This is a genomic window from Kribbella ginsengisoli, assembly GCF_039537185.1.
Taxonomy (GTDB): Bacteria; Actinomycetota; Actinomycetes; order Propionibacteriales; family Kribbellaceae; genus Kribbella; species Kribbella koreensis.
Map to the genome: position 1 here is coordinate 112,064 of NZ_BAABAA010000015.1, position 43,326 is coordinate 155,389.

The window sequence follows — 43,326 nt, forward strand, 5'->3', positions numbered from 1 at the left end:
GCTCCGCAGCGAGCGCCTTGATCCTGTCCTCCTGGAGATCGGTGACCACCACGGAGCCACCCTCAGCCGCGATCCGCCGCGCGACCGCCTCGCCGATCCCCTGCGCCCCCGCCGTGACAAGCGCGACCTTCCCCTCGAAACGCAACATCTAGAACCCCTCCAGTACGCGGTCGACCTTCTCGTCCGAGATCCGCCGGTCGAGCTTGGCGGCGTCGAGGTTGCGGCAGAGCACGATCGAGCCGCCGCCGGCGATCACGCCGATCAGCGTCCCGATGCCGGCCGGCGCGACGAGGGAGGTCGTGGTGAGTACGCGGTCGGAGATGGGTTCCGCCGCGGCGATCAGTTCGTCGTGGGTCAACTCGTCGTACGCCGTACTCCCACCGCGCGGCGGATCGAAAGGCACGAAGAGGTCCGGATGGTTGTAGACCTCGGCCCCGTAATCGTGGATCCCCGCCGGCAAAGGCTCCCGGAACCGTCCACCCAGCGGGAGCAGCGCCGACGCCACCGTCTCGCGCGACCCGCGGATCGCGAAGTCGGGCCCGGTGATGGCGAGCGTGCCGACGCCGGTGGTGACGGCGGCGCCGACCGACCAGGTCGACAGCGCCCAGACGACCCCGAGCCAGTGCGGCGGCAGCCCGATCGCGACAGTCTCGCCCGCTTCCAGGTCGTACTCGTCGGCGAGCAGGTTGGCCGTCTTCGCCACCCAGTTCGCGGTGGTGACCGCGCTGAGCTCGATCCGCTCGCCGGTGACGTCGTCGTAATAGGTGAGGAACGGGTTGGCGCCGTCCCGTCGTACCGCGGCGCCGAACAGCTCAGGAAGGGTCACGCGACAACCCTACGTTCGGCCCGAAGTACCGTGGTGGGGGACACCTGGAAAGAAGGATCGTCATGGCTTCACTGCTGGCGCTGCCCGAGGGCGGCGAGTGGATCGTGCTGCTCGTCATCGTCGTGCTCGTCTTCGGCGCGAACAAACTCCCCGACCTGACCCGCAACGTCGGCAAGGCCCTGGTCGAGTTCCGCAAGATCTCCGAGAAACCGGAGCCGCAGGACAAACCCCAGACCACGGACGAACAAAAGCCACAGCTCTGACCGCAGCACCCGAGTCGCCTCGGCCAGGTGGTGCAACGCGGTGCCGTCGCCGGTCGGAGCGCCGGGGTGCCAGCCCGGGTGAGGTTCGCTACGGCTGTCGGGATGCGGCGCGGAGGGCGTTGGCCGCTGCGGTGACGTGGTCCGGGAGCGGGCCAGGCAAGTGGGCCAGGAGGATTCGGCGCAGTTCCTGGGGGCCGCCCTCGACGGTCAGGATCCGGACGCCGGGTGGGGCGACGGCTTCCAGCGAGGCGGAGATGGTGGTGATGCCTGCGCCGGCGGCCACCAGGTGGAGTTTGGCGAGCCAGTCGCGGGCTGTGTGGGCGATCTCGGGCCGCTCGTCCAGGCCTGGCCAGACGCCCATCAGATCGGACGAAGGGCCGGCTATCCAGCGCTGGCCACGGAGGTCTGCGACGTCCACTGAGTCGGCAGCGGCCAATGGATGATTCGCCGGTACTGCGACACGCAGCGGGCGCTCCGCGAGCGTCTCCAGCTCGAGGGCCGGCGTCTCGCTGTCCGGCGGGCGGAAGGGTGGCGCCGCCGCCAGCAGCGCCAGGTCCACAGTTCCCGCGCGGAGCGATCGCACCAGAGCAGGTGTCGTCCCCTCCCGGGAGACCAGGTTGATCCCCGGATGTGAGCGCCGTAGAGCAGCGATTGCCGATGGCAACAACATCGCCCCGGCGCTCGGGAACCACCCCACCCGCACCGTCCCGCCCTCGACCGGCATCCCGGCCAGATCACGGGCGGTCGCGTCGATCTGGTCGAGTACGCCCGCCGCGTTCCGCAGCACGAGCCGGCCGGCCGGCGTCAGCTGGACGCCTTCGCGCCGCCGCTCGAGCAGACGCGTCCCCGCGGCCCGTTCGATCGACGCGATCTGGCGCGAGACGGCCGACTGCGTGTAGCCGAGCGCGGCCGCCGCCGCCGTGAAGGTCCCGCGCTCGGCGACCTCGCGGAAGACCCGCAGCGCGACCAGCGAGACATCGGAGAAGTCCATGACGTTTACGCATACTACCTGTGCCGATTTCTCGTTTGAGTCATGTTCGGAGCGTTCCTAGCCTGGCGACATGAGACCGCAGAGAATCGCCCTGGTCACCGGGGCCAATCAAGGGATCGGCTTCGCGTTGGTGCAGGGACTGGCAGCCCGCCTCGATGCCGCCGACCTGGTCCTGCTCACCGGCCGCAACCCGGAACGCGTCGCCGCCGCGGTCGCGCGAGTCGACGGTACGGCGCAAGTGGAGGGCCGGGTCCTCGACGTCACCGACGCGGCCGCGGTCGCCGACCTGGCCGCTGACCTGCAGGCCCGGTACGGCGGGGTGGACCTCGTCATCTCCAACGCCATCGGCCCGCTCACTCCCGACCGTACGCAAGCTGAACAGGCCGACGAGTTCATCGCCGTCGCCAACGGTGGTACCGACGCTGTCCTGCGTTCTTTCGCCCCGGTACTACGTCCAGCCGGCCGCCTGATCGTCGTCGCGAGCTCACTCGGCACCCTCGACCAACTGGACGCCAAGGTCCAGCCCCTCTTCGAAGACGGTCACACCCTGGACGAGATCGAGCAGACTGTCGAGGACTGGCGCCAGACCATCCATGCCGGTACTGCGGCCGAGAACGGCTGGCCGGAGTGGATCAACATCCCCTCCAAGGTCGCCCAGGTGGCCGCGGTCCGGGCGGTCGCCGCGACCCGGCGTACCGAAGATCTTGCCGACGGCACCCTGATCGCCTCGGTCTGTCCCGGTCTGGTCGACACCCGCGCGTCCCGCCCGTGGTTCGACGATTTCAGCCAGGCGCGCACCCCCGAGGAAGCGGCCGAACCGATCCTCGACCTCCTCCTCACCGACCACGTCGACCCATCGACGTACGGCGAACTCATCCGCGACGGCAAGGTCCTGCCGTGGCTCGGCGGGATGACTACGACCTGAGGATGAGCTGAGGTCCCACCCGGAGAGCGATGCCTGGGCAGCCGGCCCCGAATAGCTTCAGGGGTATGAAGAATCCACGTCGCGTACTGGCGACCACACTTGCCCTGAGCAGTCTTGCCGCGGGACTCACGGTCCCGTCAGCCTTTGCCGCGCCGGCCGAACCGGGTACGGCAGGGATCGGCGACAAGGTCTGGCCGGAGCTGGGCAACGGCGGCTACGACGTGGTCGATCAGAAGCTGGCCTTCACCTTCAACGACAAGTTGACCAGCTACACGGCCAGTACGACTCTCAGTGCCCGAGCGACCCAAGGGCTCAGCCGGTTCGACCTCGACCTGCTGGGCCCGGAGGTCACCGCAGTACGAGTGAATGGCCTCAGGGCAAGCTGGAAGGCAACCCCACAAGGGGAACTGGTCATCACCCCCGAACGCGCGCTGCGCAAGAACGCGCCGTTCACCGTCAAGGTCGACGTCAGGAGCAACGTCCCCGGGGTGACGGATCCGAAGCTCGTCTTCCCGCCCGGCCTGATCCACTACGGCGACTGGATCCAGGCGATCAACCAGCCGTCCGGCGCGCGCCGGATGCTCGCGATCAGCGACCACCCGGCCCAGAAAGCTCCCGCCACGATCACCATCACCGCACCCGCCCGCCTCAATTCCATTGCCAACGGCAAGCTTCTGAAGACCACCAGAACCAGAACCACGGCGACCCGCGTCTTCCGCGAGGACCGCAGGATCGCCACCGAGCTGCTCCAGATCGGCGTCGGCCCGTTCACCGTCGTCCAAGCGCCAGGCCCGCACGGCATGGATCTCCGGTACGCCGTACCGACCGCGCAACTCGCAGCGATCAAGCCCCAACTGAAGTCCTTCGACCAGTCGATCCGATTCATGGAGCAACGCCTCGGCCGGTTCCCCGGCGTCCGCGCCGGCTCGTACATCGCACCGGTCGGCGGCGAACTCGAGACGCAAGGCCTCACCTTGATGCCGGCCGACCACATGACCAAGGAGGGGTTCGAGCAGAACGGCGTGGACGGCGTCGTCCTGCACGAGGTCTCACACGAGTGGTTCGGCAACTCGGTCTCACCGAAGACCTGGTCGGACCTGTGGCTCAACGAGGGGCACGCGGTCTTCTACGAGGACGTCTGGACCGCCGCCCGCGGTCGCCAGAGCCAGAGCGAGTCGATGCGCCATTCGTACGTCGAACGCGGCAACCAGCTGCTCGCGAACGGCCCGATCGCCAAGCCCGATCCCGCCAGGTGGCCGGGCGACAGCGCACCGATCCGCCCGTACGGGGACGCGGCCTACGAGGGCGGGGCGCTGACGCTCTTCGCCCTGCAGCAGAAGGTCGGGGCGAAGGTGTTCAACCGGATCGAGCGCGCCTGGGTCCGCGACCACGCGAACAGCGTCGCAAGTACCGAAGACTTCATCGCCACCGCATCGAAGGTCGCACACCAGGACCTCGGCCCGTTCCTCCGGTCCTGGCTGTACGGCACCAAGCTTCCCGCGATGCCGGGCCACCCGGACTGGAAGGCCGCGGCCTAGGTGGTGAAGAGGTTCAAGCGATAGCTCTCGACCTGTGGCGCCAGGCCGATCGCGTCCAGTCGATCCCGGAAGGCCGCAGGCACGCCGGCCCGGACGGCGGGCTGGAGTTGGGCGATGGTGCGGCTGTCGAGCAGTCGCAACCCCCACGACTCCAGCTCGCTCGGGTCGTCGCACGGCCACAGGAACCTGGCTGACATCAGCTTGGCCGAGTTGTGGTTGTCGATCCGCTCGACCATCCCGGCCCCGGCCGTGTCGAAGGCGACCGGGCTGCCGGGGAACTGATCGCGGATGAAACCGATCGCGGCCTCGCAGCCTTCGCGGGGCACATAAGGCAGGACGGCCTCGGCGACGAAGAAGTACGGCGCCGGATGCTCGCGTACGGCGTCGAGCCAATCGGCCTCGGTGACGGATCCGGCGACCATCGACCGCCGATCGGTCGGCTCGAAGAACTGGCGGCGCAGCTCCATCGAGTCGGACAGATCCAGCTCGACCCAGTGGCAGGTCCCGTTGTCGAGCCGCTCGAACCGCGTGTTCAGCCCGGCCCCGATCTCGACGACCGTCCCGGCCGGGTTCGCCCGGAGGAACTCCGAGACCCAGCCGTCGAAGATCATCCCGCGCAGCACCGCGCCGGTCAGCCCGCGGTTGCCGTCGAGCTTGGCGAAGTCGTAGTCGAGCGACTCGACGATCTCGACCGCCTTGGCATCACGCAGCAGTGGGTGCTCCTTCCGCGCCTCGACCGCGCGGCCGTAGAGCGGGATCAGCATCGTCTCCTGCGCCGGCCCGAGCTGAACCGCACGTCGCTCGCTCACCCGAAGCCTCCCTCCGTCACCGGTGCACCATGCTACGCAGGTTAAAGTCACTGCATGTTGATCGTGATCGGCCTGGTGCTGATCCTGGCGTTGACCGTTGCCACCGGCTATTTCGTGGCTCAGGAGTTCTCCTACGTCGCAGTGGACCGGAACCGGCTGCAAGGGCTGGCTGACGGGGGTAACGCGGCCGCGGCCAGGGCGCTGAAGGTGACGTCGCGGTTGTCCTTCGTCCTGTCCGGCGCGCAGGTCGGCATCACCGTCACCGCGCTGCTGGCCGGCTACGTCGCCCAGCCTTACCTGGGCGCCGGCTTGGAGGACCTGCTCGGTACTGCGGGCCTGCCGGCCGGCGTCAGCCTCACGATCTCCGTCATCTTGGCGTTGCTGTTGGCAACGATCATCCAGATGGTCTTCGGCGAGCTGGCCCCGAAGAACCTGGCGATCGCCCGGGCCGAGGCGATCGCGCTGCGGCTGTCCCGCTCGACGCTGATCTACCTGACCGTCGCCGGTCCGCTGATCCACGTCTTCGACGCCACCTCGAACCGGATCCTGCGCCGGGTCGGGATCGAGCCGGTCGAGGAGCTGCCGCAAGGCGCCACCGCCCAGGACCTGGACCGGATCATCGCGACGTCGTACGAGCAGGGCCTGCTGGACGAGGACACGATGCGGCTGCTCGATCGCGGACTCGACTTCCGGTACCGCAACGCCGACGAGGTGATGACGCCGCGCGTCGACGTGATCACCGTGCACCGCGACGAGCCGCTGACCCGGGTGGTCGAGCTGCTCGACACCGGGCACAGCCGGTTCCCGGTGATCGGCGACTCGGTCGACGAGGTGGTCGGGGTGATCGCGATCGGTGATGTGGTGGAGATCGAGCCGGCTCAGCGGGCCCGGTTCACGGCGGTCTCGCTGGTCTCGCCGCCGGTCGTCGTACCGTCCACGTTGCCGCTGCCCGCGGTACTGCAGGCCCTTCGTACCGCGCATCGGCAGCTTGCGATCGTGGTCGACGAATTCGGTGGGTTCGCCGGGGTGCTGACGCTGGAGGACATCGCCGAGGAGCTGGTGGGCGAGATCCGCGACGAGGACGACCTGCCGGAACCCGAGCTGATCTCGAACCCTGACGGGTCGTGGACGTTGCCGGCCCGGTGGCGGATCGATCAGGTGGCGGAGTCTGTTGGGATCCAGCTGCCTGAGGACGAGGACTACGACACGGTGTCGGGGTTGATCATGGCCCGGCTCGGGCGGATTCCCGTGGTGGACGACGAGTTGGTGGTGGAGCTGCCTCGGCGGTTCGACCACGACGGGCGGCCGGTGCCGCTGGAGTTGGTGCGGCTTCGCGTTCAGACCGTACTCCGGCACGTGCCCGGCATCGTCGTACTGGAGCGTCTCTCATGAGTACCACGGTTGCGCTGCTGGTCTCGTTGCTGCTGCTGATCCTCAACGGGTTCTTCGTGTCGGCGGAGTTCTCGCTGGTCGCGTCGAAGCGTCATCGGCTGGAGCAGGCGGCCGCGTCGGGTTCGCGAGCCGCGCGGGCCGCGATCGCTGGAGTGAGCGAGCTGTCGTTGATGCTCGCGGGTGCTCAGCTGGGGATCACGCTGTGCACGCTGGGACTCGGCTCGTTGTCCGAGCCCGCGGTGGCCGACCTGCTGCATCCGCTGTTCGAGCTGGTCGGCATTCCTGAGGATGCCGGGCACGTCATCGCGCTGCTCATCGCCGTCGGCGGGATCGGCCTGCTGCATGTCCTCCTTGGCGAGATGGCGCCGAAGTCCTGGGCAATCAGCGACCCCGAGCGCTCCGCATTGCTGCTGGCTTTGCCATTCCGAGGCTTCACCTACCTCGTACGTCCGTTGCTGATCGTCTTGAACTGGATGGCAAACCTCTGCCTCCGCGTCCTGAAGGTGACCCCGCAGAACGAGCTGGCCAACGCCCACGGCCCCGACGAGCTGCGCCTCCTGATCGAGTCCTCCCGCGAACACGGCACCCTCGAGGCCCCCGAACACGACCTCCTCACCGCGATGCTGGCCCTGCAGAACATCACCGTGGCCCAAGTGATGACCCCTACCGCCGCGGTCTCAACCGTTCCGGCCTCCGCCAGTGCCCGAGAGGTCGAACTGACCAGCCGCCGAGAAGGTCACTCCCGTCTAGCCGTCGTAACCCCCGGTACCACCGCAGTCTGCGGCATAGTCCACGTCAGCGATGCCGCCCGAGCCACCACCCGAGGCGGCACCACCCTTCAAGCCTCCCAGCTGATGACCGAGCCGCTCCGCCTCCCAGCCGCCACACCGGTAGCTGCCGCAATCCGCCTGATGCGGGAGAAGCGCTCCCAACTGGCCGTCGTCCAGGAAGGCGACGTGCCGCTCGGCGTAGTCGCCCTCGAAGACCTCCTGGAAGAGGTCATCGGCGAATTCGACGACGAAACAGACCCGATCATCACCGCCTCCCGCCGCTCCACACCACCCGCTCAACCCCAAACCGACTAGCCCGGGCCTGCTGGTGGTCCAGGGGAGGGAAATGCCCCGGATCGGGGGTAAACCCCTCCCCGGGTGTTGGCGAAAAGCCTCCCCGAAGCTTCCGCTCGGTATCCGGCGGGTGGCTAGCTCGGGGCGGTCATCCGCTCCGCGGCTGGACCGTGGACGGGAAGGCGGAGGGTGAAGGTGGAGCCCTGGTCGAGGGTGCTGGTGGCGGTGGCTGTGCCGCCGTGGGCTTCGATCAGGCTGCGGACGATCGGGAGGCCGAGGCCGCTGCCGCCGGTGTGGCGGTTACGGGATTGTTCGGCGCGCCAGAAGCGGTCGAAGACCTTCGGGAGGTCCTCGGCGGCGATACCGGCGCCGGTGTCGGTCACGTCGATGACGACCTCACCGCCGCTGCCCCCGCTGCCGCCCCCGCTGCCGCCGACACCACTGCTGCCGCTGACACCGCTGCCGCCGCCGACGTCGCGGTTGGTGACGTCGCCTTCGATGCGGCCGGTGATTTGGACGGTGCCGCCTGCGGGGGTGAAGCGGAGGGCGTTGGCGACCAGGTTGCCTACGGCTTGGCGGAGGCGGACCGGGTCGGCTTCGAGCTCGATGTCGGTGGTGGTTGACGAGGACAGCGTGATGTCGGCGTGTTCGGCCTGGCTGCGGAACGTACCGGCGACCTGGTCGAGGAGTAGGCCGAGGTAGACGCGCTCGGGGTGGATGCGCAGGTTGCCGGCGTCGGCGGTGGCGAGGTCGCGGAGGTCGTCGAGGATGTGTTGCAGGAGCGCGGCCTCCTCGCTGAGTGAGGCGATGAAGGTCGCGTCCGGCTGGGCCACGCCGTCCTCGACGGCCTCCAGCCAGCCGCGAATGTTGCTCAGCGGCGTCCGCAGTTCGTGCGCGATGTCGCTGACCATTGCCCTGCGCAACGATTCGGTCTTGGCGCGGGCGTCGGCCAGTTCGTTGAACGCCAGTGAGAGCTGGCCGATCTCGTCGACGCCCCGGACCTTCACGCGGACGTTCTCGTCGCCGCTGGTCATCCGGCGGGAGGCCTTGGTGAGCGCTCGCAACGGTTGTACCAAACGGATTCCGCCGACGGCGGCGATCAGCACGGTGATACCGAGGATCGCGGCGGCGACGCCGGCGATGCGCTTCTGGTTCGCGGGGGACAGGTCGAACTCGGCCGACGCCTCGCTGTGGGTGCTGACGAACAGGAGGGCGGGCGGAGCGACGTACGGGGTGAGCAGGGCACGCCGCGAGACGGTCATACACGCTTCGACGGCCGCGGGGTCAGGCAGTGGGGGCGCTGCGGAGGATTTGACGGACGGCCGGGCAGACGGCCTTTCGGCGGGATTAGTAGTGGGGCCGGGTTGCAGCTGGCTCGTGGTGACACCGAAGTACGGGGTCCAACTCAGGTCGGCTTGCAGTTTGATCGGCATGGTCGGACCGCGTTTGGCGAGGCAGGCGTTGACCCGGCTCTGCAGGTCCGAGTATGCCTTGGCCTGCTGGCTGTCGATCTCGTCGAGCGCGGCCGACGGGCACTGGTCCACGGCGTACTGCGTCCCCCCTTCGATCTGCGGCCGGCCGGTCGGGTCGTAGGTGATCTTGCCGAGCCCACCCGAGTAGTTCTGGATGCAGCTGAGGACCCTGGTCGCCACGTCGTCGAGTCTGGACTTCGCGGCGTCGGAGAGCTTGAACGGGCCGACCACCCGGGAATCGATCTGCCCGGTGGCGTCGGTCGGCGTACCGCCCAGGCCGGTACTGAGGTCGAGGGGCCAGACGACCGCTGACGCGATCTGGGTCGCCGGGACCGGCTGGCCGGAGATGAGTTGGCGGTCGCGGGTGGTGAGACTGATCTGCCGGCCGGTGTCGAAGGCGAGCCTGGAGATCTCCTTGCCGATGCCCGACCAGCTGCGATGGGTCGCGGCGAACCCCACCAGGGTGTTGTAGATCTTGGCGTCGTCGGCGAGCGCCTGGCCCTGTTGCTGCTGGATGGCGACCGTCGTACTGCGGGCCGCGAGCCAGGCGGTCGCCGCGATCGAGCAGAGCGCGATCAGGACGGCGCCGGCCAGCAGCCGGACGAGTACGCTCCGCCGGGCGATCATTTCACCCGTCGGTCAGCTTGTAGCCGACGCCGTAGACGGTCAGCAGCCGGATCGGTTTGCGGGGGTCGGGCTCGATCTTCTTGCGCAGGTTGAGCACGTGCGTGTCGATCGTGCGAGTGGTGATGTATTGGTCGATGCCGTGCAGTTGCTCGAGGAGCTGGGCTCTGGTGAAGACACGGTGGGGGCGGGCGGCCATCGTGGCGATCAGGCGGAACTCTCCGGGGGTACAGGTGATTTTGGTGCCGTCGGCAAACAGTTCGTGGCGTTCGGGGTCGACGGCGACGCCGCCGACCCGGAGCATGCTGTCCGGTTCGGCGGCTGTTGGTCTGCCGCTGCTTCGCCTGAGTAGCGTGCGCACGCGGGCGGCCAGCTCGCGAGGGCTGAAGGGCTTGGTCATGTAGTCGTCGGCGCCGAGGTCGAGGCCGAGGAGCATGTCGTCCTCTTCGGTACGGGCGGTGAGCATCAGGACGGGGATGTCGGACTCGCGGCGCAGGATCCGGCAGACGTCGAGGCCGTCGACACCGGGGAGCATCACGTCGAGGACGAGCAGCTCGGGCCGGCGGCGGCGTACCTCCTCGAGCGCGGAGCGGCCGTCGTGGACGACGGTGACTTCGTGGTTCTCGCGTTCGAGGTAGCGCCGGACGAGCTCGGCCTGCTTCTCGTCGTCCTCGGCGAGCACGACCTGGGCACACATGGCTTCGACTATAGGTCGGGTTGTCGTTGCTCCGGGTGATGTGTGGTCGGCCGGGACAACATCCTGACAATTGATGGTCAAGCTCTGCAATTGCTGACCCCACCCCACCACCGCGGTCAGGTGGCCAGTGCTTCTGTTGGGGTGAGCAACGATGCCCGGATCGCGGGGTAGACGCCGGCCAGGACGCCTACGGTGATGGACGCGGCCAGGCCGGCGAGCACGGCTGTGGGTGGGATGACGATGGGCCAGCCTTGCGCGTCGGCGTACCCGATCACTCCGAGGACTCCGAGGATGGCGCCCATCAGGCCGCCGATCGTGCAGAGGACGACGGACTCGGTGAGGAACTGGCCGCGGATCTGCCGGCGGTTGGCGCCGAGGGCGCGGCGGAGGCCGATCTCGCGGCGGCGTTCCAGGACGGAGATGACCATGGTGTTGGCGACGCCGATGCCGCCTACCAGCAGCGCTACGCCGGCCAGGCCGAGGAAGAGGGTGGAGAAGGCGTTCTGGGTGATGCGCTTGGCGGCGAGAGCTTCTGAGGGGCGGCTGACCTGGACCGTGCCGGGTTGCTCGGGGTTGAGGGTGCGGCCGAGTACCGCGCGGACGTCCTCGACTGCTGTGTCGGTGGAGCGGACGTAGACGACGGATGGTCGGCCGTCGAAGCCGAGGGTCGTCTTGGCGGCGTCCCAGCCGATCAGGACGGACTGCTCGACGTCTGGTGCCAGCGGTGACGTCGAGAGGACGCCGATGACGGTGAACCAGGTGTCGTTGAGCAGGATCCGGGGCGCCGGCTGGCCGGCCGGCAGGTCGGTGATGCCGAGCCAGGTGGCGGCTTTGGCGCCGAGTACGACGGTCGGGAACTTGTCGGTTGCCTGAGACAAAAACTTGCCCGAGTAAACCTTTGCGCCGAGCAGGTCGAGCAGGTTGGGTGTCCCGGCCAGCACGGTGATCCCACTGCTGTCGGTGGTCCCGTCGATCTTGTCCGACCGCCGCACACTCGCATGCACATTGGCCACCCCACTGACCTCCTGCACCGGCCCGATCCGCGCCGCCATTCTCACCGATTCACTGGGGAACCCGGCCGTTTGGCTCGGGTCGTTGGCGTTCGGCGCTGCCGCGGCCCGCAGAAGGTCCGGCCCCAACGTCGACAACTCATCCAACACAGCCTGCTGACTGGACGCCGGAATCCCCGTCACCACGATCATCGTCGCAATCCCGATAGAAATCCCCAACGCGGACAACGCGGCCCGCAAAGGCCGAGTCCGTACCCGGGTAAGCCCAAGCAAGAGAAGATCGGAAACCGCCAACCGCACGGGTTGAGTCAACTGACCGGCGCCGGCACGCGATCCCAGCCGCCGCCCGCGGAGCCGGGCGCCGTCCTCGGCAGCGGCTTGTCCGGTGCCGCTCGCCGCCCCTGCCCTCACCTCGGGTGAGTGGTTCGGCCCTTCGGTCGACTCCAGCCCCCTCGTCACCGCCCAGCTCCGCCGGGCGCCGTCCTCGGCGGATGTTGGGCTAGGGCTCGACGCTGCTTCTGCTCTCGCCTCGGGTAGGTGGTTCGGTGTTGCCTCGGGCGGGTGGGGCTGTGGCTTGCTCGCTCCCTCCGTGTTCTTCTCCGCCCGGCGCAGCCGGGTGGGCTTTGGGTGGGTCATGCGTCTCCTACTAGGTGGCCGTCGCGCATTTCCAGCTGGCGGGGGAGTTGGGTGGCTATGTCTCGGTCGTGGGTGATGACGGCGATGGTGGTGCCGGTGGAGTGGAGTTGGTGGAGGAGGTCGAGGACTGCGTGGCCGTTGGTGGTGTCGAGGGCTCCGGTGGGTTCGTCGGCCAGGACTATGGCGGGGGAGTTGACCAGGGCTCGGGCGATGGCTACTCGTTGGCGTTCGCCGCCGGAGAGTTGGTGGGGGTGGTGGTTGGCTCGGTGGGAGAGGCCGACTCGGGCCAGGGCTTCTAGGGCTAGGGGCTTGCGGGTGCGGCGGGGCGTACCGGCGTACAGGAGGCCGGTGGCGACGTTTTCGGTGGCGGTGTGGCCGTCCGAGAGATGGAACTGCTGGAAGACGAAGCCGATCGAGCGGCCGCGGAGGGCGGAGAGTTCGCGGTCGGAGAGGCCGGCGACATCGTGGCCGGAGATCGCGACCGTGCCGGCGGTCGGGCGATCGAGGGTGCCCATCAGGTTGAGCAGGGTGGACTTGCCGGAGCCGGACGGGCCGACGATCGCGATCAGCTCGCCGGGTTCGATTCGCAGGGAGACGTCGTCGAGGGCGCGGACACCGCCTGGGTATTCCTTGACGGCATGGCTGAGTTCGACCACGGCGGTCATGACGTCGTCACCACCTTCTGGCCGGCCTGCAGTCCGGCGCCGGTGATCTCGACGTTGCCGTCGGCAAACATTCCGGTCTTCACGCCGACCAGCGCGGACGTACTACCGGTGACAACCTGTACTGCGTAACCGCCCTCCCGCAACGCAAGCAACGCAGCGATCGGTACTACGAGTACGCCCTTCCGCGACGCCCCCGGCACCGTGACCGTCACCGGCCCCGAATCGACCCCAGTGCTCGCGGCCTGATGGTCGAGCGTGATCAGCGCTGTCACCTGCGCCTTCTTGCCGCCGTCGGCCGGGCTGCCGTCGCTCGGAGGCGGCGTCGCGTCGGTGCCGACGCTGCGGATGGTGCCGGTCGTCGCCTTGCCGTTCGGCAGTGTGAGCTTCACCTTCGCGCCGGTACTGATGCCCTGCGTGGAGTCGGCATCGACGGGCAGCGTGACAACCTTGTCGGTGGCGGTCACGCCCAGAATCTCCGCCGCGGCCGGATCGCCGAGCGCCGCCTTGACCGAGTCGACACGGACGGCGCCGGGAAGAACGACAACACTGGTCGGATCGATCACCCCCGTCTGCTCCAGGTCGAGCGACTCCTGCCATTTCTTGATCGCCTTGATGGTTGCCGAGGTCAACTTGTCAGTCGTTGTCTTGGGCAAGAACCCGAGAGCGGTCAGATTCTGCTTGACCACGCGAACGTCCGGCCCCTCGATCGGCTTGTCCTTGGGTGGTGGCGAGGACGGAGAGCCGGGCGGTGGCGGCGAGCCAGGCGTCGACGGTGGATTGCCGGGGATGCCAACCGGTGGAGTCTGCGGTTTGCCGATTGTCCGGAAGAGCGGCGTACTGCCGTAGAACAGGACCACGGGCTTGTCGTCCACCCGGAACAGCACGCCGCCCTGCTCCACCGCCGCGCCCACCTTGGGCAGCCAGGTGATCGTCCCCTCCGCATGACTCTTGACCGTCTGGCCGGCGCCGTACCCGAGCTGCCCTTCCAGATCCCTCGCCTGCGACAGATCGGTCCGCACGATCTCCACCGTCTGCGCGGGATCCGGCCCGTCCGACGCCACTGCCTTCTCCGGCTTGTCGAAGATCCGGAACCCGGCCACGCCCGCCCCGGTCATCACAACAGCGCCGGTGACCAAGGCGATCGCCCGGCGAGAACGCTTGCTCACTTGCCGGCCACCTCGCGCTGGCATTCGGGCATCAGGTCCATGCCCTTGGTGATCGACTTCATGTCGTTCTGCGGCCCGCCGAGCGCCGGACCGACGATGCCCGACGAAGTGTCGGTGGACAGTTCGACGTACTTGACGCCCTTGTCCTTGAGGCACTGCACGACCTTGCGGCCGAAGTCGAGCGCGTCCGGGTTGTTCGCGTCGATCTCCCAGGCAGGCAACGGCAGTTTCGGCTCGCAGACCTTGCCGGCGTTCTTGGCCTTCTTCGGGTCGGTGGTCGGGCCGCTGCCGAGTACGCCGGGCTCCTGGCCGCGCTTGGAGGTGTCGATGCCGTTGTCCTTCAGACAGGACAGGTACGGCGCGTACAACCGCTTGCGGTCGGCATCGGTCATGTCGATCCGCTCGCGCGGCCGGCCGGCGTCGGGGTCCTTCGGCGTCGCCTTGGTGGTCGTCTTGCCGGCCGGCGGCGTGGTCAGGGTGGCGATCTCCGGGGCCTTGCCGGTGTCGCTGGTATGGGCCTGGGCGTCCGCCTTGGACGACGAGCAGCCGGTCGCCACGACGGCGAGCAGGACCAGCGGGGCCCAGTTCAGGAGTTTGGTGTTCATAGCGTTCACGGTGGCTGGCGAATGTCAGGGAAATGTCGGCTGACGGTGGTGATCCGGTCCGCACGACATACGGTGGTCGGCAGCGTCATACAGGCGCCAGGCAGTCGTTGTACCTCGTCGTACCGGAGGAGTCGCACAGTGCCCGTCAGCCGTCTCGGTCTCGTCGTCCACCAAGCCCGCCCGCTCGCCGTCCAGGCCGCCGGGGTGGTCCGCGAGTGGTGCAAGAAGAACGACATCGGCTGCACCGACATCGACGTCTGGAAGGACCACGAGCACCGCCGGGGCGGGATGGCCGAGATGCAGCACGCCGGCAACCCCGACTTGGTCGTCACGCTGGGCGGCGACGGTACCTTCCTGCGCGGCGCCCGGATCGCAGCGAAGAACGGTGCCGCCGTACTGGGCGTAGACCTCGGCAAGGTCGGCTTCCTGACCGAGGTGGCCTGCAGCGACGTCGAGGAGGCGCTGGAGGCGGTCCACCACGACCAGGCGACGATCGAAGAGCGGATGACGCTCACCATGCGCGCATCCCGGCCCCTGGAGATCCCGAGCGGCATTGAGGCCCTACTGCGCTACGGACACGGCCCGGCGCTACCACCGCCCGCCGTACGCGAGGAGAGCCCTGAGGCCGACGGCTGGGGCGTCGCGCTCGACGTGACCGCGCTGAACGACGTAGTACTCGAGAAGCTCGCCCGCGACCACCAGGTGAGCGTCGGTGTCTACCTGTCCGGCCGCCTGCTCGCGTCGTACTCCGCAGACGCCCTCATCGTGGCCACCCCAACCGGCAGTACGGCGTACAGCTTCGCCGCCGGCGGCCCGATCCTGTCGCCCAACATGGAAGCAGTCGTCTTCACCCCCGTCGCGCCGCACATGACCTTCAACCGCACGGTCGTAGCCGCCCCCGACGAGCCAGTAGGCCTCCGAGTCCTCCCACACTCGGGCCAGGCCGCAGTAAGCATCGACGGCCAACTACGCGGCGTACTGGACCCAGGCGACTGGATAGGCGTCTACGGCTCCGTCCGCCGCCTCCGCCTGGTCCGCCTACGCCCCACCGACTTCTACGGCCGCCTCCGAGACCGCTTCCGCCTGACCGACGCCCCTGCCACCGGCGTAGACGGCGACCCAGACCCCTTCTTCCGTCCCAACACCCCCGTCCCCGCAGACCTGGCCCACCTCCGCCTCCCACCACCCCCAGAGCCCCCTTCGGACAACCCGGCCTGCGAAGTAGAGCCCGCCACCGAACCAGCGGAGTAGTCCCAGCCCGGTAGGCTCCCTCCCCATGCGAAACGTGGTGATCCTGGCCGGCGGCTCGGGGACGAGGCTGTGGCCGCTGTCCCGGGCGGACAAACCCAAGCAGGTACTGCCCCTGGCGGCAGGCAACTCCCTGCTGCGAGTGGCCTACAACCGGCTGACGGGTTTGGTCGATCCGGCCAACATCTATGTCTGCACTGTGGCAGCGCACACCGACCTGGTCCGCGAGGAGCTGCCGGAGCTCGGTGAACACAACATCATCGGCGAGCCGGTCGGCCGGGACACGGCCAACGCGGTCGGCCTGGCGTCGGCCGTGGTCGCCCGCAACGACCCGGACGCCGTCCTGGCGATCGTCGGATCGGACCACCTGATCACGCCCGAGGACGAGTTCCGGGCGGCGATCGAGGCCGGCTTCGAGGTGGTGGAGCAGCGGCCGCGATCGCTGGTGACGTTCGGGATCGAGCCGACCCATCCCCACACGGGACTCGGCTACGTCGAGCGCGGTGACGCGATCGAGGGCACCCCGGCGTACGCGGTGGACCGGTTCCGGGAGAAGCCGGATCGCGCGACCGCCGAGGAGTACCTGGCCACCGGCCGGTTCTGGTGGAACTCCGGCATGTTCGTCTGGCGCGCCGAGACCGTGCTGGACCTGCTCGACAAACTCCTGCCGGAGTCGGCTGCGCAGCTGCGGCAGGTCGCCTCGGTCTGGGACACCCCGGAGCGCGACGCGACGCTGGCCGAGATCTACCCGACCCTGCGCAAGATCAGCATCGACTACGCCATGCTCGAGCCGGCCTCGCAGGGCAAGGTCGACGCGGACGTCGTCGTCCTTCCGATGCCGGTGCACTGGCTCGATGTCGGCTCGTGGGCGGCGCTGGCCGGTACGTACGAGGTCGATGCCGATGGCAACCGGCACGAGCCGTCGGCGCTCAGCTGTCTGCTCGACTCGCACGACAACGTGATCGTCACCGACGATCCCGACCACCTGATCGCGGCGGTCGGGCTGAGCGGCCACATCATCGTGCACACCAAGGACGTGACCCTGGTCTGCCCGCTGGCCGACGGCGAGCGGATCAAGGACCTGGTCGCTATCGTCCAGTCCGACCACGCCGACCGCTACGTCTGAACCCGCGACGACGACAAGAAGCCCCGGACCTCAGGTCCGGGGCTTCTCTTCGTGCTGGGGGGACTCAGCCGCCGTTGGGCTCCTGCGCGTCCGTGGACGGGTACTTGTCCATGAAGTTCTTCAGGGCCTCGCCGGAGACCGAGCCGCAGAACTGGCGGTGGCCGAAGGCGGTTTTGCCGTCGGCGGCCATGCCGGACCAGTGCGAGAAGGCGATGTTCTTGCCGGCCGGCCAGGCGGCGCCGTCGGAGGCCTTGAAGGGGGCGGCGATGAACTTGCCGTTGGAGCTCTCGGGGAGCTTCGCCTTGGAGATCTTCTCGATCAGGTCGACCTGGTCCTGCTTCTTCATCGTTTCCTCGTTGTACCAGAGGATCGTGTAGCCGTGTTCCAGGTTGTGGACCAGGTTCGGCACCGGCGGGCGGTCGCTATCGGCGTAGAACTTCTTCGACAGCGGGGCCCAGACGGCGTAGTGCGGGCCGGACGAGGGCGGCGAGACCGGGTACGGGATCACTGTGCCGTCCGGCTTGTGGTCCTGGGTGCCGGAGGCCTTGTCCTCGGTCGGTGTGTCACAGGACGCGGCCGAGGCGGCGACGCCGAGGTCGGAGATCGCGGCGTTGCGGGTCTTGGAGTCCTGGATCAGCTTGATCGCCGGGTAGGCGATGATCGCGAGACCGACCACGATGCACGCGGCGATGATGAGACGGGTGCGGTTACGGTCGCCGCGGGCCTGGTCGCGCTGCATCTTTTCGACGAGCTCGCGGCGTGACTGCTTCTGAGACTTACCCACAGTGATGGTCTTCCCGGATCAGGGGCGGTCTCGGAGCCGCCGTGCGGATGCAGTGTACGCAAGGTGCCTGAGAAGTTGCCTAGAAAACTATCGAGACCGTGAGCCGAACGTGACCGTCGCCTCACTCCCCGGACCGGCCACCACCTGTACCCCGTAACCCTCCGCGTGCAGCACCACAGCCAGCCGCTCAGCGGCCATCCCGACAGCGACGCCATCAGCCCCAGTGACCTTCACAGCGCCTTCGCCAAGCTCTACCTGTACGCCATCCAGCGGCACAGCTGCCCAGAGCTCCGCAGAAGCCTCCCGAGGACCGCTGACAGCCTTCCGATCCAGTACTGCGGCCAGCGCCGCCTCCCGAGTCCCCAGGCTGAACAGGTCCATCTCCGCATCCCGCACCAGCGCCCGGGCGCCAGGCCCGTGCTCGCCGGCCGGGAAGACGACATCAGCCAGCCCACGCAGCACCGCGACCGGTACGCCGTCTGCCTTGCCCTTCACCAACTCGCTGGCCGCAGCAATCTCATCAGCCAGCGCCGGCTCGGTGACAGCCAGCACGTTGCCATGGCTGTCCGTAGTACCGCGCAGGTCCTCGATCACCTGTACTCCGGCCGCGCCGATCGCCAAGTCGACCTGCCCGTTGCGCCACGGCCGCCCGAGGGTGTCGGTGACGACCACGCCCACGTTCACGTCGTACCGCTCCTTCAGCGCCTCCCGCAGCAACCGCGCCGACACGTCCGGGTCCACCGGGAGCAGCAGCACGGTGCCGGGCGCCGTATTGGACGTGTCGGTCCCAGCAGCCGCCATCACCAGCCCATGCCGCGTCTGCACGATCCGGGTGTCGCCACGCGAAGCCACCACCCGTACGAGCTCGGCATCGATCGCCTCGTCCCGTGTGCCCGTGGTCAGCCGCCCCTCCGCCTTGCTGACGATCTTCGAGGTCACCGAGACAACGTCGCCGTCATGCAGGTCAGCAGCGGAGCCGATCAGCGCGGCCAGGTCGTCCCCGGCCGCGACCTCGGGCAGGCCGGTCACCGGGAAGACCTCGAGGTGCTTCCTCACCGGCGGACCGCCTCGGCCAGCGTCAGAGCAGCGGAGGCCAGCGCGGCCGTCGTGTCCTCATCGGTCATCCACAGCGGCACAGCCTGGGCGTGGATGCCAGCGGTCGCAATCGACTCCAGCTGAGCCGCGTCCGACGTGTCGATCAGCCAGCCGTCCAGTACGCCGCCCGCCGCCCGCGACCCGTAATGCCGCGCAACGGCACCCGCCGTCGACTCCACCCCGATCGCCGCCAGCACCTTGTCGGCCATCCCGCGGACCGGGCTGGTGCCGATGATGGGGGAGATCCCGATCACCGGCGCGGACGTCTCGCGGACCGCGTCGCGGATCCCCGGTACGCCGAGGATGGTGCCGATCGAGACGACCGGGTTCGACGGCGGCAGCAGCAGCGCGTCGCACTCGGCGATCGCGTCCAGCACACCCGGCGCCGGCTTGGCCTTCTCCGAGCCGACCGCCACGATCTGGTGCGCGGTCACCTCGGCGTGCAGCCGGACCCAGTACTCCTGGAAGTGGATCGCCTTCTTGGTGCCCGGGTTGTCCGGGTCGTCGACCACCACATGCGTCTCGACCCGGTCGTCGCTCATCGGCAGCAGCCGGACCGGCAGCTTCCACCGGCTGCAGAGCGCCTCGGTCACCGCCGCCAGCCCGTAGCCGGCGTCGAGCATCTGGGTCCGGACCAGGTGGGTGGCCACGTCACGGTCGCCCAGGCCGAACCAGGTGGGCTCCACGCCGTACGCCGCGAGCTCTTCCTTGATCACCCAGGTCTCGTCCTCGCGGCCCCAGCCCCGCTCCTTGGAGATACCGCCGCCAAGGGTGTACATCACCGTGTCGAGGTCGGGGCAGACCCGCAGACCGAACAGGGTGATGTCGTCCGCGGTGTTCCCCACCACGGTGATCTCGGCGTCCGGGCGGGCCTTCAGCAGGCCGCGCAGGAAGGTGGAACCGCCGATGCCGCCGGCAAGCACAGTCAATCGCATGGGAACAGTTTCCACGAGTCGTCAAAGCAGTCGACCACCGCACGACTATGCTGCCGAGGGTCCGATGTGTGTCAACTGTCAGTTGAACGGCCCCCAACATCCCGAGGAGCCCTCGTGGTCACCGACGCAACCAAGAAGCTCAGAGAGCCGGTCGCGTACATCTTGCTCGCCTTCGCCGGCCTCGTGGCGCTGGCCTTGCTGATCCGGCTGTTCGTCGGCAGCGCGGGCTTCACCAACGCCGCTGCTGTCGTGCAGGGCCAGGTCACCCCGCCCACCCTCCAGGCACTCGTGCTGCTGGTCTCCCTGGCGGCCTCCGTCTGGCTGGTGAACGAAGCGGGTGAGCGGACCCCGAACGCCCGCACCGTCACGCTGGCGGCGCTCTCCATCACGGGCCTGCTCGTCCTGATCGGACTGATCGTCGCCTTCGCCAGCTTCGGCGAGACGAGCACGGCCGGTCTGAAGATCACCAGCTTCATCTTCGCCATCGGCGGCCTCGCGCTGTACGGCGTCGCCGGTATCTACATCCTGAAGACGTTCCAGAGCCTGCCGGCTCCGGTCCGCGCCCCGAAGCCGGCCTCGCAGGGCCAGTTCGCCGGTCAGCAGGGTCAGTACGGCGCTCCGGGGCAGTACCCCCAGCAGGGCGGCCAGTACGGCACCCAGCAGGGCCAGTACGGGCAGTACGGAGCTCCGCAGGGCCAGTACGGCCAGAACGAGCAGTACGGCGCGTATGGCGCCGGTGCGGCCGGTGCCGCTGCAGGTGCAGCTGGTGGCTACGCCGCAGCGCAGGGCGGCGAGCAGCAGTGGCCGCAGGAGCAGAGCTGGAACCAGGGCGAGCAGCAGCAGTCCTGGCCCGTCAGCGACGCAGAGGCCCAGCCGCACGCCGAGACTCCGGCTGCTCAGCCGGCAGAGCAGGCTTGGTCCGCTGAGGGCCAGGCAGCCGAGCCGACGCAGCAGTGGAGCCCTGAAGGCCAGCAGCAGTGGGGTGGCCAGGAGCAGGGCCAGCAGTGGCCGCAGGAGCAGCAGCAGTGGGGCGGCGCCGACTCCGGTCAGCAGTGGGGCGCTCCGGCCCAGGAGCAGTACGGCCAGCCCGCACAGCAGGAGTGGCCCGCGCAGGATGCCGCGCAGCCTGAGCAGCAGCACCAGACCTGGCCGCAGGAAGGCCAAGCCTGGCAGGCAGATGCAGCTCCGGCAGCCGAGCAGCCCGCCGAGGCAGCGGTTCCCGAAGGGGCAGACGAAACCCGCGTAGAGACGCCGGTTTCCGACGCTCCGAAGGACGAAGACGGACAGCCGCAGCAGGGCCAGAGCGGTCAGCAGGGCTGGTGGTCACAGCCTTCCTGACCAGGAAGTCATCCGCCCTGACAGGGCGCTGAAGTAGACCGAGAGGCCTGTGCAGACAGGCCTCTCGTTCTTTTGCAGCCGTGTTGCGGATGATGCCAATAGCAGACCACGGCTTGACTTTCGTGGATTGCAGGAATGTAATTTCAACCGTGTCGTTCGTTGGACACTCGGTATCGGGGACCGCTTTCAGCACACAGAGCGGTCGAGGTCAGGCATGTGGGACCGCAAGCCCACATGTACAGGGGAACGAACAGGGTCGAGGAGGTCGTACCGTGACAGAAACGCTGCTGGCGATTGTCGACGGTGAGGCGATCGAGGAGGAGCCGAACTGGCAGGAAAGGGCGCTGTGCGCCCAGACCGATCCAGAGGCTTTCTTCCCGGAGAAGGGTGGTTCCACCCGCGAGGCGAAGAAGGTGTGCCTCGGGTGCGATGTTCGGGGCGAGTGCCTCGAGTACGCGCTGCACAACGATGAACGCTTCGGAATCTGGGGCGGGCTGTCGGAACGGGAGCGCCGCAAGCTGAAGAAGAAGGCCGTCTGAACGGGTTTTCTTCCTTGGGTAAATAAGTTCATACAAACATCGGCGTGAGGCCCCGGAGGGACTTTGTCCACCGGGGCCCGCTGCTGTGTTCAGGGGTCCTGCTGGCGTCGCGTAAGGTGAAGCCTCGCTGTACCAGGTCGTCACTTTCCCCTGAGGTGTCACTGCTCCGCATGGAATCAGAAGCTCCGGCCGGCTGGGAGTTCTTCGACTCAGTCGACTTCCCCACCGACCTCACCAACGATCCGATGGGTCGCGCGCCGATCCGGCACGTCGTCACCGCGGTCGTGGTCGGCCACGAGGGAGCCGCCTGGCTGCCCCGGCTGACCGAGGCGTTGTGGGCGCTGGGCCGCCGTCCCGAGCGGCTGATCGCGGTCGACACCGGTTCCACCGACGAGACCGCCGAACTGCTCGCCACCATGCCCGCCGTCGAACCCGTCGTGAGCCTGTCGGCACGTACCGGCTTCGGTACCGCGGTCGCCCGCGGCATCGAGACGGTCGGCTTCGCGCCGGTACCGTCCGCAGTCGGCCCGTACGGCGACGACCAGCACATCCCGGTGGTCGAGTGGCTCTGGCTGCTTCACGACGACTGTGCACCGGCCCCGAAGGCGCTGGAGCAGCTGTTGCTGCAGGCGACGATGTCGCCGGACACCGCCGTCTGGGGTCCCAAGCTCAGGATGTGGCCGCGCGACCGTGAACTGCTCGAGGTCGGCGTCACCACCTCGCTCGGCGGCCGCCGCGACACCGGGATCGAGAACGGTGAGCTCGACCAGGGCCAGCACGACCAGCCGCGGAACGTGCTCGCGGTCAGCTCGGCCGGCATGCTGGTCCGCCGCGACGTGTGGGAATCGCTGCGGGGCTTCGACCCGCGGCTGCCGATGTTCCGCGACGACATCGACTTCGGCTGGCGTGCGAGCCGGGCCGGCTTCAAGGTCGGCGTCGCACCCGATGCAGTCATCTACCACGCCGAGGCCGCCGCGACCGGCGAGCGCGCGCTGGCCGGCACCCGCCGGCATGCGTACCAGCTCGACCGCGCTCACGCGTACTACACCGTTCTCGCAAACGCACCTGGCAAACTGCTTCCGCTGCTGGTGCTCAGATTCCTGCTCGGTACTTTCGTCCGCTCCGTCTGGTTCATCATCGGCAAGACGCCGTCCGGCGCGGTCGACGAGTGGACCGCTTTGCTCGGGACGCTGCTGGCCGGTGGCTGGACGCAGGCCCGCAAGGATCGCCGCCGGCTCGACAAGGTTCCGTACGAAGACATCAAGCCGCTCTTCTCGCGCTCGGTGCACGCACTGCGGCACAACCTCGAGGAGACCGGTAGCACCATCACCGAGCGGCTCCGCGAGGCCTGGGCCGACGAGCCCGAGGAGCAGGTCGTCACGACCGCTCGCCGGGCCAAGAGCACGGCCCGCGTCGCACAGGACCAGCCACGCTGGCGCCGGCAGCTGATCCGCCGGCCGTTCCTGGTGACGTGGGTCTTCCTGTTTCTGGGCATGTTCATCGCCGCGCGCAGCCTGATCGGCAGCGGCGTACTGCGGTCCAACCTGTTGCTGCCTCCGCACGAGAGCCTCGGGTCGCTGTGGCATGCGGCCGCGGCTGCACCGCCGGGTGTGACTCCACCGGCTTGGCTGGCTCAGTTCTGGGCGCTGTCGACGGTGACCTTCGGACCGTCCGGCGCGACCAACGTCGTCCTGCTCGGCGCGATTCCCCTGGCTGCGTTGGCCGCTTGGGGACTGCTGCGCGCCTTTGTCGTCGACCGCGTTGCGCGGGCTTGGGGCGCAGCGGCGTACGGGTTCGCTGTCTTCACCAACGGCGCTGTCACGCAAGGCCGGATCGGGACCGTCATCGCGGCGATCGCGTTGCCGCTGCTCGGTGCCGCGGTGCATACGGTCGCGAGGCGTCGGCGCGTGGTCATCCAGGGCAGTTGGCGTGCGGCCTGGTTCGCCGGCATCTGCCTGGCTGTGCTGATCGCGTTCACGCCGGCTCTGGGGCTGCTGGTCGGAATCACTTTGGCCGTTGGTGCGCCGCTTGGTCTGGGCTGGCGTCGTCAGGGTCGGCAGCTGGTTTTCTCCGTCGTACTGGGCCTGGTGCTCGTCCTGCCGTGGACGATCGAGCTGATCATGCACCCGTCGCGACTCGGCCAAGAAGCAGGTGGCCCACCCACCGCAGCGATCGGCCCGGGCGACAGCCTCACGCACCTGCTGACCGGTACGCCGGTTGGCGCGCCTGTGCCGTGGTGGTTCGCAGTACCGCTGATTCTGGTTGCCCTGTTGAGTTTGCTGCGCGAGTCGCGGCAGCGGTACGAGCTGATCGGCTGGTTCGCCGCACTGGCCGGATTGGCGGGCACGTTGATCGCCAGCCGGCTCGGTGGTGGCAGTGGACCGCTGATGTTCCTGATGACGGCCGGCTGGATCATCGCGATCACTGTCGCGTGGGACTCGGTCGGCAAGTCGCGCGACGTCATCGTCCAGGCCGTACTGGGCCTGGTGCTGGTCGCGACGCTCGTCACGGCCGGCTTCTGGCTCGTACGGGGTGACGACGGCCCGTTGCGTCGTGGACCTGAGCAGGACCTCCCGGAGTACCTGATGTCGTCGCAGGCTCCGCCGGAGAACGCGTCGATCCTGGTGGTCCGCAAGGACGCGACGACGGCGATGCGCTTCTCGCTGGTCCGTGACGGCGGCCCGCGGATGGGTTCGCTGGAGGCAGCGCCGAAGCCGGCGCAGACCAAGCCGATCACCGACATCCTGTCCGCGCTGGGCGGCGGTGGTACCGGTGAAGAAGGCCGGCAACTCGCGGCACTAGCCGTCGACTATGTCTATCTACCGGCGCCCGTCGATCCGACGCTGATGGCGACGCTCGACTCGCTGCCTGGCCTGACCAGGGCCAGCGCGGCCGACGGTGACGCCTCCTGGCTGGTCGACCGGACGACGATCGAGGGCAAGGCTCCGTTGCAGGACAACGTGAACGACATCTGGCGGGTGCTCGGCATCATCGCGTGGATCATCGCGCTGATCTCCTGTATGCCGACAGCACGGCGCACCGTCGCCACACCGCGCGGGACACATGCAAGGAGGGTGTCGTGAGCGGCCTGTTGTCGGACGTCCGGATCAGGGTCGGAGCCTGCGTGCTCGCGATGGCTGCTGCGGGCGGTCTGGGCGTCGTGACGCACGCCAAGGAGCCGGTCACGCGTCCTGAGGGCGCCGGCGGGGTGACCCGGACGATCGTGAACCGTACTGCGCTGAGCTGTCCGGCCCCCGGTCCTGGCGGCAAGATCCAGAGCGCGGTCGACTCGGTCTCGCCGCAGCTACCCGAGGGCACACCCGTTGCCCCAGGCGCGGCGACGCCGTTGTCGATCGGCCCGCTGCCAGCCACCTCGGACCCGATCGGATCGGTCCTGGTCCGCGGCAAGATCGCTTCGACGGCGAAGACCGCAAAGCCGGTACCGCTGTCCATCCGCGGCATCGGCCCGCTCGCGGCCGGCACGGTCGGCACGAGTACGACGGTGTCGACCGAAGGCGTGAACCGTGGCATGGCGAGCGTGCCCTGTCAGCTGCCTGGGTCGGACTTCTGGTTCGTCGGCGCAAGTGGCGCCGCCGGCCGGCGCGACATCCTCGAGCTGACCAACCTCGACAGCGTCAACGCCGAGGTCAACGTCACCGTCTACTCCGCCAGCGGCGCGCTCGACCTGCCCAACGCGCGCGGCGTCGTAGTACCGGCCCGTGGGACCACTGCGGTGTACCTGAGCCTGGTGGCCCCGAAGATCCGGGACCTGGCGTTGCACGTCGAGTCCACCGGCGGCCGGGTGGCTGCTGCTCTGCGGGACAACGCGAGCAACGGCAAAGAGCCGGCCGGTGTGGACTGGATCAGCCCGTCGGCGCCGCCGGCCAAGTCGCTGGTGATTCCCGGGATGGCCGCGGGCAAGGGCATCCGGATCATCACGCTGGCCAACCCGAGCGACCTGCAGGCGACGGCGACGCTGACCATCAACGGTCCGAACGGACCGTTCAAGCCGGCCGAACTGTCGACGATGCAGATCCCGGCGGGCACGGTGAAGTCGATCCGGCTCGATCCGGTACTGCTCGGCGACCCGTCCGCGGTGACGGTCAGTTCGGACCAGCCGCTGACCGGCTCGACCCGGACCATCGACGCGAGCGGCCAGGACTTCGCGGTGCTCGGATCGGCCGAGGCGCTGACCGGCCCGGCCTATCTGGTGCTGCCCGCCCACTCGCAGCCCGCGCAGTTGCAGATCACGGCGCCGGGCAAGACGGCGACGGTGAAGTTCGAGCTGCGCGACGTGGCGGGCAAGCTGCTCGCGGCACGGTCGCTCGACGTGATCAACGGCGCGACCACGATGATCCCGTTCAAGGCGCAGCCGCGACCGACGTACCTGATGGTCGAGCAGGTCAAGGGCTCCGCGGTGGCGGCAGTGACGTTGATGCCGCCGACCAAGCTCGGCGACGACGAGGTGCCGTTGGTGGCCGCCTGGCCGTTGACGACGTCACTGGTGTTCCGCGCTCAGCTCGGCGCGCAACCGGACGTACGGGCTGCTTTGAAATAGAGCCCTAGTCGTCGTCGGTGTCGAACTCGGGGTCGATCTGCTCCGGCGACAACGCCAGGACGTCGGCGAGCTCGAGCACCAGCGCCGACCGGACCAGCCAGGCCAGGCTGGTGCCGGAGCGTTCGGCCCGCAGCTCGATCGGACGGCGGAAGACGACGATCCGGTACGGCTCGTGCGACGTGCCGCCGGTCGAGTGCGTCAGCGGGATCTCACCCGCGTGCATGTCGAGGTTCGGCACGTCCTCGATCGCGAACTCGACCCGTGCGACGACCTGGGGCAGCCGCTTCTCCAGCCGGGTCACCTCGATCGCGACGACCTCGTCGAACTGGGCCGCGGCGGACCGCTGCAGGGGCAGTCCGCGCGGGGCGAAGCTGCTCGGCCGGCTGATCGGCCCGAGCATGCCGCGTCCATGGCGGTCGATGTGCCGTCGATGACGGCGAGCCTCGGTCACGCGATCAGCCTAGTGGGGGTAGCGTCTGGACGTGAGCATCGCCAGGATCTGTTCGCGCGCCGCCTGCCATCGGCCGGCGGTGTCGACGCTCACTTATGTCTACGCCGACTCGACCTGTGTGCTGGGCCCGCTCGCGACGTACGCCGAACCGCACTGTTACGACCTCTGCGCCGATCACGCCGACCGGCTGACCGCGCCGAACGGCTGGGAAGTCATCCGGCTCGCTCCGGACCCGGCTGCGTCCGGTCCCTCCGACGACGACCTCGAAGCCTTGGCGAACGCGGTGCGCGACGCCGCCCGGCCGATCCCGACGGCGACTCGTGAGCCGGCGCCGGGCGCGCCGGTCGAGGTGATCCGCCGGGGTCACCTGCGGATGCTGCAGGATCCGGGCTCGACGGCCACGGACAACACCGAACAGGCCTGAGCCCCGCAGGAAGGCACCTTCCCCATCCGGTCGCGAACTTTTCCCGTTCGGGCCGTGTCTCACCCCGCAAGAAAGCACCACGACAAGGGGGATGGGAAAGATGAGGAAGTTGGGGATCACCATGGCGGCCGGCCTGTCAGCGCTCGGGGTGCTGGCAGTCGGGGCGTCGGCAGCGCAGGCGGGGGCCTACATGGACCGGACACGGTTGGTCACGCTGTCGCAGGTGAAGCAGGCCGACCCGGGCACGAAGTGGATCACGCAGGTCGACAAGGGCACGCTGCCGTCGGCGTACTGCGGCCCGGCGTCGACCGAGGGCAAGGCGGTGGCGCAGCGGCTGGCCCGCGGCTACACCGACGAGATGACGAACTACGGCACGCAGTACCTGAGCCGGTACCAGACCGAGGCGGCGGCCAAGGCGGCGTACACGTCGATCCTGGCCACGCTGAAGACCTGCAAGTACTCCAAGCCGGCGCCGACGCACGCGCGCCGGATCACCGAGAACCGGCACATCGTGGCCGGTGACGCGACCACCATCCTGCGCTGGTGGGACTACGCGCTGCCGAGCGACCCGGGCAGCGAGAACGGCGCCTTCCCGTACGCGGTCACGCGCAAGGGCACGGCCGTCTCGGTGCTGGCGTTCAGCGGCGACGGCGTGGGCATGAAGGCGGCCAACTTCGACAAGATCGCGAAGGCCGCGGCCGCCAAGCTGCCCTGACGTTTTCTGTTCGAACGTGTTTCGTCACGTGGGATGAGGTTGACCACTCCGTCAGGTACTGACAAGACTCGTCGCTGTGAACGATCAAAAGCTACGAGTCGGAGTGGTCGGCCTCGGCTTTGCCGGACGGACCGCACTGGAAGCGTTCTCGGAGTCGCCCGACGTCGAAGTGGTGGCGCTCGCGGGGCTCGAGACGGACATCCTGAAGAGTCTCGGCGCCGAGCATTCGGTGCCGAACCTCTTCGAGAAGTGGGAGGATCTGATCGCCCTCGACGGCCTGGACGCCGTCAGCATCGGTACGCCGACGCAGCTGCACGCCCCGATCGCCCTGGCGGCACTGGATCGCGGGCTGCACGTGCTCTGCGAGAAGCCACTGGCCCGGACAGTGGCCGAGGGCACCGCGATGGTCGAGGCCTCGAAGAAGGCCGGCCGCGTGCTCAAGGTGGTGTTCAACCATCGCGAGCGGGGTGACGTCGCCACCCTGAAGCACCAGATCGACGAGGGCCTGCTCGGCCGGATCTACTACGCCAAGGCGCACTGGATGCGCCGCAACGGCATCCCCGGGATGGGCGGCTGGTTCACCAACCGCGAACTGTCCGGCGGCGGCCCGCTGATCGACCTCGGCGTGCACATCCTCGACATGGCCCTGCACCTGATGAACGAGCCGACGGTGACCACGGTCAGCGCGAACACCTTCGCCGAGCTCGGCCCGCGCGGCCGCGGCAGCGTCAGCAGCGTGATCCGGCCGACGGTCGACACGCTCGGCGCGAAGTTCGAGGTGGAGGACCTGGCCACGGCGTACCTGCGGCTCGAGGGCGGCGGGGCGCTGCAGCTGGAGACCAGCTGGGCGACGTACCGGGCACCCGGCGACAACTTCGGGATCGAGCTGTTCGGCACCGAGGGCGGCGCGAAGATCGACGTCCAGAACTACACGAACACCGACACGCTGAAGATCTTCACCGACGTCGGCGGCATTCCCGCCGAGGTCCGGCCGGCCACCGGCGCCGGGCTCGGCCATCGCGCGGTGGTCAGCGAGTTCGTCGCGATCGTGCTCAGCGGCGACTGGGCCGCCCACAACGGTTCGGAGGCGCTCACCCGCACCCGGATCATCGACGCCGCCTACGCCTCGGCGCAGGCCGGACGAGAGGTAGTGCTCGATGATTAAGGTCACCGTCTGGGGCGAGAACGTCCACGAGCAGGACGACGCCGCCGTCCAGAAGATCTACCCGGACACCATGCACGAGACGATCGCGGCCGGCTTGCGGTCGTCGCTGGGCGATGAGGTCAAGGTCCGTACGGCGTGGCTGCAGCAGCCCGAGCACGGGCTGACCGAGAAGGTCCTGGCCGACACCGACGTGCTCACCTGGTGGGGGCACCGGGCGCACGGCGACGTCGACGACGCCGTGGTCGACCGGGTGCAGGAGGCGGTGCTGTCGGGCATGGGCCTGATCGCGCTGCACTCCGCGCACTTCTCGAAGATCTTCAAACGCCTGATGGGTACGACGTGCTCGCTCGACTGGCGTTCCGAGAACGACCGGGAGCTGCTCTGGACCGTCGCCGCCGGGCACCCGATCGCGGCCGGCGTACCGCACCCGCTGGTGATCCCGCAGGAGGAGATGTACGGCGAGCTGTTCGACGTACCGCAGCCGGACGAGCTGGTCTTCGTCAGCTCCTTCTCCGGCGGCGAGGTCTTCCGCTCCGGCTGCTGCTACCGCCGCGGCCAGGGCCGGGTCTTCTACTTCCGCCCGGGCGACCAGGAGTACCCCACCTACCACCAACCCGAGATCCAGCGCATCCTCGCCAACTCCGTCCGCTGGGCCGCCCCAGCCACCGAACGCAAGCTCCCCGACGTCCATCACCGAGCAACACCCGGCTGGTTCGAAACAGCCTGAAACACAGGTTCTGGCGCGGGCCAGATAAGGTCCACGCATGGCTGATGTAGCTGCGATCTTCAAGGCGTATGACGTGCGGGGTGTGGTTCCGGACGAGTTCGACGAGGCGGTGGCCCGGGCGACCGGGGCGGCGTTCGTCGAGGTTCTGGATGTGCTCTCCGGTGCTGGGGCCGTGGTGATCGGCTATGACATGCGTCCGTCGAGTCCTGGGCTGGCCGCCGCCTTCGCGGAGGGGGTGACCAGTACCGGGGCCGACGTGATCGACATCGGGCTGGCCTCGACCGACCAGCTGTACTTCGCGTCCGGGCGGCTGCAGTTGCCGGGGGCGATGTTCACGGCGAGCCACAACCCGGCGAAGTACAACGGGATCAAGATGTGCCGCGCGGGCGCCTCCCCGGTCGGCGCGGACTCAGGGCTGCGGGACATCGCGGACCTGGTCGCCAAGACCCTGATCGACGGGCTCTCCCCGGTCGCGGTCCCCGGGCACGTCAAGCAGAAGGACCTGCTCACGGCGTACGCGGACCACCTCAACGACCTGGTCGACCTCAGCGGCATCCGCCCGCTGAAGGTCGTCGTCGACGCCGGCAACGGGATGGGCGGGCACACCGTGCCGGCCGTCTTCGCCACCGGCCCGGTCGAGATCCTGCCTCTGTACTTCGAGTTGGACGGCAACTTCCCCAACCACGAGGCCAATCCACTCGACCCGAAGAACCTGGTCGACCTGCAGGCGAAGGTCCGCGAGACCGGCGCCGACCTCGGACTCGCCTTCGACGGCGACGCGGACCGCTGCTTCGTGGTGGACGAGAAGGGCGACGCGATCTCGCCGAGCGCGATCACCGGCGCCGTCGCCGTCCGTGAGCTGGCCAAGCACCCCGGCTCGACCATCCTGCACAACCTGATCACCTCCAAGGCCGTCCCCGAGCTGGTCGCCGAGCACGGCGGCGTACCGGTCCGGACCCGGGTCGGGCACTCCAACATCAAGCAGAAGATGGCCGAGACCGACGCGGTCTTCGGTGGTGAGCACTCCGCGCACTACTACTTCCGGGACTTCTGGCGTGCCGACACCGGCATGCTGGCGGCCCTGCACGTGCTCGCGGCCCTCGGCGAGCAGGACAAGCCCGCCTCCGAACTGTTCGAGATCTACGAGCGGTACGTCGCCTCGGGCGAGATCAACAGCCGGGTCGAGGACGCCGCGGCGACGGTTGCGGCGATCGAGGACACTTATGGCGACCGCGAGGGCATTACCGTTGATCACCTGGACGGTCTGACGATCGATGCCGGCGACTGGTGGTTCAACGTGCGTACGTCGAACACCGAGCCGCTGCTGCGGCTGAACGTCGAGGCCGGGGACGCCGCCACCATGGAGCGTGTCCGCGACGAAGTACTGGCCCTGATCACCGGTGCACCGGTGGAGGAGAAGAACTAGATGCCTGTGAACCTGGACCCTGACCTGTTGAGCATCCTGGTCTGTCCGAAGTGCCGGTCGGAGTTCCGCGTGGACGACGAGGCGAGCGAACTGGTCTGCACCAACCCGACCTGCGCGCTGGCCTACCCGGTCCGCGACGATATCCCGGTGCTGCTGATCGACGAGGCGCGCGAGACCAAGGATGCAGAGGCCTCCGAGAACTGATGAGCGTCTTCGACGATTCGCGGCTGGACGACCCCGCCGCCCTCGAGGCTTCCGACCACTTGCTGCGCCGGCTGGCCGGGGCGGGCGCCCGGGTGCGGGCCGAGCTCGAAGCCTCCGAGGAGGCCCTGTCGCAGCTGTCCACCGACGGCTTCCGTCCGCGCGCGATCGTCGCCGCCGGCCGGGACGCCCGTCTGGTGCGTGCAGTACTGGAGCCGGTCTGCCCGGTGCCGTTCGTTGCGTGGCCTGGTCCGGGTCTGCCGGGCTGGACCAGCCCGCTCGACCTCGTCGTCGTGCTGGGTGGCTCTGACGCTGACCCGGGCGCTGTGTCCGCTGCTTCCGAGGCTGTACGCCGGGGAGCCGGCCTGCTCGTCGCTGCGCCGCCGGACTCGCCGGTTGCGGCCGCATCGGCTGGCTCGCGGCACGCAGTACGGCTGCCGTCACAGTCGGATGACCAGCTGGCGGCTGCCGTCGCAGTACTGCAGGGGTTGCACCAGATGGACCTCGGGCCGGCTGTGGACGGCAAGGCCGTCGCGGAGATGCTCGACGAGGTAGCGATCGAGTGCTCTCCCAACAACGACGTAGCGTCCAACCCTGCGAAGGACCTGGCGCTCATGCTCGCCGACGCGCTTCCCCTGGTCTGGGGCGGCTCGGTGCTGGCTGCCCGTGCCGCACGTCGTGTGGTGGAGGCTGTGCGGCTCGCTAGCGGTCGCCCGGCGCTTGCCGCCGACTGTGGGCACCTGCTGCCCGTGCTGGCGAACCAGCCGCCGCGGGACGTCTTCGCCGACCCCTTCGACCAGCCGGAAGAGCTGCGGCCGGGTCTGGTCATCCTGGACGACGGGGTGGAGGACGCGGGCGTCGCAGAGCACCGTGGCCAGCTCGAGGACAAGGCTGAGCGTCACGACGTACGGGTGCATGTGGTGCGGCAGGCGAACGGGACTGATGTCGCCCGGTACGCCGCTCTGACGCAGCACGGCCGGTATGCCGCGGCGTACCTGGGAATCGGGCTCGGCCGCTACGGCACGCCGCGGGAGGACCAGGCTCCGGGACCGACGGGCAACCCCGCGGAGGACCCGGCGTGGTAGTTCCGCTCCAGAACACCATCCGCGACTACGCCTGGGGGTCGCGGACCGCGATCCCCGAGCTGATCGGGGTGGAACCGGACGGCAAGCCGCAGGCCGAGCTGTGGATGGGCGCGCACGAGTCGGCGCCGTCCGTACTGCCCTCGGGCGACTCGTTGTTCGACCTGGTGTCGTCGGACCCCAGCGGTGTGCTGGGGGAGGAGACCGCTGCCGAATTCGAGGGCCGGTTCCCGTTCCTGGCGAAGATCCTGGCGGCGGAGCAGCCGTTGTCGATCCAGGCGCATCCGTCCCGGGCACAGGCGATCGACGGTTATGCCCGCGACGAGGCAGCGGGAATTCCGCGCGATGCGGGCGATCGCAATTACAAGGACGCCTGGCCGAAGCCGGAGATCCTGATCGCCCTGGGTCAGTTCGACGCTTTGGTGGGATTCCGGCCGGTGGCGGATTCCGTCGCTCTGCTCGACGCGCTGGGTGTGCTGGACGAGCTGCGGGCTTTGTTGCTCGACGGGAAACTGCAAGACGCATTCACGACCTTCATGAGCACCGACCGGGATGCGATCCGTCCGCTGGTCTTCGCGCTCGGTGAGGCCTGCCGGGCTTATCAGGGCTCGGAGTTCGCCCTCGAGACCGAGACGCTGAGCCGGTTGTGTGAAGAGTTCCCGGACGACCCCGGGGTGCTGGCCGCGTTGTTGCTGAACAGGGTGCGGCTGGAACGGTTCGAGGCGGTCTACCTGCCGGCCGGCAACGTGCACGCTTATCTGCACGGGACCGGGTTCGAGGTGATGGCGAACTCGGACAACGTGTTGCGGGGTGGGCTGACCCGCAAGCACGTCGACGTGGCGGAACTGGTGTCCGTGGTCGACTTCGAGCCGCTGCCGTCTCCGGTGCTGCACGGCGTGGAGGTCGCGCCCGGCGTCACGGAGTACGAGACCGGCTGTGAGTACTTCGCCGTCCGGCGGTTCGACCTGTCGGCCGGGCCGACCAAGGCGCCGGGCAGTGGGCCGCGGATCGTCGCGTGTGTTGGCGGAACGGCCTCGGTCGATGCCGCGGGCACCGAAGAAACCGTGCGGTTGTCCGCCGGACAGTCCGCGTTCGTCCGCGGAACCGAAGGACCCTGTACTCTGCGTGGTTCCGGCACGGCGTTCGTCGTGTCCGCTCGCTGACCCCCTTACCCAATTGGCTCCGGAGGACAACGGAAATGGCTGGTGGCGGTAACAAAGCCGTCGTCGCGGCACTGCTGGCGAACACCGGTATCGCGGTCACGAAATTCGCTGCCTGGGGGCTGACCCAGTCCGCCTCGATGCTGGCCGAGGCGATCCACTCGCTGGCCGACGCCGGGAACCAGGTCCTGCTGCTGGTCGGCGCCAAGCGGGCCAAGCGCGAGGCCGACGAGCTGCACCAGTTCGGCTTCGGCCGCGAGCGCTACGTGTACTCGTTCATCGTCGCGATCGTGCTGTTCAGCGTCGGTGGGCTCTTCGCGCTGTACGAGGGCTACCACAAGGCCCATGACCCGCACCCGATCGAGCACTGGAAGTGGGTGCCGGTAGCGGTCCTGGTGGCCGCGATCGTGATGGAGTCGCTGTCCTTCCGCACCGCCATCATCGAGGCGAACAAGCTCCGCGGTACGACGCAGTGGGTGCGGTTCGTCCGCAACGCTCGCGCGCCCGAGCTGCCGGTCATCCTGCTGGAGGACTTCGCCGCCCTGACCGGTCTGGTGCTGGCCCTGATCGGCGTCGTGCTGACCCTTGCCACCGGCAACGGAATCTTCGACGGCCTCGGCTCGATGGCGATCGGCGCGCTGCTGGTCTGCGTGGCGATCTTCCTGGCGATCGAGATGAAGTCCCTGCTGCTGGGCGAGTCCGCGACCCGCGAGGCACAGGCCAAGATCGTCGCCGCGCTGGAGAACACGCCGGGAGTGAGCCGGCTGATCCACCTCCGTACCCTGCACCTGGGTCCGGAAGAGGTGCTCGTCGCCGCCAAGCTGGCCGTTGAGTCCGGCGTGGACGCGGCAGCGATCGCCGAGATCATCAACTCCGCCGAGCGCGCGGTGCGCACGGCCGAGCCGATGGCCCAGCACATCTACCTCGAGCCGGACATCTTCGTCGAGAACTACACCCGCGAAGAGCGCCCGGCCGTGCCCGAGGCGCCCTCGCACTGAAGTACTAGTTGGTGATCAGCTCTGCGGGGCGCGTCAGTGAGTGGCGCGTGTCGCAGGCTGCCATCATCTCGTCGTCGTGGGTGGCGACGATGACGGTGCAGCCCCGGGTGGCCAGGTTGCGGAAGAGGTCGATGACGCGGGTGCGGTTGCCCTCGTCGAGCGAGGCCGTGGGCTCGTCGACGAAGACCGCCTTCGCGTTCTTGTAGATCGCCCGGGCGATCGACAACCGCTGCTTCTCGCCACCGCTGAGGTGGGCGGCGAGTTCGTTGTCGCGCCCGGTCAGGCCGGTGAGCTCCAGTGCCTCGGCCAGCGCCGCCTGGTCGCCGACGACCTTGGAGCCGAAGACGCTCGCCTTCATCACCACGTTGAAGGCGACCGACTCTTCCTCCATCACGCCGTAGTCCTGCAGGACGAAAGCGCCGGAGTCCTTCCAGAAGCGACGGCGCCGGCCGGCCTTCCAGTCCGAGGTGTCGACGCCGTCGACCAGCACCTTGCCTGAGGTCGGCTGCTGGAGCAGGCCGAGACAGTGCAGCAGCGTCGTCTTACCGCATCCGCTCGGGCCGACGAGCGCGGTCATCGTGCCCGGCTCGCAGGTGAGCGAGGCCTGGCGGACGATCTCGCGACCGTCGATGACGACCGAGACGGCTTGGGCTTCTATGGTCATGGTTCTTCCCGTCTACAGTCTGCGTCGGCTGACGTTCTCGAAGGTCCAGCGGGTGGCCAGCAGGTGCGTCACCGGCGCCGCGAGCAGACCCAGTACTGCGGCTGCCGCGATCAGCAGCGCGCCATCACCGCGGCGGAGCAGAATGATCATCGCGGCCAGCCCGATCCCGACGCACCATTCGACGATCACCCGGTCGGCCAGGATCTCGCGCCATTGCTGTCCGGCCAGGCGCAACGGGAAGTCGCGCTTGGCCCGGAGTACGGCGGTGATGAAGGCCGCGATCAGCGACGACACCACCAGCGCGATGGTCAGCGCGATCAGCGAAACGGCTTGCAGCCAGGCGAACCACGCCGTGAACTGCGCCAGCAGCACGCCTTCCTCGGCGGCGTACCGGACTGTCGTCTCGCGCTGCAGCCCGTGCGCGGCGATGAGCGCCTGCGTTTGGCCGAGCCCGGTGAAGACCAGGTTGCGGCTGGAGGCGGCTGAGGCGAGGAAGTCGTCGTTGAAGGTGTCGTGCAGGTTCGGCACGAACATCACGATCGCGTCCTTGGGGAAGATCAGTTCGCCGCCACCCCCACTGGCCAACGGCATCGTGCCCGACTGTGCGAAGTGGTAAAAGGACACCTTGCGCAGCGCCGCGTCCCCGGCCGACTTGTCCCGGGTCCAGAGTCCGAGGTTGCCGCTGAGGTACTGCTTGGCACCCGCCGGGATCTCAGCGGCCGGCAGTGGGGTCAGCCCGGGAGTCTCCCCGGTCGCGCCCTTGTTCATCAGCCGCAGCCATCCCGGGCTGAGGACCGCCAGCGTCTCGAACTTGCCCAGGTCGACGTCTTTGAGCGCCTCGTCGTCCCAGGTGTAGGACAGCGCGACGGCGTCCTTCTTCTCGGCGTCGTTCACCACGTCGCCGACCTGCTTCAAGATCTGTTCGAAGCCTTTTTCGCCCATCCCGCCCTGGAAGGAGATCGTGACCTGGTCGGCCAGCGCCTTCCAGTGCGACTGCTGCTCGGCCGACCCACGAGCGTTCGTGTACGCCGTGAAGGCCGGCGCCACCGCCGCGAGCACCAGCACGAAGGTCAGCCCTTTGAGGACCATCGACACCTTGCGCAGCGACTTGACCGCCGGCTCCCGCCGGGCCAGCATCGCCGGCCCCGGCCAGGACGCGGCCGACATCACGACCGCGAAGGCCATCGTCGCGATCAGCACGATGACGTCGAAAGTCACCAGGATCGACAGGTACTTCGGAACGAATGTCCAGCCCTGGGAGATCCCGGTCCACACCACGGCCAGCACGTCGACACCGATCGCCCCGAGCAGTACCGCGACCAGGAACCCGGTCAGGTCCTCGTACTGGATCCGCCAGCCAGAGACGCCGGCGAGCGCGCGGAGCGCCCGGCCACGGGCCTTCACCGACAGCCAGTACAGGACCAGCGACACCATCAGCGCCGTCGCGGCCAGCAGGCTGGTGGCGAAACTCCCTTGTTTCATGACGAGTCTGAGCGTCCCGGCGAGGTTGTTCTCGCTCCACTTGCTGATCACCCGGTGCTCGCCGAGCCAGCTGCGGAACTCGGCCACGCCGGCGGTCGAGCCGGTGATCAGGTACTCGCCGCTGGCGTAGGAGTGCGCGAGCGCGTCCTGGGTGCGGACGGTCGCGTCCTGGTCGTTGCCGAAGCGGCGGATCCGCTCGGGGAACGAGCCCTCCTTGCCGACCTTCACATAGACCTGGCCGGTCTGGTCACCGCCGAGATCGGGCGCGACCTTGACCAGCCCGAGGTCCAGCCGGTCGCTCAGCGCGCCGAGCTCGTGGATCGCGGCCGCGTCGTCCATCCCGGCGCTGGCGAAGTCGAGGTTGACGATCGATTTCGTCGAGAGCTGCTCGGGGTAGGACCGGTCGTGCATGGTGGCGACCAGGGTGACCGCGACGGCCAGCAGCGCGAACAGCAGCGCCGACACCGCGACGGCGATTTTCCTGTGCACTGCAGGTCTCCAGGCGGGTCAGAGGGTCGGATTGGGCGGCTCATCTTCGCACGCAGAGCGACGCCGCGCGACTCTGTGCGATCTCCGGGTGACGCGCATCCGTGCCCGCCCGGCAGGGACCGGGCCGGGCACGGAGACGCTGAGGAAATCAGCAGGTGCGGTAGTAGTACGAGTCGTCGGCGCCCGGGCTGTTGATCGCACCCTTCTCCGCGATCGACTTGTAGCCCGACGCCGTGTTGATGCTGCGGACCAGGCTGCCGTTGAGGATGACGGACGAACCGTGGCACTTGTTCACGGTGTAGTAGGAACGGATCTTGACGTTCCAGAAGCCGTACTCCCAGGTGCCGCCTTCGGCCGGGTGACGAGTCTCCGAGCCGACGTGCAGCCAGGCGTTGGCGGCCGGGGCCGCAATGCCGATGCCGGTGAATCCCAGGCCGGCCATCAATGCGACGGCGAGCCCCTTGCGTGCCTTGTTCATGAGTTTCCCTCTCCTTGGAAAACAGGGCGGAAAGGGAATTACGGAAAACCGTCGAACACCCCGAAAATGCGCACGGAAAAGCCTGCCGAAATACCGTCGGCTGATGATTTCCCCGTGTCGGGCCGCTTCGGCTCCGCAACCCCCTCGTTACAGAAAAGCTACGAGACCTACACAATCCGAAGCAATCCCAGGGCTGGTCACGAAATCATAACGGCGCAATTCTTTGCAGGAACCTGCAACGAATATGACAGATTCTCAGAATGATGCAATTGTGGTCGCTTTTTCGGCGACTTTGTTTGAAGACTGAATGGTTTCTGTATTCAACGGGGCCGATTGTGTGGCGGCGGCAGCATGCCGCTGCGGCCGAGCCAGCGCAGTGCGCGCTCGCGATCGATCTCGGCCGTGGTCGGCGGGCTGCTGAGCCGGCCGGTGCGGTAGCCGAGATTGCGCAGGTCGGCGGCGACCGACGGTTCAGCGAGGGCGCGCAGGGCGAAGGCGAGCGCGGCCGGCGTCACGTCGTAGCGGCGTTCGAGTTCGAGGGCGAGCCGGACGGCGGCCAGGTCGCGGTCGTCGTACTGGCGCTGGGTGTTGCGCGCGGCGCGGGATCTCGGCAGCAGGCCGAGGGCCTCCCGGTAGCGCAGCATCCGGGGGGTGGTGCCGAGGCTCTTGGCTGCTTCCGTGATGCGCATGACAGCAATCCTGACATTTCGGTGTCAGAAATGCCGACCCACCCGACCAGGACCCCGGCCGCGACCCCTAGGCTCGGTTCCGGCAGGAAGCACAACGAATCCCCAGGGGAGCGGCAACGGTATGACGTTCGACTACAAGGTGGCAGACCTCGGCCTGGCCGAGTTCGGGCGCAAGGAGATCCGGCTCGCCGAGCACGAGATGCCGGGCCTGATGGCGATGCGCGCGCAGTACGGCGAGAGCAAGCCGCTGGCCGGCGCGAAGATCATGGGCTCGCTGCACATGACCATCCAGACGGCGGTGCTGATCGAGACGCTGACGGCTCTCGGCGCCGAGGTGCGCTGGGTGTCCTGCAACATCTTCTCCACCCAGGACCACGCGGCCGCCGCGGTCGTCGTCGGCCCGAAAGGTACCGCTGACGCCCCGGCCGGCGTGCCGGTCTTCGCCTGGAAGGGCGAGACGCTCGAGGAGTACTGGTGGTGCACCGAGCAGGCGCTGACCTGGCCCGGCGCCGATGGTCCGAACATGATCCTGGACGACGGCGGCGACGCCACCATGCTCGTCCACAAGGGCACCGAGTTCGAGAAGGCCGGCGTCGTTCCGGACCCGTCGACGGCGGAGTCCGAGGAGTACAGCGTCGTTCTGTCGGTGCTGACCCGGTCGCTGCAGGAGGACAAGCAGCGCTGGACCAAGATCGGCCAGAACATCCTCGGCGTCACCGAGGAGACCACCACCGGCGTGCACCGGCTGTACGAGATGCACAAGGCCGGCGCGCTGCTCTTCCCGGCGATCAACGTCAACGACTCGGTCACCAAGTCGAAGTTCGACAACAAGTACGGCTGCCGGCACTCGCTGATCGACGGCATCAACCGGGCCACCGACGTGCTGATCGGCGGCAAGGTCGCGGTCGTGTGTGGCTACGGCGACGTCGGCAAGGGCTGCGCGGAGTCGCTGCGCGGCCAGGGCGCCCGGGTGATCGTCACCGAGATCGACCCGATCTGCGCGCTGCAGGCCGCGATGGACGGCTTCCAGGTCACCACGATCGAGGACGTCGTCGGGATCGCCGACATCTTCGTCACCACCACCGGCAACAAGGACGTCATCACCGCCGACCACATGGCGCAGATGAAGCACCAGGCGATCGTCGGCAACATCGGCCACTTCGACAACGAGATCGACATGGCCGGGCTGTACAAGACGGCCGGTATCGAGCGGGTCAACATCAAGCCGCAGGTCGACGAGTTCCGCTTCCCCGACGGCCACACGATCATCATCTTGTCCGAGGGCCGGCTGCTGAACCTCGGCAACGCGACCGGGCACCCGTCGTTCGTGATGTCGAACTCGTTCACCAACCAGGTGCTGGCGCAGATCGAGCTGTTCGCCAAGACCTCGGAGTACCCGACCGACGTCTACGTGCTGCCCAAGCACCTCGACGAGATGGTCGCCCGGCTGCACCTCGACTCGCTCGGCGTCAAGCTGACCGAGCTGTCGAAGGAGCAGGCCGAGTACCTCGGCGTACCGGTCGAGGGTCCGTACAAGTCGGACGCCTACCGCTACTGAGACTGCTTGCCGAAGGGCGTCGTGCCGGGTTGTGCGGTACGGCGCCCTTCGGCGTTCAGCGGATCGCCGCGAACAGGTGCTTGTCGGCGACCTGACCCAGGACCGCGACCTCGGTGAACCCGGCCTTGCGGAAGGACTGGATCGTGTCGGTCAGCGTGATGTCGCGACCCTTCCAGCGATCGGCGAACCGTTCCTCGCGCTCGGTCAGGAGCTGCGCGAACGCGGGCTCGGCCGCCGCCGCGTCCCACCACGCCTGCCAGTCCTCGACGCCGTTCGCATGGGACTCGGCCCAGATCTCGTCCCGCAACGCCACCGCGAGCGCATCCAGCCGCGGCACCTCGTCGGGACCGAGGCGCATCGTGTCCGCGTTGAGGAACACGCCACCCGGGCGGATCCGCCGGCCGAGCGTCTGAGCGACCGCGTCGAGGTCAGCCGGGTCGAGCCAGTGCAGTGCGGTCGCCGAGCACACGGCATCGACCTGCTCGTCACCTAGTACCGCGTCCCAGCCGGCCGTCCGCAGATTCGCCTCGGCGAAGCGGAGCCGGTCCCCGGCGACGGCCTGACGCGCGATCTCCAGCAGGAGCGGATCCAGGTCCAGCCCGACGATCTCGGCTTGCGGGAAGCGCTGCGCGGCCCGCGCCGAGATCGAACCCGGCCCACAGGCCAGGTCCACGAAACGCTGCGGCACACCGGCGATCCGTTCGACGATCTCCAGCATCGACCGGAACTGGTCCTCCCGGTCCGGCAGGTAGCCCGCTTGCTGGTCATCCCACCGCTGCAGCCATCCGGCCCAATCCACTTGATGCGACATGGTCGCGACAGTAGCTCATTCCCTGCCGGGAATTGAGGCGGCGGCGTGCTGCCAGCAGGATCAGGGGTATCGGGAAAACGCTGTGACACAAGGAGAAAGTCATGACTGACAGCACTACGCGCGATCTGGTGGCCCGCTACGTCGGAGTGTGGGGCCTGGCTGAGGCCGGCGAGCGCCGGAAGGCGATCGAGACGCTGTGGGTGGAGTCGGGCACGCATGTTCTGCAGCCACCGGAGGAGATCCGCACCGCGGCAGCGGGACTCGGGTTCGTGGCGAGCACGTTGGAGGCGACGGGGTACGACGAGCTCGAGGCCCGCGTCGCGCGGACCTACGAGGAATTCGTCGCCGGGGGTGAGTACTCGTTCCGGCCGGGAGCCTATGCGGTCCGGCTGAAGGATGTGGTGCGGTTCGACTGGGAGATGGTCGCGACCGCGAGCGGTGAGGTGGTCGGCGGCGGGCAGGAGGTGTTGATGGTGGGCGCGGATCAGCGGATCGTCGCCGACTATCAGTTCCCCAATCCCTGAGTCAGCAGGGCTGCTGTTGCCGCGTCGGCGGGGAGGAAGGCTTCCAGCTTGAGCTCGGCGACGGTGACGTCGAGGGCGGTGGCGAAGGTGCTGATGGTCGTCGTCAGGTGAAGGTCGCCTTTGGGGGAGCGGAGTTGCATCGGGGCCGCGAAGCCGACGTGTTCGGGGCCTGGTTCGACGTACGGGACGTAGGCGGCGAGTTCGTCGCGGAGCTCGCCGGGTGGCATCCGGTCGAGGATGTGCTGGGCCCATTGGGAGAGGTTGACGATGCGCGGGGCTACGCCGTCGGGGTGCAGGGACAGGCGGAGGACGTTGATGGGTGGTTCGAGGAGTTTGCCGGCTACGCCGTCGGTGAAGAGGGCGAAGGCGTCGTTGGCCAGGACGAGGTTGTGGTTGGCGTCGACGACGATCGCGGGGTAGGGCTGGTGGCCGGTGAGGATGTGGCCTAGTGCGTCCCGGACGTGATGCAGGGCGGGGTCGTCGAGGCCGGTCTGTGGATAGACGGGGGCGAAGCCTGCTGCCAGTAGGAGGTCGTTGCGCTCGCGGAGGGACAGTTCCATCGACTCGCCGAGGCGGACGACCATGGTGCGGCCGGGGGCGGAGCGGCCGGACTCGATGAAGCTCAGGTGGCGCTGGGTTGTGCCGGCGCGCAGGGCCAGCTCCAGCTGACTCAGGCGGCGGCGGTGCCGGGTGGTCCGCAGGGTGTCGGGGAAGTTCACACCAGCCAGTCTGCCTTGCGGATCAGACAGATTTCAGGACCACTGGTCGGGTTCGCTGCCCGGTGCATGCCAGCCCTGAGAGTTGACCTTGGTGGTCTCCGGCGCCGGGGCCTGGACCGCCGGCCGGGCCTGGGGCGGTGGGGGTGGCGCGTAGGGCGGCGGTTGCGCGCCGTACGGGCTAGGTGGAGCAAACGGCCCGGCGGGAACGGCGTACGGGTTCGGCTGCGCGGCTTGGGGGTTGGGTGCGGCGAAGGGGCCGGTGGGTACGGCGTACGGGTTGGTGCTGTAGGTGGCTCGGGCTGTGGCCAGGCGGGCTAGTTCGCGGCGGCGGCGCTCGGCCAGTACTGCGGACAGGAACGCGGGCGCGATGATGTGGACCGGCGGTGCGGGCGCAGTGACCTGCCCGACGCGGTAGGCGAGCGCGTCGCCGATCGCTACCCGGGCGGAGACCTCCAGCTCCATGTAGCGGGCCAGGTACTCGCGGCAGGTGTTGGCCAGCTCGTCCGACAGCCGCGACAGCTCCAGCGACTGCGCCCACATGACCAGATGCCCCGGTACGAACAGCGGCGGCGACGCCATCGGCTGGTGCCGTTCGCGGATCACCACCGTGCCGGCGACCATGTCACCGATCCGCTTGCCCTGCTTGTTCATCAGGCTCGCCACGATCCCGGGGCTGGCCGCGAACCACGGCGCGAAGTCGACGAACAGCCAGAGCAGCCCGCGGACCAGCGCATGCCGGAACCGGATCGAGCTGCCGTCGTCGCGGACCACCTTGAGCCCGAGGATCAGCTTGCCGAGCGTCTTGCCCCGGGTGAGCGTCTCCATCACGACCTTGTACCCGACCAAGACCAGCAACACGGTGATGATCGCCAGCGCGGCGCCTAGCGCCGGGCTGGCCTCGACGATCAGGAACCCGAGCAGGAAACCCAGCAGCGTCCCCAGCACGATCATCTGGATGACGAAGTCGATCGCACACGCCAGCGCCCGGGTCGGCATCCGCGCGATCCGCACCTGGAGGACGACCGCTTCCCCCGTGACCAGCTGAGACACCCGCGCCCCTCCCTGTACAGACACCTCGGACAGCTAGTGTGACCTAGCCAAGAGCCAGCCGAGGCCAAGGTGCCCCGTGAATGGTGTAGCTCGACGCTATCGGCGCCCAGGCACGCACCTCGCGGCACTTGCCCAGCGCCCACGATGCTCCGCATCGAGGCCACTGCTCAAGCACCACGATGCACGCACCTGGACACCGCTATCGTT

General features: G+C 68.5%; 43 protein-coding genes (1 of these 43 running past the window's edge). 22 read left to right on the forward strand and 21 right to left on the reverse strand.

Annotation, left to right across the window (positions count from 1 at the left end; all coding sequences use genetic code 11):
* Window positions 1-148: the start of an SDR family NAD(P)-dependent oxidoreductase gene (locus ABD768_RS36525; protein WP_344848604.1), read on the reverse strand. Its footprint begins 629 nt before the window's first position; the window shows 148 of its 777 coding nt (coding positions 1-148); its start codon is at window positions 146-148; the stop codon falls past the left edge of the window.
* Window positions 149-826, reverse strand: coding sequence for a TIGR03089 family protein (locus tag ABD768_RS36530; RefSeq protein ID WP_343983499.1), 678 nt, complete (start codon window positions 824-826; stop codon window positions 149-151).
* A gap of 62 nt (window positions 827-888) precedes the next feature.
* Here ABD768_RS36530 and tatA point away from each other — a divergent pair, with 62 nt between their 5' ends.
* Entirely contained in the window at window positions 889-1,089 is a 201-nt protein-coding gene (gene tatA, locus ABD768_RS36535; RefSeq protein ID WP_343983501.1) for a twin-arginine translocase TatA/TatE family subunit, read from the forward strand.
* Between the two features lie 88 nt (window positions 1,090-1,177).
* On the opposite strand, the gene ABD768_RS36540 is transcribed toward tatA, so the two are convergent.
* Window positions 1,178-2,080 (reverse strand): LysR family transcriptional regulator, encoded by a 903-nt coding sequence (locus ABD768_RS36540; protein ID WP_343983503.1) that lies wholly within the window; start codon window positions 2,078-2,080, stop codon window positions 1,178-1,180.
* A 70-nt stretch (window positions 2,081-2,150) separates the two neighbouring features.
* On the opposite strand from ABD768_RS36540, the gene ABD768_RS36545 reads away from it, so the two are divergent.
* Entirely contained in the window at window positions 2,151-3,005 is an 855-nt protein-coding gene (locus tag ABD768_RS36545) for an SDR family NAD(P)-dependent oxidoreductase (protein WP_344848609.1), read from the forward strand.
* Window positions 3,006-3,070: 65 nt separating this feature from the next.
* Entirely contained in the window at window positions 3,071-4,543 is a 1,473-nt protein-coding gene (locus ABD768_RS36550; protein ID WP_344848612.1) for a M1 family metallopeptidase, read from the forward strand.
* Here ABD768_RS36550 and ABD768_RS36555 read toward each other — a convergent pair.
* A complete protein-coding gene (locus ABD768_RS36555; RefSeq protein ID WP_344848615.1) occupies window positions 4,540-5,352 on the reverse strand; it encodes a class I SAM-dependent methyltransferase in 813 nt (270 codons plus the stop codon). The genes ABD768_RS36550 and ABD768_RS36555 overlap by 4 nt on opposite strands.
* A 54-nt stretch (window positions 5,353-5,406) precedes the next feature.
* Between ABD768_RS36555 and ABD768_RS36560 the strand changes: the two genes are divergently transcribed.
* A complete protein-coding gene (locus tag ABD768_RS36560; RefSeq protein ID WP_344848618.1) occupies window positions 5,407-6,744 on the forward strand; it encodes a hemolysin family protein in 1,338 nt (445 codons plus the stop codon).
* Window positions 6,741-7,829 (forward strand): hemolysin family protein, encoded by a 1,089-nt coding sequence (locus ABD768_RS36565; protein ID WP_344848621.1) that lies wholly within the window; start codon window positions 6,741-6,743, stop codon window positions 7,827-7,829. Before ABD768_RS36560 ends, ABD768_RS36565 begins: the two co-directional genes overlap by 4 nt.
* 113 nt (window positions 7,830-7,942) lie before the next feature.
* Here the strand turns inward: ABD768_RS36565 and ABD768_RS36570 are convergent, their stop codons facing one another.
* From ABD768_RS36570 to ABD768_RS36595, 6 genes are all read right to left on the reverse strand, one after another.
* Window positions 7,943-9,907, reverse strand: coding sequence for a sensor histidine kinase (locus tag ABD768_RS36570; protein ID WP_344848624.1), 1,965 nt, complete (start codon window positions 9,905-9,907; stop codon window positions 7,943-7,945).
* A 1-nt stretch (window position 9,908) separates the two neighbouring features.
* On the reverse strand, window positions 9,909-10,601 hold the full coding sequence (locus ABD768_RS36575) for a response regulator transcription factor (RefSeq protein WP_343983523.1): 693 nt from the start codon (window positions 10,599-10,601) through the stop codon (window positions 9,909-9,911).
* Between the two features lie 116 nt (window positions 10,602-10,717).
* The gene (locus tag ABD768_RS36580) at window positions 10,718-11,911 is read right to left on the reverse strand and encodes an ABC transporter permease (protein ID WP_344848679.1); all 1,194 of its coding nucleotides are present in this window, start codon (window positions 11,909-11,911) and stop codon (window positions 10,718-10,720) included.
* Between the two features lie 332 nt (window positions 11,912-12,243).
* Window positions 12,244-12,912 (reverse strand): ABC transporter ATP-binding protein, encoded by a 669-nt coding sequence (locus ABD768_RS36585; protein WP_344848627.1) that lies wholly within the window; start codon window positions 12,910-12,912, stop codon window positions 12,244-12,246.
* Window positions 12,909-14,078 (reverse strand): peptidoglycan-binding protein, encoded by a 1,170-nt coding sequence (locus tag ABD768_RS36590; RefSeq protein ID WP_344848630.1) that lies wholly within the window; start codon window positions 14,076-14,078, stop codon window positions 12,909-12,911. Before ABD768_RS36590 ends, ABD768_RS36585 begins: the two co-directional genes overlap by 4 nt.
* The gene (locus ABD768_RS36595) at window positions 14,075-14,683 is read right to left on the reverse strand and encodes a hypothetical protein (RefSeq protein WP_344848633.1); all 609 of its coding nucleotides are present in this window, start codon (window positions 14,681-14,683) and stop codon (window positions 14,075-14,077) included. The genes ABD768_RS36590 and ABD768_RS36595 overlap by 4 nt, the downstream gene beginning before the upstream one ends.
* 138 nt (window positions 14,684-14,821) lie before the next feature.
* Between ABD768_RS36595 and ABD768_RS36600 the strand changes: the two genes are divergently transcribed.
* Complete coding sequence (locus tag ABD768_RS36600; RefSeq protein ID WP_344848636.1) at window positions 14,822-15,934, forward strand: NAD(+)/NADH kinase; 1,113 nt, start codon at window positions 14,822-14,824, stop codon at window positions 15,932-15,934.
* Window positions 15,935-15,959: 25 nt separating this feature from the next.
* Complete coding sequence (locus tag ABD768_RS36605; RefSeq protein ID WP_343983537.1) at window positions 15,960-17,057, forward strand: mannose-1-phosphate guanylyltransferase; 1,098 nt, start codon at window positions 15,960-15,962, stop codon at window positions 17,055-17,057.
* 64 nt (window positions 17,058-17,121) lie between these two features.
* Here ABD768_RS36605 and ABD768_RS36610 read toward each other — a convergent pair whose 3' ends face one another.
* The 3 genes from ABD768_RS36610 to cofD form a co-directional block, all read right to left on the reverse strand.
* Window positions 17,122-17,841, reverse strand: coding sequence for a DUF3105 domain-containing protein (locus tag ABD768_RS36610; RefSeq protein ID WP_343983540.1), 720 nt, complete (start codon window positions 17,839-17,841; stop codon window positions 17,122-17,124).
* A gap of 87 nt (window positions 17,842-17,928) precedes the next feature.
* Window positions 17,929-18,897, reverse strand: a complete 969-nt coding sequence (locus ABD768_RS36615) for a coenzyme F420-0:L-glutamate ligase (protein ID WP_344848641.1) — start codon at window positions 18,895-18,897, stop codon at window positions 17,929-17,931.
* On the reverse strand, window positions 18,894-19,871 hold the full coding sequence (gene cofD, locus ABD768_RS36620) for a 2-phospho-L-lactate transferase (protein ID WP_343983546.1): 978 nt from the start codon (window positions 19,869-19,871) through the stop codon (window positions 18,894-18,896). The genes ABD768_RS36615 and cofD overlap by 4 nt, the downstream gene beginning before the upstream one ends.
* A 114-nt stretch (window positions 19,872-19,985) precedes the next feature.
* Here cofD and ABD768_RS36625 point away from each other — a divergent pair, with 114 nt between their 5' ends.
* From ABD768_RS36625 to ABD768_RS36640, 4 genes are all read left to right on the forward strand, one after another.
* Complete coding sequence (locus tag ABD768_RS36625; protein ID WP_344848644.1) at window positions 19,986-21,209, forward strand: cation:proton antiporter; 1,224 nt, start codon at window positions 19,986-19,988, stop codon at window positions 21,207-21,209.
* A gap of 287 nt (window positions 21,210-21,496) precedes the next feature.
* On the forward strand, window positions 21,497-21,748 hold the full coding sequence (locus ABD768_RS36630; protein ID WP_203589828.1) for a WhiB family transcriptional regulator: 252 nt from the start codon (window positions 21,497-21,499) through the stop codon (window positions 21,746-21,748).
* Window positions 21,749-21,918: 170 nt separating this feature from the next.
* On the forward strand, window positions 21,919-24,831 hold the full coding sequence (locus ABD768_RS36635) for a glycosyltransferase (RefSeq protein WP_343983552.1): 2,913 nt from the start codon (window positions 21,919-21,921) through the stop codon (window positions 24,829-24,831).
* Entirely contained in the window at window positions 24,828-26,306 is a 1,479-nt protein-coding gene (locus ABD768_RS36640; RefSeq protein ID WP_344848649.1) for a DUF5719 family protein, read from the forward strand. The genes ABD768_RS36635 and ABD768_RS36640 overlap by 4 nt, the downstream gene beginning before the upstream one ends.
* Window positions 26,307-26,310: 4 nt before the next feature.
* Here the strand turns inward: ABD768_RS36640 and ABD768_RS36645 are convergent, their stop codons facing one another.
* Complete coding sequence (locus tag ABD768_RS36645) at window positions 26,311-26,757, reverse strand: metallopeptidase family protein (protein ID WP_343983558.1); 447 nt, start codon at window positions 26,755-26,757, stop codon at window positions 26,311-26,313.
* A gap of 31 nt (window positions 26,758-26,788) precedes the next feature.
* On the opposite strand from ABD768_RS36645, the gene ABD768_RS36650 reads away from it, so the two are divergent.
* The 9 genes from ABD768_RS36650 (at window position 26,789) to ABD768_RS36690 (ending at window position 34,655) form a co-directional block, all read left to right on the forward strand.
* A complete protein-coding gene (locus ABD768_RS36650; RefSeq protein ID WP_343983560.1) occupies window positions 26,789-27,181 on the forward strand; it encodes a DUF3499 domain-containing protein in 393 nt (130 codons plus the stop codon).
* Between the two features lie 100 nt (window positions 27,182-27,281).
* Entirely contained in the window at window positions 27,282-27,896 is a 615-nt protein-coding gene (locus ABD768_RS36655; RefSeq protein ID WP_343983563.1) for a hypothetical protein, read from the forward strand.
* Between the two features lie 76 nt (window positions 27,897-27,972).
* Window positions 27,973-29,061, forward strand: coding sequence for a Gfo/Idh/MocA family protein (locus ABD768_RS36660; RefSeq protein ID WP_344848653.1), 1,089 nt, complete (start codon window positions 27,973-27,975; stop codon window positions 29,059-29,061).
* Window positions 29,054-29,788 carry a ThuA domain-containing protein gene (locus tag ABD768_RS36665; protein ID WP_344848656.1) on the forward strand — a complete coding sequence of 245 codons (735 nt, stop codon included), beginning with the start codon at window positions 29,054-29,056 and terminating at the stop codon, window positions 29,786-29,788. The genes ABD768_RS36660 and ABD768_RS36665 overlap by 8 nt, the downstream gene beginning before the upstream one ends.
* A gap of 37 nt (window positions 29,789-29,825) precedes the next feature.
* The gene (locus ABD768_RS36670; RefSeq protein ID WP_343983571.1) at window positions 29,826-31,214 is read left to right on the forward strand and encodes a phosphomannomutase/phosphoglucomutase; all 1,389 of its coding nucleotides are present in this window, start codon (window positions 29,826-29,828) and stop codon (window positions 31,212-31,214) included.
* Window positions 31,215-31,418 (forward strand): Trm112 family protein, encoded by a 204-nt coding sequence (locus tag ABD768_RS36675; RefSeq protein WP_328334834.1) that lies wholly within the window; start codon window positions 31,215-31,217, stop codon window positions 31,416-31,418.
* Window positions 31,418-32,500, forward strand: a complete 1,083-nt coding sequence (locus tag ABD768_RS36680; protein ID WP_344848661.1) for an SIS domain-containing protein — start codon at window positions 31,418-31,420, stop codon at window positions 32,498-32,500. Before ABD768_RS36675 ends, ABD768_RS36680 begins: the two co-directional genes overlap by 1 nt.
* The gene (gene manA, locus ABD768_RS36685; protein ID WP_343983579.1) at window positions 32,494-33,660 is read left to right on the forward strand and encodes a mannose-6-phosphate isomerase, class I; all 1,167 of its coding nucleotides are present in this window, start codon (window positions 32,494-32,496) and stop codon (window positions 33,658-33,660) included. The genes ABD768_RS36680 and manA overlap by 7 nt, the downstream gene beginning before the upstream one ends.
* A gap of 35 nt (window positions 33,661-33,695) precedes the next feature.
* Complete coding sequence (locus ABD768_RS36690) at window positions 33,696-34,655, forward strand: cation diffusion facilitator family transporter (protein ID WP_343983583.1); 960 nt, start codon at window positions 33,696-33,698, stop codon at window positions 34,653-34,655.
* Between the two features lie 4 nt (window positions 34,656-34,659).
* Here ABD768_RS36690 and ABD768_RS36695 read toward each other — a convergent pair whose 3' ends face one another.
* The 4 genes from ABD768_RS36695 to ABD768_RS36710 all read right to left on the reverse strand — a co-directional run bounded on the left by ABD768_RS36695 (window position 34,660) and on the right by ABD768_RS36710 (window position 38,457).
* On the reverse strand, window positions 34,660-35,319 hold the full coding sequence (locus ABD768_RS36695) for an ABC transporter ATP-binding protein (protein WP_344848664.1): 660 nt from the start codon (window positions 35,317-35,319) through the stop codon (window positions 34,660-34,662).
* A gap of 12 nt (window positions 35,320-35,331) precedes the next feature.
* On the reverse strand, window positions 35,332-37,290 hold the full coding sequence (locus tag ABD768_RS36700; RefSeq protein ID WP_344848667.1) for a hypothetical protein: 1,959 nt from the start codon (window positions 37,288-37,290) through the stop codon (window positions 35,332-35,334).
* A gap of 148 nt (window positions 37,291-37,438) precedes the next feature.
* Window positions 37,439-37,768, reverse strand: a complete 330-nt coding sequence (locus tag ABD768_RS36705) for a lactococcin 972 family bacteriocin (protein ID WP_343983591.1) — start codon at window positions 37,766-37,768, stop codon at window positions 37,439-37,441.
* Window positions 37,769-38,088: 320 nt separating this feature from the next.
* On the reverse strand, window positions 38,089-38,457 hold the full coding sequence (locus ABD768_RS36710) for a MerR family transcriptional regulator (protein WP_343983595.1): 369 nt from the start codon (window positions 38,455-38,457) through the stop codon (window positions 38,089-38,091).
* Between the two features lie 121 nt (window positions 38,458-38,578).
* On the opposite strand from ABD768_RS36710, the gene ahcY reads away from it, so the two are divergent.
* Complete coding sequence (gene ahcY, locus ABD768_RS36715; RefSeq protein ID WP_344848671.1) at window positions 38,579-40,015, forward strand: adenosylhomocysteinase; 1,437 nt, start codon at window positions 38,579-38,581, stop codon at window positions 40,013-40,015.
* 55 nt (window positions 40,016-40,070) lie between these two features.
* On the opposite strand, the gene ABD768_RS36720 is transcribed toward ahcY, so the two are convergent.
* The gene (locus tag ABD768_RS36720) at window positions 40,071-40,826 is read right to left on the reverse strand and encodes a class I SAM-dependent methyltransferase (RefSeq protein ID WP_344848674.1); all 756 of its coding nucleotides are present in this window, start codon (window positions 40,824-40,826) and stop codon (window positions 40,071-40,073) included.
* 101 nt (window positions 40,827-40,927) lie between these two features.
* Here ABD768_RS36720 and ABD768_RS36725 point away from each other — a divergent pair, with 101 nt between their 5' ends.
* Window positions 40,928-41,350: a hypothetical protein gene (locus ABD768_RS36725; protein WP_343983604.1), complete on the forward strand. Its 423-nt coding sequence runs from the start codon at window positions 40,928-40,930 to the stop codon at window positions 41,348-41,350.
* Here ABD768_RS36725 and ABD768_RS36730 read toward each other — a convergent pair.
* Both ABD768_RS36730 and ABD768_RS36735 read right to left on the reverse strand, forming a co-directional pair.
* A complete protein-coding gene (locus tag ABD768_RS36730; RefSeq protein WP_343983607.1) occupies window positions 41,332-42,069 on the reverse strand; it encodes a helix-turn-helix domain-containing protein in 738 nt (245 codons plus the stop codon). The two genes, ABD768_RS36725 and ABD768_RS36730, sit on opposite strands and share 19 nt — an antisense overlap.
* A gap of 33 nt (window positions 42,070-42,102) precedes the next feature.
* Complete coding sequence (locus ABD768_RS36735) at window positions 42,103-43,119, reverse strand: RDD family protein (protein ID WP_344848676.1); 1,017 nt, start codon at window positions 43,117-43,119, stop codon at window positions 42,103-42,105.
* Window positions 43,120-43,326 lie beyond the last annotated feature (207 nt).

Coding starts and splice junctions, on each gene's coding strand:
- tatA (WP_343983501.1), top strand. CDS start 889: ATGGCTTCACTGCTGGCGCTGCCCGAGGGCGGCGAGTGGATCGTGCTG.
- ABD768_RS36540 (WP_343983503.1), bottom strand. CDS start 2,080: ATGGACTTCTCCGATGTCTCGCTGGTCGCGCTGCGGGTCTTCCGCGAG.
- ABD768_RS36545 (WP_344848609.1), top strand. CDS start 2,151: ATGAGACCGCAGAGAATCGCCCTGGTCACCGGGGCCAATCAAGGGATC.
- ABD768_RS36550 (WP_344848612.1), top strand. CDS start 3,071: ATGAAGAATCCACGTCGCGTACTGGCGACCACACTTGCCCTGAGCAGT.
- ABD768_RS36560 (WP_344848618.1), top strand. CDS start 5,407: ATGTTGATCGTGATCGGCCTGGTGCTGATCCTGGCGTTGACCGTTGCC.
- ABD768_RS36565 (WP_344848621.1), top strand. CDS start 6,741: ATGAGTACCACGGTTGCGCTGCTGGTCTCGTTGCTGCTGCTGATCCTC.
- ABD768_RS36570 (WP_344848624.1), bottom strand. CDS start 9,907: ATGATCGCCCGGCGGAGCGTACTCGTCCGGCTGCTGGCCGGCGCCGTC.
- ABD768_RS36575 (WP_343983523.1), bottom strand. CDS start 10,601: ATGTGTGCCCAGGTCGTGCTCGCCGAGGACGACGAGAAGCAGGCCGAG.
- ABD768_RS36585 (WP_344848627.1), bottom strand. CDS start 12,912: ATGACCGCCGTGGTCGAACTCAGCCATGCCGTCAAGGAATACCCAGGC.
- ABD768_RS36595 (WP_344848633.1), bottom strand. CDS start 14,683: ATGAACACCAAACTCCTGAACTGGGCCCCGCTGGTCCTGCTCGCCGTC.
- ABD768_RS36605 (WP_343983537.1), top strand. CDS start 15,960: ATGCGAAACGTGGTGATCCTGGCCGGCGGCTCGGGGACGAGGCTGTGG.
- cofD (WP_343983546.1), bottom strand. CDS start 19,871: ATGCGATTGACTGTGCTTGCCGGCGGCATCGGCGGTTCCACCTTCCTG.
- ABD768_RS36635 (WP_343983552.1), top strand. CDS start 21,919: ATGGAATCAGAAGCTCCGGCCGGCTGGGAGTTCTTCGACTCAGTCGAC.
- ABD768_RS36655 (WP_343983563.1), top strand. CDS start 27,282: ATGAGGAAGTTGGGGATCACCATGGCGGCCGGCCTGTCAGCGCTCGGG.
- ABD768_RS36665 (WP_344848656.1), top strand. CDS start 29,054: ATGATTAAGGTCACCGTCTGGGGCGAGAACGTCCACGAGCAGGACGAC.
- ABD768_RS36670 (WP_343983571.1), top strand. CDS start 29,826: ATGGCTGATGTAGCTGCGATCTTCAAGGCGTATGACGTGCGGGGTGTG.
- ABD768_RS36675 (WP_328334834.1), top strand. CDS start 31,215: ATGCCTGTGAACCTGGACCCTGACCTGTTGAGCATCCTGGTCTGTCCG.
- ABD768_RS36680 (WP_344848661.1), top strand. CDS start 31,418: ATGAGCGTCTTCGACGATTCGCGGCTGGACGACCCCGCCGCCCTCGAG.
- ABD768_RS36690 (WP_343983583.1), top strand. CDS start 33,696: ATGGCTGGTGGCGGTAACAAAGCCGTCGTCGCGGCACTGCTGGCGAAC.
- ABD768_RS36695 (WP_344848664.1), bottom strand. CDS start 35,319: ATGACCATAGAAGCCCAAGCCGTCTCGGTCGTCATCGACGGTCGCGAG.
- ABD768_RS36705 (WP_343983591.1), bottom strand. CDS start 37,768: ATGAACAAGGCACGCAAGGGGCTCGCCGTCGCATTGATGGCCGGCCTG.
- ABD768_RS36710 (WP_343983595.1), bottom strand. CDS start 38,457: ATGCGCATCACGGAAGCAGCCAAGAGCCTCGGCACCACCCCCCGGATG.
- ahcY (WP_344848671.1), top strand. CDS start 38,579: ATGACGTTCGACTACAAGGTGGCAGACCTCGGCCTGGCCGAGTTCGGG.
- ABD768_RS36720 (WP_344848674.1), bottom strand. CDS start 40,826: ATGTCGCATCAAGTGGATTGGGCCGGATGGCTGCAGCGGTGGGATGAC.
- ABD768_RS36725 (WP_343983604.1), top strand. CDS start 40,928: ATGACTGACAGCACTACGCGCGATCTGGTGGCCCGCTACGTCGGAGTG.